Origin of the sequence: Stenotrophomonas sp. PA-6-5C, from assembly GCF_021605635.1 — a bacterium.
Taxonomy (GTDB): Bacteria; Pseudomonadota; Gammaproteobacteria; order Xanthomonadales; family Xanthomonadaceae; genus Stenotrophomonas; species Stenotrophomonas lactitubi.
On record NZ_WKEE01000007.1, the window covers coordinates 1 to 57,470 of the forward strand.

Here is a 57,470-nt window from a genome sequence, read left to right on the forward strand (position 1 = left end):
AGCGGGGAGGTGGCTGATCCGGCTGGCTTTGCCAAGTGTGTCGGATACGCCTTGTTGACGCAGCCTTCATTTTTCATTCATAAATGAAGCAATGCCCGCCCACCGTGTTCAAGCGTGTGGTTGTCTGCCGGAGTGGGCACCGTCCGATCTGAGCATCGACAGTGGCGCGATGTGGGCGGGGCTCTCAAGGAAGGTCGATCCAGGGAGGATCTTCATGCAAGCACGGCTCATTGCTCATCCGCGCGCGGCAAACGCCATCAAAGGCCTGCTTCTGACGGCACTGGCCTTCTGCGTGATGGCGCCGGTAACCGCTTCCGCCCAGATCGTGCCGACTTGGCGTCAGGAATATGACAAGCGCTGAAGTATGGCGATCTTGTCGAGCCGCTGAAGGGCGAGATCTTTGGTGAGCAGGTGAACCTGTATGACGGTTCGATCAGCTTCAAGGCCACGGATATTTCGATTCCGGGTAACGGTGGGCTCGCGATTTCGCTCAGCCGCAGTTACGGGGACGTCAGCGGCAGTGCAAACGACAAGGAGTATGGAAACTGGGATCTGGACATCCCATCACTTTCAGGCACATATGGAGACCAGCCCGAAACCGCGGTCGGCGGGCATTGGACACCAAGCGCACGTTGCTCGACAGTTTCCGCTCCCCCGTCCTTGGATGTCTGGAACTACAAGCATACCCAGACCATCAGTTTTGCCCCCTACACCTATTGGGAGGGAGTAAGGCTTTCGCTGCCCGGCGGAGGCGGTGAAACCGTCCTTGCAGGCAGCGGAGACGCGCGCCAGCCCATGCCGCAGGTTGGCGCGGCGACGCCTTGGAATACCAAATCGGGGTGGTTCTTCTCCTGCCTCAGTTCGCTCAAGAGTGGTCAGGCGGGCGAGGGCTTCCTGGGGCACGCGCCAGACGGGACCAAATACTACTTTGACTGGATGGTGGCACGCGAGCACGAGTCTGCTGTTCTCCAGCCCTACGACACCATCACCCATGCCACCCTGAAGCGAAAAAAGGTCTTCCTCTATCCTTCGCAGGTCGTTGATCGTTTCGGCAACTGGGTCCGCTACGAGTGGAGTGGTGGGCGATTGGATCGAATGGTCGCCAACGATGGGCGCAGCATCAGCCTTTCCTATGATTCCTTGGGGCGCATTGCATCGGCGGCGGCATCGGGCCGAACCTGGACATATGGCTATGCTCCTACCGGTGTATTGCAGTCGGTTACTTTGCCGGATGGGACGGCATGGGGCTACAACCTGCCGCCGGTCTATGTGACGAAGAAGTACCAGGAGTACACCGGGCAGCCCGTGAGTGACTACATGGAAACCCCGGCCCTCTGCGCGAAGACGAACAAGATCGTGCAGACGGAAGTTACAGCCTCCATCACGCATCCATCCGGTGCGGTGGGAACCTTCGTCTTCCGGCCATTCCGGCATGGGCGCAAGAACGTGCCGTTCAATTGCCAGACCTCAGGCGATGAGCAGTTGCTGGCTGATGGGTGGAATCTCACGCCCATCTATCGTGACGCGATGTCGCTGGTTGCCAAAACCATCAGTGGCCCCGGCATGCCTACGGCTCAATGGAACTATCAGTATACAAATCTGGGGTGGGAGTACGACAGAAGGGTCCACGAGGCTGGGTGGCCGATGATCCCGGTGGGGCAGGCGGAACCAAAGATAACGATTGAAACCCTGCCGGATGGGGTCATCCGGACATACGAATTCGGTAAGGAAGTCGGCTACAACGACGGTCTACTGCTGTCCACGACCACCAGCTCCGGCGGCGCGGTGGTTCGCACGGAGCGCAACAACTACTACCCGGACGCGCAGCTTGCCAGCGCACCGTTCCCGCATGAGGCAGGACGGAATCTCAAGTACGGCGCCAGGGAGTTGGGTGAGCACCTGAATCGCCCAGTGCAGAGCACGAGCGTGAATCAGGATGGCGTGCAGTTCACCCGTACGGTGCAGAGCTTTGACGCCTTCGTCCGCGAAGTCACCGTCGTCGAAGCGAATTCCACCGGACAGAGCCGTACCAGCACCACGACCTACTACGACAATCCGACGCTATGGTTGAATGGTCAGACCGCGCGCAGTGTCCTCAATGGTATTGAGCAGTCGCGCACCGAGTTCGACACCGCCACCGCGTTGCCGCTGCGCGCCTATGCATTCGGCCGCCTGGCGCAGCAGGTGACCTATGCGGCCGATGGCACTGTGGCGTCGGTAGCCGATGGCCGCGGCAACACCAGCCATCTGTCAGCATGGAAACGCGGCATTCCGCAGCAACTGCGGCTGCCAGCCACACCTGAAGCGCCCAACGGTGCGGTGCGCACTGTCGCCGTCGACGACAACGGTTGGATCACCTCGCTGACCGACGAGACCGGCGCAACCACCAGCTTCAGCTACGACAGCATGGGGCGCCTGCGGAGCCAGCAGTTCCCGAGCGGCGACAGCGTGAACTGGAATGGCGTAACCATGGACCTGCAGCGGCTGGGTGGCGCGCAGCTGGGGGTGCCCGCCGGAGCATGGAAGCACTCCCGCACGCAGGGCGGGCGGCGCACGGATACCTACCTGGATGCGATGTTCCGCCCGGTGCTGGTGACCGAAAACGCCAACAACGTGCTCGACAGTGCCGTGGTGACACGCTACGACACCAGTGGCAAGACCGTGTTTGCCTCGTATCCCACGCGGCAGCTCTCCGATATCAATGCCGCCCTGACCGGCACCACGACGCAGTACGACGCGTTGGGCCGCCCCACCGTGGTCAGTCAATCGTCCGAGCTGGGGGCACTGGTTACCCGCACCGAGTACGTGGGCAATCTGTCGGTGAAGGTGACCAACCCGCGAGGCCAGGCGACGACGACACGCCATCTTGCCTACGACCAGCCCAGCTACGAGATGCCGCTGACGCTGCAGCACCCGGAAGGCGTGGTGACCGAGATCCAGCGAGATACGCTGGGCAAGCCGCTGGCGATCACCCGCCGCAGTGCAGACGGCAGCCAGTCGCTCACCCGCCGCTACGTCTATGACGGCTACCAGCAGCTGTGCAAGACCATCGAACCGGAAACCGGTGCGACCGTGCAGGACTACGACGCGGCAGGCAACGTGCTGTGGTCGGCGGCCGGCACGGGTTTGACGAGCACCACCGACTGCAACCGCAGTGACGCCCTGGCCAGCGGACGTGCGGTGAAGCGCAGTTACGATGCCGCCAACCGCTTGTCGACCCTGATCTTCCCGGATGGGCGCGGAAATCAGAACTGGTCCTACGCGCCTGATGGTCTGCCTGCCGAGATCAGTACGCAGAACGATCCGGCCCGGCCGATGGTCGTCAACCGCTACCAGTACAACCGCCGCCGCCTGCTCAGCGGCGAAACCCTGCAGCATCCGGATCTGGGAAGCCTGAGCCTGGCCTATGGCTACGATGCCAACGGCACACTGGCCAGCAATACCTATCCGGGTGGGCGTGTCGTCAGCTATACGCCGGACGCACTGGGTCGGGCGACGACGGTCGGCGGCTATGCGAAAGAGGCCAGTTACTTCGCCAACGGCGCGTTGGCCCGCTTCGTCTATGGCAACGGGATCGTGCACACGTTGACCCAGAATGCCCGCGGGTTGCCCGACCGCAGCCGCGATGCCACCGCAGCGGCCGCAGTGCTGGATGACAGCTACGATTACGATGCCGGCGGCAACGTGATGGCCATTTCCGATGGTCTGCCCGGGGCGCCCGGCAACCGGGACATGACCTATGACGGCCTGGACCGGTTGCGGACGGTCACTGCACCGGGCTTCGGCAACGCATTGTATGAGTATGACGCGCTGGACAACCTGCGCCGTGCCAAGGTCGGCAGCCGCGATCGTACGCACTATTTCGATCCGACCAATCGGCTGGTCAACGTGATCGAAACCGGAACAGGGGCAACCGTGACCGGTCTTGGCTATGACGTGCAGGGCAATCTTTCGGTGCGCAATGGCCAGGCTTTCGCGTTTGATTACGGCAACCGGCTGCGTGCGGCGGGTACAGCAGAGAGCTACGAGTACGACGCTCACGGGCGCCGGGTGAAGGCCAGCGCCAGTGGCAAGGGGGCGATCTATTCGTTCTACGACAACGGCGGTGTGCTGCGATTCCAGCGCAACGAACGTACCGGCAAGCAGACCGACTATCTCTACCTGTCAGGCAGCCTGGTGTCCCAGGTGCATGGCGAAGCCGCACCCAGCGTTCCCGCGCTGAGTGCGCCGGGCTACATCACCCAGGGCAGCGTGAACCTGACCTGGAGCCCGGCCGGTGGTGCCAACCGCTATGAGCTGCAGCGAGCCCTTGCGGGCACCTGGAGCACGGTCTTCGATGGCGCGGCGCAATCGTTCACCAGCACCGGCCTGGTCACGGGGACCTATCAGTTCCGCGTGCGAGGCTGCCGGGCGGTGTGCGGCGGATGGAGCAATGTCGCGTCAGTGGCCGTGGCATTGGCGCCATCCACCGTGCCGACCTTGAACGTGCCTGCCACGGCCTTCAATGGCAGTTACAGCGTGGCATGGTCTGCGGCCTCTGGTGCCGAGCGCTATGAGCTGGAGGAAAGCGCCAATGGCGGCGCATGGGCCCAGGTGCACAACGCCATCAGTCAATCCAAGGCCTTCAGTGGCAAGGCAGCGGGAAGCTACAACTACCGGGTTCGCGCATGCAATCCGGTGGGATGCACGGGATACAGCGCCACGGCTGCGGTGACGGTGGTGTATCCGCCCGCCACTGCGCCAGGTCTCTCTGCGCCGGCACGCGCTGCGCCGGGCAGTATCGGCATTGGCTGGAACGGGGTGGCTGGTGCCACGCGTTACACCTTGCAGGAAAGCAGCAATGGTGGCGGATGGGTCACGCTGTTCGACGGCAACGCGGGTTCCTATGCCACCGCTGCGCGCGGGGTCGGCAGCTATGGCTATCGGGTTGCCGCCTGCAATGGCGCAGGCTGCGGACCGTGGTCGGCCACGGCGACGGTAGCGGTGATCGGGCCGCCGACGATCGAGCCGGTGATCAACGCGCCGGGCCTGGTGAACGTGCCGCAGTACAGCCTGAGCTGGTCGGTGCCAGCCAACAGCGAGAGTTTCGTGCTGGAGGAGAGTGCCAACGGTGGTGGCTGGACAGTGGTGCATAACGGCGGCGGAAACAGCTTTGGCGCCAGCCGTGGAAAAGGCAGCTACGCCTATCGCGTGAGGGCGTGCAATTTCGCGGGGTGCAGTCCGTACTCGGGCATTGCGACGGTTGTGGTCGCACTTCCGCCAGGGACACCTTACTTCAATGTGGCCAACTGGCTCAGTACGCGCAAGGCACCCTATCAGATCCAGTGTGAGGTGGGCTGGAGCCAGGTGCCCGATGCTACCGAGTATCAACTTGAGAGTGGCGGCGGTGGCAAACGTCTGTATACCGGGCCCAATACCTATGTGAGCGCCAACGGCAATGCCTACTGCGCCGGCGACTATCGCGTGCGTGCCTGCAATGCAGGTGGTTGCTCACCGTGGTCGGCCGACCATCCCGTCACCCGAGGCGTACTGAGCTGGGACTAAGCCATGAATGGACTCTCTTTGCTGTTGATTCGGGCGGTACTCGCGGTGGTGGTGCTGGCGGCCTGTATGGCTCCGGCAGTCGCACAGGAAGTGGTCGAGTACATCCACACTGATGCACTGGGTTCACCGGTGGCGATCACCGATGCCAGCGGAAATGTCATCGAGCGTACGGTGTATGAGCCGTATGGGGCGGTGGTCAACCGGCCGTTGAAGGATGGGCCGGGATATACGGGGCATGTGACGGACTCCGGGACCGGGCTGAGTTACATGCAGCAGCGGTATTATGATCCGGCTATTGGATCTTTCATAAGTGCGGATCCGGTTGAGGCCAATGGGCATACGTCATCCAACTTCAATCGCTATAAATATGCCCTTGGAAATCCCTACGGTCATGTAGACCCTGACGGCCGTTGTGAGAGCGTATCCACATGCCAGATGATGAGAGATGATCTGGCTGTCATAAACGGCGAGATGGGGTTGGATGAGCGCCGGTCTCGCCAGGAGGCAAGAGCGGCCGGAGCCGTTGCGGGTGTTTCAGTTCTAGCTGCCAGTCGTATTCCGGCAGCGACTGCAGCTGTCATCGGTGGTGCGAAGAATGCATTTATCAATATTGCCAGTCGCGTTGCGTCGCTCACTCGATCTCAGCAGCAGGCAATTAAGAAAATAAATAACATTGTTGACAATAATGCAAAGCCTCACGACTTTGACGGAGTTGCTAAAGAGCTTCGCGGAATTGAGACCGGCTTTGATCATGTGACAGAGATGCAAAATTCACTGAAGGGGCTGAGCTCTGCCGCAAAAAGTTTGAGGGGGAGCTTGAATAATCCGAGTCTTTCTAGAGGGCAGCGTGTTAGGATCCAGCGAACGCTTGACAAGGCGGATGAAAACATAGCGAAGATGAAGGAGACGCTTGGTGGTGGAAGATAGCTTGCTGCTTGATAGGCTTTACAAGATCTCGGGTATTCTCACAGATGACCCCGATTCCTCAAGCTACATGTTGGTGTCGAGGTCGTTGTTTCATCGTGATCCGGAGATCCGAGAGAGGGCTATTTTCATCGGCGGGTTGCGTTGGGCAGATCCGTTGATTCTTGGTTGTTTTATTGGAATTGTTACGGTGGGGCAGGAACCTGTTGATGATAATCGTAGGCTTATGATTGAATCGCTTGTTTCTGCAGTGCTTCGGGGGAAGCTTGAAGCAGCTTCAATCGAGGAGTGGCTCAGGGCGGTGCTCCTTTCTAATGATTATGAGTCACTCCTGGCTAAGTCAGCCTACATTGGCTTGCTGCGCATTCAAGGGAAGATGTCGGTTTCTGATTTTGCATCTCTCGATTACGATGATGTATCTGTTGATTCATCATTCGTTTCTTGACGCCCGCATGTCATTTTTCGCATTGAGAAGGCAGTGTCTCATGATGGTGGTTGAGGCTCGTTCGTCGATCAACTGTTAGGGACGGTTATGGCACTCCCTTCCTACTGGAGAACGGTGCCGATGGCGGGGGCATTCCGGTTCAGGCCTATGTCGGCTCCAGCTGCGATGTCTGCCGCGCTGGTGATTTTGCAGGCCTTCAATCGTAGCGTGCTGAGCTGGAACCTTTCCTGCTGATTCGAGCGAGGAGAGTGCCAACGGTGGTGCCTGGACGGTGGTGCATAACGGCGGCGGGAGCAGCTTTGGTGCCAGCCGTGATAAGGGTAGCTATGTGTATCGGGTAAGGGCGTGCAATTTCGCGGGGGCAGTCCGTACTCGGGAGTCGTGTTCAAAGATCCGGCCGGGCGCTGCCCCCGGTGCTTGTGGGGTGCGCCAATAGGCGTAGTTGTGAAAATCGGTGTTCAGATGGCTATGGCTGAAGGGTCGATGGGCGAAAGATTCTCCCAAGTAAAATGGGGGCAAGTTGCTGCCGCAACAGCGGCTGGCGCGCTAAGTGGTGGAGTAAGTGCCGTTGCAAGCACAGCTGCCACTACCTGTGGAACCATTGCTGCAAACGTGGTTGGAAATGCAGCCGTCGGTGCATTTTCAGTCCAAGCAAATGCACAACTTGAAGGTAAGGCCGCTTCTATATCCGAGGTTGCGAAGGGCGCAGCCTTGAGCGGAGTAACGGCTGGCTTAGGGGCAGCTGTTTCTACTGCGCCTAGTGTTGCGGCTAGAAGTGCGAGTGCTGATCTGAGACAGGCTGAGCGAGCTGCGGCAGGAAATATGATGCAGGGTATAAAGGAAGCCGCTCCTGGGTTTAAATACTCCAATCCCACCCAAGCAGCGGCCAATGCCGCCGGTGCGGCGGTCAGTTCATCAGGCGATCTCGAACCACTTGTGAACGATACGTCGAAGTAGGATATGAAGATCAAATTGATCCTGAAGGGCGTCGCCGTGTATTACGCGAAAGCTGCTGTTTTCACGATCGCCAGCTATGGATTGTTGCGTCTTGTGTACGGGCATACAGGGATTTCATTCATTGAATGGGCGCTCATACTTCTGGCGGCGTTCACGGTGGGTTACATGCCTCTTTTCGTTGGCTTGCTACGCGGGAAGAGTTCGTAGCAGCCTTGTGCGGACGCGATACGTCCGCCGAATGGGGCCTCTTCTTTAGCGTAGCTATCTGGCAGGCTGCTGAAGCGCCAGTTGCAACGGGAGACGGCGCGATCGGAATTTTTTCGCCACAAGGCCTACGTGCAGTCGAGTGGCGGGACCTATTGCGCGCATGAGTATCGCGCGCGTGCCTGCAATGCAGGAGATTGCTTGCCGTGGTCGAGCAACCATCCTGTCGCCCAGAGTGTGCCGAACTGGGACTAAGCCATGAATGGACTCTCTTTGTTGTTGATTCGAGTGGTGCTTGCGATAGTGGTGCTGGTGGCCTGTATGGCGCCTGGATTGCGGCATGAACGGGTCGGGATTGCGCCTTGCGGGGTGGGGTTGCCCAATTAGGGGGGGCAGTTGCACGTATGCCCGTAATGATCCGAACCTACGGTACTGAGCGTGTTCTTGCTTGAGCACGAGGTCATTGGATGGGCTGGTTTCGATGAAGATCAAAGTTTTTCTATCTGCTGCCTTATCGATGCCGCTTCTTGCCTCCTGTGTGCAGGACCGCGGTTGTCTTCTTCGGGTCGCTAACCAGGACCACGACAGCTCCTCATCTCAGAAGATCCATGCTGATATGGATGAACTCATACATTCGCGCCCTGTGGATGGGGCGCGGGAAGTGAATGCAGAGTTGGTGGTATCACAGCTCGAACTCTCTCGGGAGGGGCGGAGAAATAGAAGGATTTTCTATGTATTGACTGATGGCGGCGGGGAATTCTTGACTGCGGGGACTTGTGGTATTGACGAAGACCAGTGTGCCTCGGTCATTGTGAAGCGAATGATCGGGTTCTGTGAAAGGATGTAGATTGCGGGTACGCTAAGTGTTGGGAGGGATTTTTGGTGAAAAATTCCCAAGTGTTTGATCGCTTTGGGCGGCTGGCCGATATTATTGTAGGGGCGCTTTGCTTGTTAGGGCTTGCAGCCTGTGGCGGAAGAGATGAAGGTTTGGGTGTGGTCATAAATCATGAGCCGGGAAACGCAGCGGCTAATCACTACGCACTGGCGCTCGAGTCAGTTTTCAGTTCTTCCGAGAGTGTGCTAGAAGCACAAATATGCAGGGTGCATTTAATTGATGTCAGGAAATCATTTGATCAGGCTGGAAGCGAAAGGGTAAGGGTATATTTCGTCTTGGCCGATCATCAAGGTGTCGTCAGGTCGGCGGACACCTGTGGGCTTCCTATGAATGAGTGCGTGACGATTATTGCCGAGAGGTCGAGGGTGAGCTGTCGGCTGGAAAAAGGGCTGGATCTCCACTGATTCGGGCGGTACTCGCGTTGGTGGTGCTCGTGGCCTGTGTGGCTCCGGCAGTCGCACAGGAAGTCGTTTCCATGTTCGGAGACTGCAAGGGATGGCGAAATGCAAGCTGGATGCTGAGTACTCAACCGCGTGGAGTGGTCGAATCCGCTCATGCCTGGCTGCTGTGGTTCTTTCGCTGGGGTTGCAAGGTTGTGATTGGTTGTCGGATCCGGTGATTGTTGTAAAGAATGTTGGACTTGACGTGATTTATGACGTCAGCTTGGAAGTTGGCGGTGGTGTGGTCGGCGTAGGATCAATTTCTTTCGGTGAAAGTAGGGTTGTAAAGCCTGAAGTCGCTGCTGATTCCTCACTTGTTGTAACTTACTACGAGAACAATGTCCGCGTGGTTTGCCATGGAGATGTGTATTTTACGAATAACCTCCATGTCAAGGTCGAGGCGGATGTGGGTGGAGGGGCTTGCCGTATTGGAGAGGTTGCGGATTGATTTGATCGGCAGGGCGTGCTTGACAGATTCTTATAGTGAGGTGTCAGGGTGAAGTGCAATGAAAAGCCTTGTTGAAAGCTTCCCCATTTTGGCTTCCATCATTCTAGGTGCCATGTGGATAAACGCATTTGCGGCTCACAGGATGTTGCTGAAAATCGAGCATGAACGGCCGGAAGTACTCGCTGCAGTCGGAATCATCAAGGTTGATTGGTGGCTTAGGTGCTTGCGCGGTATTGCAGTGCTTGCCCTTACTTCCAAAGGGAAGACGCTCCATCAGGGGGGACGGTGGGTGTTGAGGGGCGTCGTGATGATGTACGTTTTCTTGATTGCCTCCGGGGTATCCATGCTTGTTGGCATGTAGGAGACGGTGCCTCAAGGCCGTTGATGGTGGATGGATCGGCATTACGGTGAGATTGCCCGTTCCTGGCATCACTCGGTGCTTCCCGGTCACGCCTCTGCTTGCTTGCGTCCAGTGCGCAATAAAAAACGCCGCAGTTTCCTGCGGCGTTCTCATGCTTCCTCGATTCTTGCGAATCTTCAGCCCAGCAGCTTTCGCACCTTCGTCAACGCCGTCATGAACCGCTCGATCTCGGCATGCGTGTTATAGAACGCCAGCGACGCACGGCAGGTAGCCGCGACGCCGAAGTACTGCAGCAGCGGGTGTGCGCAGTGCTGGCCCGAGCGCACGGCCACGCCTTCCAGGTCGAGCAGGGTCGCCAGGTCGTGGGCATGCGCGCCATCGATCAGGAACGAGACCACGGCGGCCTTCTCCGGCGCTTCGCCGATGATGCGTAGGCCATCGACCCGACGCAACTCTTCGGTGAAGTGCGCCAGCAACTCGGCTTCGCGCGCTTCCACATGGTCCAGGCCGACGTTCTGCAGATAGTCGGCGGCCACGCCCAGGCCGATGAAGCCGGCGATGTTGGGGGTGCCGGCTTCGAACTTGTGCGGGGCATCGTTGAACACGGTGCCGTCGAAGCTGACTTCCTTGATCATCTCGCCGCCGCCCAGGAACGGCGGCATCGCGTCCAGGTGCTCGCGGCGCGCCCACAGCGCGCCGGTACCGGTCGGGCCGCACATCTTGTGGCCGGTGATGGCGTAGAAGTCGCAGCCGATCGCGGTGACATCGACCTTGCGGTGCGGTGCGGCCTGCGAGCCGTCGACCACGGTGACGATGCCGCGCTTGCGGGCTTCGCGACAGATCTCGCGCACCGGGTTGATGGTGCCGAGCACGTTGGAGACGTGGGCCACGGCCAGCAGCTTGACCTCGGGGGTCATCGCCGCGCGCAGCGCGTCCAGGTCCAGCGCGCCGTCGGGGGTGATCTCGGCCACGCGGATGGTCGCGCCGGTGCGCTGGGCCACCAGCTGCCACGGTACGATGTTGGCGTGGTGTTCCATGCGCGAAACCAGGATCACGTCGCCGGCCTTCAGCCGCGGCAGGGCCCAGGAGTAGGCAACGAGATTGATCGCGAAGGTGGTGCCACTGCACAGCACCAGATCGTTGCTGCGCACGTTGAGGAAACGGGCCAGCTTGTTGCGCGCGCCCTCGTAGGCGTCGGTGGCTTCGCTGCCCAGTGCATGCACCGCGCGGCTGACGTTGGCGTTGTAGCGGCGGTAGAACTCGTCCACCGCGCCGATCACCTGCACCGGCTTCTGGCCGGTGTTGGCATTGTCGAAATAGACCAGCGGCTTGCCGTGCACTTCACGCATCAGCAGCGGGAAGTCGAGGCGGACGCGATCCCAGTCGGGGGCACCACTGGGGCTTTCGATCGGGCGCGGCGTGGACAGGTTCATGCCACACCTGCCTCGGCCAACGCCTTGTCCAGGCGACGTGCCAGCTGCGCACGCAGTGCGTCCGGCAGGATCTTCAGCGGCTCGTGGCAGAACGCGGCGCTCAGCAGCGCCTGCGCCTGGGCCTGCGGCAGGCCGCGCGAGCGCAGGTAGAACAGCGCGTTGGCGTCGAGCTGGCCGACGGTGGCGCCGTGTGCGGCCTTCACTTCGTCGGCGTCGATCACCAGCGTCGGCTGGGTATCGATCTCGGCGTCGGCAGACAGCAGCAGGTTCTTGTTGGACAGGTTGGCGTCGGTGCCATCGGCGCCGGCACGGATCTGGATGCCGCCATGGAACACCACGCGGCTGCGGTTGGCGGCCACGCCACGCCACTGCAGCTCGGCGCTGGTGTCGCGGGCGATGTGGTCGATGCCCAGGCGGGTATCGACGTGTCGACGGCCGGTGCCGAGCAGCACGCCATTGGCGGTCAGCTGGGCGTTGTCGCCTTCCAGACGCACGTTCAGTTCATGGCGGCTGAGCGCGGCACCCAGCTCCAGGTCCACGCGGTGGTACTGCGCGTCCTTGGCCAGTACCGCGTCGGTGCGCAGGAAGCTGGTCTGGCGCGCGCTGCCCGCCTGCACCCGGGCGTGCTTGAGCACGGCATCGCGGGCGACGTGGGCGTGCAGCACGGTGTTGTCCAGATGCGCCGAGTCACCCACGCTGAAGCGGTGCTCGACCACGCCCAGGCTGGCACCCGCACGCAGTTCGATCAGGTGCCGGTGATGCCAAGCCAGGTCGGTGTCGCCGGCGACGCTGGCGAACACCAGCTGCAGCGGCGCCTCGACCTGCACGCCGTCGTCCACGCGCAGCACCACGCCTTCATCGGCGAGGGCAGCGTTGAGGTGGGCGAATACTTCGTCACTGCGCTCATAGCGGCGGCCGAGGAAGCGTACGGCATCCTCGCCAGCGGCCAGTGCGGAAGACAGCGTTTCCAACTGCACGCCGGCCGGCAGGCCCTGCACGTCGCTCAGCGCGTCGTTGAGGCGGCCATTGACGAACACCAGGCGCGGCGTAGGGATGTCCTCCAGCGCGGCGGCATCCAGCAGCGCCGGGGCCAACGGCGCGGCCGCGAAGCTGCGGCGCTCCAGCTGGCGCAGCGAGGTGTACTTCCAGCTTTCGCTGCGTGCGCCGGGCAGGCCGTCGCGCAGCACGCTGTCGAGCACTTCGCGGCGCGCATCGCTGCCGCAGAAGGCCTGGGCCATGGAGTCGAGCAGGGCGCTCATCAGACCGCCGCCTCGGGCACGACCCGGTCCTTCAGGAAGTCATAGCCGTGCGCTTCCAGTTCCAGCGCCAGTTCCGGGCCGCCGCTCTTGACGATGCGGCCATCGGCCAGCACGTGCACCACGTCCGGCTTGATGTAGTCCAGCAGGCGCTGGTAGTGGGTGATGACCAGGAACGAGCGGTCCGCGCTGCGCAGCGCGTTGACGCCGTCGGCCACGCTCTTCAGCGCATCGATGTCCAGGCCCGAATCGGTTTCATCCAGGATCGCCAGCTTCGGCTCCAGCACGGCCAGCTGGAAGATCTCGTTGCGCTTCTTCTCGCCACCGGAGAAGCCTTCGTTGACGCCACGGTGCAGCAGTTCGTCCTTCAGGTGCAGCACGGCCAGCTTCTGCCGAACCAGCTTGAGGAACTGCATGGAATCGAGCTCTTCTTCGCCGCGCGCCTTGCGCTGGGCGTTGAGCGCGGCGCGAAGGAAGTAGGTGTTGTTCACGCCGGGGATTTCCACCGGGTACTGGAACGCCAGGAACAGGCCGGCAGCGGCGCGCGCTTCCGGGTCCTGGTCGAGCAGGTCGACGCCTTCGAACTGCACGCTGCCTTCGGTGACCTCATAGCCGTCGCGGCCAGCCAGGACATTGCCCAGGGTGGACTTGCCGGCGCCGTTGGGGCCCATGATGGCGTGCACCTGGCCGGGCTTCACGTCCAGGGACAGGCCCTTGAGGATTTCCTTGTCGCCGATGCGGGCGTGGAGGTTTTCGATCTTCAGCATGGTGGGGGTTTCCGTGGTGCGGGCCGGGGCCCGCCGGTAAAAAGAATGCGTTGTGCGAGGGCAGGGCGGGCGATCAGCCCACCGAACCTTCCAGCGAGACTTCCAGCAGCTTCTTGGCTTCCACTGCAAATTCCATCGGCAGTTCGCGGAACACCTGCTTGCAGAAGCCGTCGACGATCATCGACACCGCGTCTTCCTGGCTGATGCCACGGGCGCGGCAGTAGAACAGCTGGTCGTCGGAGATCTTCGAGGTGGTGGCCTCGTGCTCGACGGTGGCACCCGGGTTCTTCACCTCGATGTAGGGGAAGGTGTGGGCGCCGCACTGCTTGCCGATCAGCAGCGAATCGCACTGGGTGTAGTTGCGCGCGCCGTCGGCATTGCGGTCGATCTTCACCAGGCCGCGGTAGGTGTTCTGGCCGCGGCCGGCGCTGATGCCCTTGCTGATGATCTTGCTCTTGGTGCGCTTGCCGACGTGGATCATCTTGGTGCCGGTGTCGGCCTGCTGGCGATGGTGGGTCAGCGCCACCGAGTGGAACTCACCGACCGAGTCGTCGCCCAGCAGCACGCAGGACGGGTACTTCCAGGTGATCGCCGAGCCGGTCTCGACCTGGGTCCAGGTGACCTTGCTGCGCGCGCCACGGCATTCGGCACGCTTGGTGACGAAGTTGTAGATGCCGCCGACGCCGTTCTCATCACCCGGGTACCAGTTCTGCACGGTGGAGTACTTGATCTCGGCATCGTCCAGCGTCACCAGCTCGACCACCGCCGCATGCAGCTGGTTCTCGTCGCGCATCGGCGCGGTGCAGCCTTCCAGGTAGGACACGTACGCCTTCTCTTCGCAGATGATCAGCGTGCGCTCGAACTGGCCGGTGTGGCCGGCGTTGATGCGGAAATAGGTGCTCAGTTCCATCGGGCAACGCACGCCCTTGGGGATGAACACGAAGCTGCCATCGGAGAACACCGCCGAATTGAGTGCGGCGAAATAGTTGTCGCCCACCGGCACCACGGTGCCCAGGTACTGTCTGACCAGTTCCGGGTGCTCCTTGATGGCTTCGGACATCGAGCAGAACACGATGCCCTTTTCGGCCAGTTCCTTGCGGAAGGTGGTACCGACGGACACCGAGTCGAACACCGCGTCCACCGCTACGCCGGCCAGCTTGGCGCGCTCGTGCAGCGGCACGCCCAGCTTGTCGTAGGTGTCCAGCAGTTCCTTCGGCACGTCATCCAGCGAGGCGTACTTCGGGCCCTTCGGCGCGGAGTAATAACTGAGCGCCTGCAGGTCGATCGGGGCGATCTGCAGCTTGGCCCAGTTCGGCATCGGCATGGTCAGGAAGTGGCGGTAGGCGTCCAGGCGCCACTGCGTCATCCATTCCGGCTCTTCCTTCTTCGCCGACAGGGCGCGGATGGTGTCCTCGTCCAGGCCCGGCGGCAGGGAGTCCGATTCGATGTCCGTGATGAAGCCGGCCGAATACTTGCGGCCGAGCTGCTCGTGGATCTCGCGGTTGGGGGTGTCGTCGCTGGCGACGGTTTCGATGGTTTCGGTGGCCATGGGGGGCTGCCTACGGATCAGGAGACGACGTCGACAGCGATGGTGCGGCGCTGTTCTTCGTCGACAAGGGGAAGAGGGGGCAGGATCTGCGCCAGGCTGACATCGCGCAGGGCCTCTGAGACCACGTCGTTGATCAGCCGCCAGCTGCTGCGCGCGCCGCACTTGGGCGCCATGCCGCACTGGTGGTGGTCGTGGCTGCACTCGGTCAGGGCCAACGGCCCTTCCATGGCTTCGACCACTTCAAACAGCGAGATCTCGATCGATGGGCGGGTCAGGCGGTAGCCGCCGCGGACGCCGCGCAGGCCTTCGACCAGGCCGGCCTGGGCCAGTGGCTTGAGCACCTTGCTGACGGTGGGCGGCTCCAGACCGGTGAATTCGGCCAGCTCGGTGGCACTGAGCACCTCGCCCGGACGGGCGGCGAGCACGGTCAGTACGACGGTGGCGTAATCGGTGAGCTTGGTGACGCGCAACATGGGATGCGAGTGGTTCTTAAAGCGGACTGAAATTGTACGCTTTTATTCGCCGGCATCCAACCCGGCCATTCAGCGGGCGCTTGGGGCCGGCTGCAGGTCGGCGGCCGAGGGCGGCCGACGGGGCGACATGCTGGGGCATGGGGGTGATTTTCGCAATCACCCGGAATGGGCGAGAATCAACGTTCCTTTCGCTGCAAACGTCTCTTGCCGATGCCCAAGAAGATCCAAGCCCGCAAGTCCGCCATCCACGGCAACGGTGTGTTTTCCGTGGCCCCGATCAAGCAGGGCGAGCGCGTGATCCAGTACAAGGGCCTGCTGCGCAGCCACGGCGATGTCGATGCCGATGACAGTGGCGATGTGGAAAGCGGCCATACCTTCCTGTTCACCCTCAACGATGACTGGGTGATCGATGCCAACTACAAGGGCAACGACGCGCGCTGGATCAACCACAGCTGCGACCCGAACTGCGAGGCGGTGATCGAGGAGAACGAGGACGGTGACAGCCGTGGCGACAAGGTCTTCATCGAGGCGCTGCGCGATATCAAGGCCGGCGAAGAACTGACCTACAACTACGGCATCACCCTGGCCGAGCGGCATACGGCCAAGCTGAAGAAGATCTGGGAGTGCCGCTGCGGCTCACCCAAGTGCACCGGCACGATGCTGCAGCCCAAGCGCTGATCCGGTAGCGCCGGGCCATGCCCGGCGAGCGCCAAGCGCGGGCGGAATCAGAAGCCGCCGGGCATGGCCCGGCGCTACCCGCGCGTTTCTGCACCTGCCGTGCACGGCCGGGTCACCGTCGTTCAATGCGCTTTCGCCCACCCTGTCCGCTCCCCCCTATCTGGAGCACGACATGGCACAGCGTCTTCGCGGCAAGCAGATCGCCATTCTCGCCACGCATGGTTTCGAGCAGTCTGAACTGATCGAGCCCAAGCACCTGCTGGAAGCGGAGGGCGCGCGCGTCAGCGTGGTGTCGCCGGCCAAAGAGGCCAGCATCAAGGGTTGGAAGGACAAGGACTGGGGTGATTCGGTCGCCGTGGATCAGCCGCTGGATGGCGCCGATGCCGGCCACTTCGATGCGCTGGTACTGCCCGGTGGCGTGATCAATCCGGATACCCTGCGCACCAACGAAGCAGTACTGGATTTCATCCGCAGCATGGCCGAGGCCGGCAAGCCGGTGGCGGCGATCTGCCACGGCCCCTGGCTGCTGATCAACAGCGGGCTGGCGAAGGGACACGAGGTGACGTCGTGGCCGTCGCTGCAGCAGGATCTGGCCAATGCCGGCGCGCGCTGGCGCGACGCGGAAGTGGTGGTGGATGGCAACCTGATCACCAGCCGCAAGCCCGCAGACATTCCGGCCTTCAGCGAGGCGGTGGTGAAAGCGCTGGCGGCGTGATGTTGTGCTGGTAGTGCCGGCCGCTGGCCGGCACGTGCGTGAAAGGATTGCCGGCCAGCGGCCGGCACTACCTTATTTGCCGAGCACGCCGGCCGGCACCAGGTTGCCCAGATTCTGGTTGAAGGTCACCACCAGCTTGCCGTTCTTCACCTGCGCTGACTGCACCTGCAGGGCACCGAGCAGGCCGGCCACGGCCGGGTCCAGCTTGTAGATCGGTTCGCGCTGGGCGTAGTCGCTCAGCCATGCGTTCAGCAGGCCGCGGGTACGCGAGTCGAGACGGCCGCCCTGGTTGGCCGGGGTGAAATCATCTACGGTCGGCTGCTGCAGGTGGAAGCCTTGGGTCTGCGCGTCATAGCGCAGGCCGCTGCTGAGCTTCACCGTGCCCAGCTTGGCCGGGTTGCCGCCCGCGGTGGCCAGCGCCACGTCCATGCCCAGGTTCAATCGCTCGCCTGCCGGCAGGCTCAGCTGGGGGTGGCTCATGGTCAGTGCGATCAGGCCACCCAGTGCGTCCTGGGTGCGCGGGAAGCTGCCATCCAGATACTGCTGCACGTCGCTGGCGCCAACCGCCAGTTCACGGCCGGAGATCGAAGGGGCGGCCTGCGCACCGATCGCGGCAGCGATCAGCACGGTCGAGGCGGCAAGGCGGGTCATCAGGGAACGCAGGCGCATGGCGGTGACCGGAAGAAGGATCGAGGAGGCCTACAGAGTAGCTTTGCCCGCTGAATCGCGGGTACACACCGCTGCAACGGTTCAGTCCAGCGTTGGCTGCAGGCTGGCCGACTGGATCTGCCAGGCGCGGCCGTCGGCACTGGGTTGGACGCGGTACCAGCCGTGGTAACGGAAGGTGCCGCTGGCAGTCACCGCGCGGATCTTCACCGGCACTTCCAGCAGGCGCGGCGGCTGGCCATCGTCGCGCGGCACCGCCACATCACTGTCCAGGCGCAGGTTGCGTACGTCGGGCAGCAGGCGCAGCACGGCGTCGTCAGCGTGACGCGGGTCGGCCGGGGCGTAGGTCCAAGCCGCATCGCTGCGCGCCTTGTTCTGGTTGAGCAGGTCGAGCATGTAGCGGTTGAGCATCGCTGCGGGCGATTCGCTGCCGATGGCAACGGCGCCATACAGCGGGTCGACGGTGACGGCGTCGAGGGCAGCTGATTCCGGTGCCGTATTCGTCGATGGCACGGAAGGGGAAATTGCGGTTGAGGCGGGCTCCGACGAGGCGGACTCGGCTGGAGGCATCGGGTTGGAACACCCCACCATAAGCAACGGGATCAACAAGCAAAGAGAACCGCGCATGTCTGCCTCCTCCCCGAGGCGACCTGGAAGGCGGCAGTGTAGCGGCCGGGGCCGGCTCAGCGCGAAGAGGGAAGCTGCTCCAGCGCATCCAGCGCCGGCAGCACCTGTACGGCGATCGCGGCCAGTGCATGGCCGTCGGTGTCTGCATGGCGCTGCACGATGTCACGCAGCAGCTGGGTGGCCACCACCAGCGTGGCACGTTCGTCGCCGCTCAGGCCTGCCGTGCGCGGGGCTGATTCCAGCAGACGCATCAGGTCGCGGCTGGCACGATGTTCCAGTTCGATGGTGCAGCGCCCGGTGCACTGGTGCCCGTCCTTTTCGATCGGGGTCACCGAGATCCGGTAGCGGGTGGAGGGGCTGGCCATGGGGGTGCTCGCGCTGGTGGGGAGGAATGTGTCCACCATAGGCAAGGCATTGGCCGGCGGCGATGGCCGGGGCTGCACGCAGTGTTCCACCCGGTTTGTTCCTGCACTGGAAAAACAGCGGCGCGGCCATGGGCGGCGGGCCTGTGCGGGTGATTGCGTGGGCGCGGGAAACGCTGTGTTGCGGGGTCGCAGGGGGCGGCATCCACGCGTGGCGTGGATCCACTGGAGAGCGGGCAAAAAAAACGGGACGGCCAAGGCCGTCCCGTCAGGTATCCGCTGCAGGGCGCGCGCTTAGAGCGCAGCGTCCTTGAGCTTCTTCAGCGGGCGAACCTTGAGCTTGGTGGTGGCCGGCTTGGCGGCGAACCACTGCTCTTCCTTGGTGAACGGGTTGATGCCCTTGCGCTTCGGCTTGGCTGCCACATTGACGGTGCTGATTTTCAGCAGGCCCGGCAGGGTGAACGAGCCGGCGCCCTTCTTGTGCACCGAAGCGGCGACAGCGCCTTCCAGCGAGGCCAGCACAGCGCGGACGTCCTTGGCGACAACGCCGGAGACTTCAGCGATGTGTGCAACCAGGCCCGACTTGGTCAGCACTTCCTTGATCGGCTTCGGAGCGGCCGGCTTGGCGGCGGCAGCCTTCGTCGCGACTTTCTTCACTGCCTTCTTCGGGGCAGCCTTCTTAGCGGTCTTTGCCATGGTTTCCTGTTCCGTGAACGGTTGGTTGTTTGGTCGGCGCCGAACCCCGTCGGCAAGCGCAATGTAGGGCAACTCTTGGGCGCCGCCAATAGCCTGGAGCGCTGAAAGTGCATGTTTTTTCATATCCAGGCCGATTCAGTACATGGCTGGCAGTGGGGGAAGCGGGGGCCGTGGTGCACTGTATTGCGCTGTTGTTGTTTTCGGTCGGGTTGGCGAAATGACTGAAAACAAGGGGAAAATCGCCGGGGTGATGGCGAAGAAGTGTCCACTCGCTGGCTCGGGACAGGCGCGGCGCATGCGGCGGAGCGACGCAGGGCTAACGCGGTGCGTGCCAGGGTATTGGTTCATCACAGCCACAACGGAGCAGGACATGGGAATCTCGCGACACGCAACCGCGCATTGGGAAGGCGACCTGAAGTCGGGCAAAGGCCAGTTGAGCACGCCACAGAGCGGCCTGCTGGACAAAACCCGCTACGGTTTCAACAGCCGTTTCGGTGATGAAAAGGGCACCAACCCCGAGGAACTGATCGCCGCCGCGCACGCTGGTTGTTTCACCATGGCGCTGTCGGCCAAGCTCGGCGAAGCCGGGTTCACCCCGACCTCGCTGGATACCGAAGCCAAGGTCGATCTGTCGATGGAAGGCGGCCCGCAGCTGTCGCAGATCCGGCTGAAAGTGAAGGCGGTGGTGCCGGGAATCGATGCGACCCAGTTCCGCGCGATCGCCGATGACGCCAAGCAGAACTGCCCGGTTTCCAAGGCGCTGAGCGCAGTGCCGATCAGCCTCGAAGCCGAGCTGGGCTGAGCGAGCTGGGCTGAGAAGGTGGTAGCGCCGGGCCATGCCCGGCGAGCGCAGCGGAAAGACGCCGGGCATGGCCCGGCGCTACCTCGTACGGGCAGTCACCAGTCGATGGTGCCGGAAATCACCGTCTGCACCTGGCCACCGGACCAGACCTCGCCGTCTTCGTCGACCAGCAGGGTCAGGCGCGCATCATGGCCGACTTCGCGACCTTGGCTGACTTCGAAGGGCTGGCGGCCGCGCGGCAGGGCATCGCGGAGGTCCAGCCAGGCCGCCAGTACGGCGTTGGCCGCGCCTGAAGCAGCGTCCTCGAAGCGGCGTCCATTGCCGACGAAGGCGCGCACGGCCAGGTCGTAACCGTCGCTGCCATCGGCAAAGGCATAGGCGAACACACCCATGCTGTCGGTCGATTCAGCCAGCGTGGCGATCGCGTCCCAATCGGGGCGCAGGGCGCGCAACGCGGCTTCGTCCGCAACCTGCACGACCCACCAGCTGCGACCGCCCTGCATGCGCGCAGGTGGCAGCGCACCCAGCGGCCAGCCCTGCAGGGCGGGCTGCAGGCGCGGATCGTCGGCTGCCGCGGTCTCGGCCAGCTGTGCACGCGGCGTACGGATCGCGATGCGCTGCTGGGCGCCTTCGCCGGTCACGCGCAGTGGCAGCGCCCCGGCGATGCCGTCCTGTACCAGTACTCCGTCAACCGGCACGGCGATGCCTGCCTGCAGCACCGCATGGGCTGTGCCGACGCTGGGATGGCCGGCGAACGGCACTTCTTTCTGCGGGCTGAACATGCGCAGCCGATAGCTGCTGCCGGGCGCCTGTGGCGGGAACACGAAGGTGGTTTCGGGCAGGCGGGTCCAGCGGGCGATGGCCTGCATTGCCGCATCGTCCAGGCCTTCGGCATCGAGCACGACAGCCAGCGGATTGCCAGCGCCCGGGCGCGGGGAAAACACATCCAGCTGCAGGAAACGGCGTGCGGACATCAGGCGGGAACTCCAGGAAACAGGCCGCATAGGGTAGCGCGGGGCCATGCCCCGCGAGCGCGCAGCGCGGCAGGCCGGCGGGCATGTCCCGCCGCTACCAGCGGATGTGGCCGTCGATCACCGGCTGCACCTGGCCACCGATCCATACCGTGCCCTGCGCGTCGACGGTGACCTGGACGCGGCCGTCGCGACCGACCTCGCGGCCCTGGCTGACCACATAGCTCCCGTTCTTGCCGGGCAGGGCATTGCGCTGCCGCAGCCAAGCGCCGATCAGCGCGTTGGCGCTACCCGTCACCGGATCCTCGGGCACGTTGGACGCATCGGCGGGGCAGAACGCACGCACCACCAGGTCATGGTCGGTACCGGGTTCGAGCGCGAACACGGCTACGCCGAGCGCATCGGTGGCCATGCTCCAGTCGCGCAGGGCCGCCATGTCCGGTACCAGTGTGCGCACGCCGTCGGCATCGCGCAGCGGCAGCAGCCACCAGCGCGGGCCGTTGTCCCACAGTTCGGCGCCCTGGCCCTCGGCGATGACGGCGCGCAGCGCTTCCGGGACGGCGCCCGGTGCTGTCGGCAGCAGGCGCGCCGCTGGGCTGGCCAGCCGGATGGTGGGCGCATTGGCCGGGCCGGTGACCTGCACCGGCAGCAGGCCGGCCGCGCACTGCTGTACCAGGGCCCCGTCGCGTGGCTGCACCAGGCCGCAAGTGACTGCGGCCCAGGCGGCCCCCACGCTGGGATGGCCGGCGAAGGGCAGCTCGCTGGCGGGGGTGAAGATGCGGACGTGGTAGTCGGCGCCGGCAGCGGTGGGGCGCAGGAAGAACACGGTCTCGGACAGGTTCAGCCAGGCAGCCAGGGCCTGCATGCGGTCGGTGGACAGCCCATCCGCGTCGAACACGACACCGAGCGGGTTGCCGGTACCGGGGTGGTGGGCGAAGACATCGAGCTGCAGGTAGCGGTAGGCGGTCATTGACGGGTGTATTGGGCTTAGAATCGAAGGTTCCGCCCCCAAGGGCGGCTTCCCCACATTACACATAGCCTATCCATGTCAGCTTCCCCCCTTGTCGATCGTTGGATCGTACTGAAGTTCGGCGGCACCTCGGTGTCGCGTCGCCACCGCTGGGACACGATCGGGAAGCTGGCGAAAAAACGGGCGGAAGAGACCGGATCGCGCGTGTTGGTGGTGGTTTCGGCGCTGTCCGGGGTCACCAACGAACTGACCGCGATTGCCGATGGCGCGCCGGACAGCCGTGATCGCGTGGCGGCGCTGGTCGAACGCCACCAGAGCTTCCTGGAAGAGCTGGGTCTGGGCACCGAGGTGCTGGCCGAGCGCCTGGCCGCGCTGCAGGGCCTGCTGGATGACCCGCGTGCGCCGAGCCGACCGCTGGATTGGCAGGCCGAAGTGCTGGGCCAGGGTGAACTGCTGTCTTCCAGCCTGGGCGCAGCGTACCTGCGTGCCAGCGGCCTGGATTTCGGCTGGATGGATGCGCGCCAGTGGCTGGACGCACTGCCGCCGCAGCCGAACCAGAGCGACTGGTCGCAGCGCCTGTCGGTGAACTGCCAGTGGCGTGCCGATGCCGAATGGGCACAGCGCTTCCGCGCGCAGCCCACTCGGCTGCTGATCACCCAGGGTTTCATCTCGCGTCATGCCGACGGTGGCACCGCCATCCTCGGCCGCGGCGGTTCGGATACCTCGGCGGCGTACTTCGGTGCGCTGCTCGGCGCCAGCCGCGTGGAGATCTGGACCGATGTACCGGGCATGTTCAGCGCCAATCCCAAGGACGTGCCGGACGCCCGCCTGCTGACCCGCCTGGATTATTACGAAGCGCAGGAAATCGCCACCACCGGTGCCAAGGTGCTGCACCCGCGCTCGATCAAGCCGTGCCGCGATGCCGGCGTGCCGATGGCGATCCTTGATACCGAGCGCCCCGAACTGCCGGGCACCAGCATCGACGGCAACGCCGCGCCGGTGCCGGGGGTGAAGGCGATCAGCCGCCGCAACGGCATCGTGCTGGTATCGATGGAAGGCATCGGCATGTGGCAGCAGGTCGGCTTCCTCGCCGATGTGTTCGGCCTGTTCAAGAAGCACGGCCTGTCGGTGGACCTGATCGGTTCGGCCGAGACCAACGTCACCGTGTCGCTGGACCCGTCCGAGAACCTGGTCAACACCGATGTGCTGGCCGCGCTGTCGGCCGACCTGTCGCAGATCTGCAAGGTCAAGGTGATCGTGCCGTGCGCGGCGATCACCCTGGTTGGCCTGGGCATGCGCTCGCTGCTGCACAAGCTGTCGGACGTGTGGGCGACCTTCGGTCGTGAGCGCGTGCACATGATCTCGCAGTCGTCCAACGACCTGAACCTGACCTTCGTCATCGACGAAGCCGACGCCGATGGCCTGCTGCCGATCCTGCACGCCGAACTGATCGACAGCGGCGCGATGCCGGTGGAAGAGACCGAGGTGTTCGGTCCGCGCTGGCGCGAAATCGCCGGCACCGTGCGTCCGCGTGGTACGCCGTGGTGGCGCGGCCAGCGGGCGCACCTGCTGCAGCTGGCCGATGCCGGCACCCCGCGCTACGTCTACCACCTGCCGACGGTGCGGGCGCGTGCCCGTGCGCTGGCGGCGATCAAGCCGATCGACCAGCGTTATTACGCGATCAAGGCCAACAGCCATCCGGCCATCCTGCAGCTGCTGGAAGCCGAAGGTTTCGGCCTGGAGTGCGTGTCGCACGGCGAGCTGAAGCATGTGTTCCAGGCCATTCCGGAACTGTCGCCCAAGCGCGTGCTGTTCACCCCCAGCTTCTGCCCGCGCAGCGAGTACGAAGCGGCGTTCGCGCTGGGCGTGACCGTTACTGTCGACAACGTCGAAGCCCTGCAGCGCTGGCCTGACCTGTTCCGCAACCGCGAGCTGTGGCTGCGCGTGGACCTGGGCCGTGGCGAAGGCCATCACGCCAAGGTCCGCACCGGTGGCAAGGAATCCAAGTTCGGCCTGCCGATCGCGCGCGTGGACGAGTTCGTGCGTGCGGCCACCGAGCTGGGCACGCGCGTGGTCGGTCTGCATGCGCACCTGGGCAGTGGCGTGGAAACTGCCCAGCACTGGCGCCTGATGTGCGATGAGCTGGCGGGTTTCGCGCGCCGTATCGGCAGCGTGCAGACCATCGACATCGGTGGTGGCCTGCCGATTCCGTACAGCGACGAAGACGAGCCGTTTGACCTGGATGCCTGGGCCGAGGGCCTGGCCGAGGTCAAGGCGCTGCATCCAGCGTTCCGCCTGGCGATCGAACCGGGCCGCTTCCTGGTGGCCGAATCGGGCGTGCTGCTGACCCATGCCACCCAGGTGGTGGAGAAGGACGGCGTGCGCCGTGTCGGCCTGGATGCCGGCATGAACACGCTGATGCGCCCGGCCCTGTACGACGCCTGGCACGACATCGAAAACCTCAGCCGCCAGGGCGGTTACGCCGAAGCGGCGTTCGATGTGGTCGGCCCGATCTGCGAATCCAGCGATGTGTTCGGCAAGCGTCGCAAGCTGCCGGTGTCGACCGCGCCGGACGATGTGATGCTGATCGCCGACGCCGGTGCCTACGGCTATGTGATGTCCAACACCTACAACCAACGGGCGATGCCGCGCGAGGACGTGATCGAATGATCGCCGCCTTGCGCGCCCTGCACCCGCCCACCGACACGTCCCGCGCCTGCGCGCGGGCACGTGCCTGACCGTGCTTGAACTGGATTCACCATGACTGCTTTCGATAAACACCAGGTTTCCCGCTTCCGCTTCGTCCGCTGCGAATTCGCCGCGGACACCGGCGTGGCCAAGCTGGTCTACGCCTTCGATGACGGCCCGGAAATGGTGGAAACCGTTACCGTGCCCGGCGCTCCGTTCGTGCTGGAGCCGGCCCGTGCCGACGCCGTGCAGCGCGCGCTGCGGCTGCTGCACCTGATTGCCGGTGTGAGCTACTACAAGGCCGGTGTGCCCGATACGGTCAGCATCGACAGCTACAGCATCGATGCCGATACCGCGGCGCTGGTGGAGACCATCTACCTCAACGGCCTGGGTGAGTTCGCCTACCGCAACGGCCTGAACCTGCGTGGGCGCTTCCGCCTGCCGGTGCAGGGCGAAACGGTGCAGGCACCGGTGCTGGGCCTGCAGGCGCATGCGCTGGTGGCCATCGGTGGCGGCAAGGATTCGCTGGTCAGCATTGAAGCGCTGCGTCGCGCCGGCGTGGACGAGACGGTGACCTGGATTGGTGGTTCGCAGTTGATCCGTGCCTGTGCCGAGCGCACCGGGCTGCCGATGTTGAACCTCGGTCGCGCGCTGGCGCCGGAGCTGTTCGAGCTCAACCGCCAGGGCGCCTGGAACGGCCACATCCCGGTCACCGCGGTGAACTCGGCGATCATGGTGCTGGCTGCAGTGCTGCAGGGCGTGGACCAGGTGGTGTTCTCCAACGAACGTTCGGCCAGCTACGGCAGCCAGATTCCGGGCACCGGCGAGGTCAACCACCAGTGGTCGAAGGGCTGGGCGTTCGAGCAGGCCTTCGGCATGTACGTGCAGAAACAGGTGGCCGCTGATCTGCAGTACTACTCGCTGCTGCGGCCGATGTCGGAGCTGGCGGTGGCCCGCCAGTTCGCCAAGAGCGATTTCTACGATGCGCATTTCTCCAGCTGCAACCGCAACTTCCACATCCTGGGCGAGCGCCCGGTGAACCGCTGGTGCGGCGTCTGCCCGAAGTGCCACTTCGTGTTCCTGGCGCTGGCCCCGTTCATGCCGAAAACCCGCCTGGTGCGCATCTTCGGCCGCAACCTGCTGGATGACATCGAGCAGGCCGGTGGCTTCGACGCGCTGCTGGAATTCCAGGACCACAAGCCGTTCGAATGCGTGGGCGAAGGCCGCGAATCGCGTGCGGCGATGGCGACCCTGGCGCAGCGCCCGGAGTGGAAGGAAGACGCGCTGGTGAAGCGCTTCTGCAATGAGATCCAGCCGCAGCTGGATGCAGCCGAACTGGAACTGGCACCGTTGATGCAGCTGCAGGGCGAGCATCGTATTCCGGCGACACTGTGGGAACGGGTGCGTGAAGATTTCGCAGCTTGAAGGCAAGCGCGTAGCGCTGTGGGGCTGGGGACGTGAGGGACGTGCTGCGTTTGCAGTGCTGCGCGCGCGCCTGCCATCGCTTGGCCTGAGCCTGTTCTGCCCGGCCAGCGAGGTCGAGGCCGCGCGTGTGGAAACGCAGGGCGCGCTGGATGTACGCGGCGAACCCACGGCCGAAGCGCTGGCTTCATTCGAGGTGGTGATCAAGTCGCCGGGGATCAGCCCGTATCTGCCGATCGCGTTGGCGGCCGCCGGGCAGGGCACCGTCTTCATCGGTGGCACGGCGTTGTGGTTTGCCGAACACGCCGATGCCGATGGCACCGTGCGCGACACGATCTGCGTGACCGGTACCAAGGGCAAGAGCACCACCACCGCGCTGGTCGCGCACCTGCTGCGCGCAGCGGGGCATCGCACCGGCCTGGTCGGCAACATCGGCCTGCCGCTGCTGGAAGTGCTGGACCCGCAACCGGCGCCTGCGTACTGGGCGGTGGAACTGTCCAGCTACCAGACCGGCGAGGTCGCGCGTAGTGGTGCGCACCCGCAGGTGGCCGTGGTGCTGAACCTGTTCCCGGAACATCTGGACTGGCACGGCAGCGAACAACGCTACATCGAAGACAAGCTGCAGCTGGTGACCGGCGCCGCGCCGCGCGTTGCCGTGCTCAATGCCGCAGACCCGCACTTGGCCGCGCTGTCGCTGCCCGGCAGCGATGTGGTCTGGTTCAACCAGCCGCAGGGCTGGCATATGCGCGGCGACATCGTGCATCGCGGCGAGCAGGCGGTGTTCGATACCCGCAACACGCCACTGCCGGGCCGGCACAACCGCGGCAACCTGTGCGCCGTGCTGGCCGCGCTGGAGGCGGTGGGCCTGGATGCGGTGGCGCTGGCGCCGGCCGTGCAGGATTTCCGGCCGCTGCCAAATCGCCTGCAGCGGATTGGCGAGGCCGATGGCCTCACCTACGTCAACGATTCGATCAGCACCACGCCGCATGCCAGCCTGGCGGCGCTGGAGTGTTTCGCCGGCCGGCGCATCGCGCTGCTGGTGGGTGGGCATGATCGCGGCCTGGACTGGACCGACTTCGTGCTGCACATGGCGCACGACGTGCCGCCGGTGGAGATCGTGACCATGGGCAGCAACGGCCCACGCATCCACGCGATGCTGCAGCCGCTGGCCGACGCCGGCCGTTTCGGCCTGCATGCGGCTGCCGATCTGCCCGACGCGATGGCGCTGGCGCGTCGCGCACTGGGCGAGCAGGGTGGGGTGGTGCTGCTGTCGCCGGGGGCGCCGAGCTATGGCGCCTACCGCGATTACGTTGCACGCGGGCGGCATTTCGCCGAACTGGCCGGCTTCGACCCGGATACGATCAGCGCGATTCCGGGGATCGGGATCGGCTGACGGTAGTGCCGGCCGCTGGCCGGCAACCCGGGGTGCCGTATCCACGCATGGCGTGGATCTACTGTAGAGCCGAGCCCACGCTCGGCTGCCCTCATTCGTCTTCGTTGATGAACGCGTAATCGCGGTCGATCAGCTGCTGGAGATACACATCGAAGCTCGGCGCGATCACCACGTAGCTGTCCGGGTCGTGCAGGTAGCGCACCACCTGGCCAACGCTGCCGCCGGGCGCGGGATCGAAATCCAGATACAGCATCGAGGTGCCGCCGTTGTTCATGCAGTGCGAGAAGCACAGGCGACGGCTCATCGGCAGGTCGGCATCGATGCCGGCACCGAGGATCTCCGGTTCTTCATCCAGCCATTCTTCGTAGATGGAGCGGATGCTGTCGTCCCACTGCTGCTGGTCTTCGAAGATCTGCGCCACCGAGCGCAGGTAGTACGGATAGTCGCCGACGTCCGAGCCCAGCATCAGCACGCAGACCTCGCCCTTCGGGTACTGGCGGAAGTGCGTGCCGTCCACGCGCGACAGCAGCTCGACCAGGCTGGCGGGAACCTGCGGCCACTGCGCGCGCAGGCGTTGCAGATCGGCGTCGCTGGCGCCTTCGGTCCATGCCCATTGTGGGGCATCGTCCTCGGGCAAGCGCGGGATCAGGCCGGAGAGAAAGCGTTCGACAAGGTTCATGCAGAAAGAGGACGGAGGGGATCAGGTGGTATCCAACCACACCTGCGTCACGCAGCCAATGCAGAATGCGATGCGGGAGGGTGATTACGGCTTACTCCCCTCCGTCCCCTTTTTCTGGAGCAGGCGCATGAACCGTTGGCGTTGCGGTGTGGCGATGGTACTGGGGCTGGCGGCGATGCCAGCGTTTGCGGCGATGAAGACGCAGCCGGTGGAGTGGAAGCACCAGGGCACGACCTTCAGTGGCGTGCTCGTCTATGACGATGGCGACAACGACAAGCGCCCGGGCCTGGTGATGGTGCCGAACTGGAAGGGCGTGAACGAATCGGCCATCGATAAGGCCAAGCAACTGGCGGGCGATGACTACGTGGTGCTGGTGGCCGATGTGTACGGCAAGGGCGTGCGACCGAAGACCGATGCCGAGGCCGGGCCGGTGGCGACCAAGCTGCGCAATGATCGATCACTGCTGCGGGCGCGGGCACTGGAGGCGGTCAATGTGCTGAAGGCGCAGGCGGGCAAGGCGCCGTTGGACGCCAGCCGGATCGGTGCGGTGGGCTTCTGCTTCGGTGGCACCACGGTGCTGGAACTGGCCCGTGCCGGTGCGCCGCTGGCGGGTGTGGTCAGCCTGCATGGCGGGCTCGGCTCGCCCTTGCCTGCGCAGGCCGGCGGCAGCCATCCCTCGGTGCTGGTGTTGAATGGCGCCGACGACAAGAGCGTGACCGCCGAGGATATCGGCAGCTTCCAGAAGGAAATGGACGCGGCCAAGGTGGACTGGGAGTTCACCAACTACAGCGGTGCGGTGCACTGCTTTGCCGAACGCGATGCCAACAGCCCGCCGGGCTGCCAGTACAACGAGCGTGCGGCCAAGCGTGCCTGGAAGGCGCTGGATGAGTTCTTCGAGGAGCGCTTCGAGAAGCGTTGAGGCGCCGTTTCCGCCGGGCATGGCCCGGCGCTACCAGATCGCGTGCGGTAGCGCTGGGCCATGCCCGGCGAAGCAATCAATGCGAACGCTGTACCGCGTAGCGGGCCAGGCCGCGCAGGGCGGCGACGGCATCGTTGTCGGCCAGGCCGTCGAGCGCGCGTTCGGCGGCTTCGGCATACTCCTCGGCGCGACGGCGGCTGTAGTCCAGGCCACCGGTGGCGTGGATCGCGGCCAGCACTTCCGGCATTGCCGAGGCGTCGCCGTTCTGCACGATCTCGCGCAGGCGCTGGCGGGTGGCTTCATCCGAATGGGCCATGGCGTGGATCAACGGCAGCGTGGCCTTGCCCTCGGCCAGGTCGTCGCCGAGGTTCTTGCCCAGCTCGTCGGCGTTGGCCGAGTAATCCAGCACGTCATCGGCGATCTGGAACGCGTAGCCCAGGTGCATGCCATAGTCGTACAGGGCCTGCTGGCTGGCTTCATCGACGCCACTGGCCAGCGCACCCAGACGGGTGCCGGCGGCGAACAGCACCGCGGTCTTGCGCTCGATCACACGCAGGTAGGCCGCTTCGTCGGTGTCCGGGTTGTGCACGTGCAGCAGCTGCAGCACTTCGCCTTCGGCGATGCGGTTGGTGGTGTCGGCCAGGATCTGCATCACCGACATCCGGTCCAGCTCGACCATCAGCTGGAAGCTGCGCGAGTACAGGAAGTCGCCCACCAGCACGCTCGGCGCGTTGCCCCACAGTGCATTGGCGGTGCTGCGGCCGCGGCGCAGGCTGGATTCGTCCACCACGTCGTCGTGCAGCAGGGTGGAGGTGTGGATGAACTCGATGATCGCGGCCAGCTGGTGGTGCTCGGGGCCGGCGCCGCCGACCGCATGGCCGGCCAGCATCACCAGCATCGGCCGCAGGCGTTTGCCGCCCGCGGAAATGATGTGGTCGGCGATCTGGTTGATCAGCACCACATCCGAGGACAGCCGGCGGCGGATCAGGGCATCGACGGCAGCCATGTCGGCTGCGGCAAGCGACTGGATCTGGGACAGGCCCAGGGCGGGACGGGTGTCTTCAGTGATGGTCATGCGATCAGGCTTTCAGGCTCATCCCTGATTATAGGCGTTGCCTGTGAATTGGGGAGGAAACCGGGTGCCAGGCCGTCAGCGGGTGCCGCCGAGCACGGCGCCTGGCGTGAATACGTATGCAGGCAGCGCCATCGTCGTGGGCCGCCGCTAAGCTTGCGGGAGTTGGTTTTCGGCCCGCTTGCAGCGGGTCCCGCATGCCCGGAGGGGGGCTGTCGATGTCGCACTATCCATGGTGGCGCGGAGCCGTCATCTACCAGATCTACCCGCGCAGTTTCCTCGATGCCAACGGCGACGGGGTAGGCGACCTGCCCGGCATCATCCAGCGTCTGGACCACATCGCCGCGCTGGGCGTGGATGCGATCTGGATCTCGCCGTTCTTCCGTTCGCCGATGGCCGACTTCGGCTATGACATCGCCGACTACCGCGATGTCGATCCGCTGTTCGGCAGCCTTGACGACTTCGACCGGCTGCTGGCCAAGGCTCATGGCCTGGGCCTGAAGGTGATGATCGACCAGGTGCTCAGCCATACCTCGATCGAGCATGCCTGGTTCCGCGAGAGCCGGCAGGACCGCAGCAATCCGAAGGCGGACTGGTATGTGTGGGTGGATCCGCGCGAGGACGGCACCCCGCCCAACAACTGGCTGTCGCTGTTCGGCGGTGGCGCCTGGCAGTGGGAGCCGCGCCGCGAGCAGTACTACCTGCACAACTTCCTGGTGGACCAGCCGGATCTGAATTTCCACCATCCGGAGGTGCAGCAGGCGACCCTGGACAACGTGCGCTTCTGGCTGGACCGGGGCGTGGATGGCTTCCGCCTGGATGCGATCAACTTCTGCTTCCATGACGCGCAACTGCGCGACAACCCGCCCAAGCCGGCCGACAAGCGCGTCGGCCGCGGCTTCAGCGCGGACAACCCGTACGCCTACCAGTACCACTATTACAACAACACCCAACCGGAGAACCTGCCGTTCCTGGAGCAGCTGCGCGCCTTGCTGGACGAGTACCCGGGGGCGGTGAGCCTGGGCGAGATCTCTTCGGAGGACTCGCTGGCGACCACCGCCGAATACACCCAGGATGGCCGCCTGCACATGGGCTACAGCTTCGAGCTGCTGGTCAACGACTACAGCGCGGCCTACATCCGCGACACGGTGTCGCGCCTGGAAGCGGCGATGACCCAGGGCTGGCCGTGCTGGGCGGTGTCCAACCACGACGTGGAGCGGGCGGTCAGCCGCTGGGGTGGCCATCCGGCCGATCCGCGCCTGGCGCGGATGCTGGTGGCGCTGCTGTGCTCCCTGCGCGGCTCGGTCTGCCTGTACCAGGGCGAGGAGCTGGGCCTGGCCGAGGCCGAGGTGCCGTTCGAGGCGCTGCAGGACCCGTACGGGATCACCTTCTGGCCGAACTTCAAGGGCCGCGACGGCTGCCGCACGCCGTTGCCGTGGATCGACGCGCCGCTGGCCGGCTTCACCACGGGCAAGCCGTGGCTGCCGATCCCGGCCGAGCACCAGGCGGCGGCCGTGGCGGTGCAGGCGCAGGATCCGCAGTCGGTGCTGTCGGCCTTCCGCGGCTTCCTGGCCTGGCGCCGCACCCAGCCGGCCCTGCTGCACGGTGACATCCGGTTCCTGGACAGTGCCGAACCAGTGCTACTGTTCGAGCGTATGCTTGCAGATGAAACTCTCCTGCTGGCCTTCAACCTGTCGGCCGAAGCGGTGACCCATCCGCTGCCGGCGGGCACCTGGCAGCAGGTGACCGTACCGGGCCCGGATGCGGGGACGGTACAGGGCAATGAACTCCAGCTGCCGCCGCGCGCGGTGTATTGCGCACGACGCAGCTGACCGATTTCTCCGGTGGCGGTACTTGCGGGGACGGGGCCGAAGCGCCCCGTCCCTTTTTTGTGGGCGCGGTTGCGGTGCAGGGCATCCACGCATGGCGTGGATCTACCTGGGGTATGCCGAATGGATCCCCGTCATGCATGGATGCGATGCCAATCGGGTAGATCCACGCCATGCGTGGATGGGCGATGCGATCGGGTAGATCCACGCCATGCGTGGATGGGCCTTGCCGATCATCTGTCGGCACGCGCGCAAAATAAAACCCGCTGCCTGCGCAGCGGGTTTCCGGTCCTGCTTCCTGTGGGGCTGCCAGGCATGGCCTGGCACTACTGATCGTCTCGCCGGGCACGGCCCGGCGCTACCGGTGGGGCGATTGCCGGCCAGCGGCCGGCACTACCGGGCAGGTCAGAACTTGTAGTTCACGCCCAGCATGTAGGTGCGGCCCCACTCGATGTATTCCAGTGGGCGATCCTTGGTGCCGGCGTAGGTGCGGTACGGCTCGTTGGTCAGGTTGCTTCCCTGCAGCAGCAGGGTCAGCCCACGCAGGCTGCTGCTGTCGCTGAAGGTGTAGCTGATCTGCGCATCGGTCACGTTCTCGCCCACCACGTAACGCAGGGTGCGGTTGCCGTTGAAGTTGCCGATCTCGCCGATGAAGTCCGAACGACGGCGCTGGCTGACGCGTGCTTCAAAGCCACTACGCTCGTAATAGGCAGTGAAGTTGTACACGCGCTTGGACAGGCCAGGCAGGCTGATCGGGTCGGTACCGACGCTGGATGCGCTTTCCGGATCGAGGATCTGGATGTCGCTCTTGTTGAAGGTCGCGCTGGCCTGCACGCCGAAGCCACGCAGGCTGTCGGTCAGCATCTCCAGCGGGAACGACGCGGTCAGCTCCAGGCCCTTCAGCGTACCGCCCTTGCCGTTGACCGGGGTCGAGAAGGTGCCGGTCGGCAGCACCGGCACCACCATGCCCGGCGGCGGCACATAATTGCCCAGCAGCCCGGTGAAGTCGTAGCTGTCCACCGACTGGGTGTAGACGTAGCTCTTCAGGTCCTTGTAGAAGATCGCGGCGGCCACGTAGGCCTTTTCGCCGAAGTACTTCTCGTAGGACAGGTCGAGCGCGGTGGCCCGCCACGGATCCAGCAGCGGATTGCCGCCACTGCCACCGGGGCGGCCGGTGCCGGTATCCACGCCGAACTCCAGGCCGGCCCGCATCTGGTCCACGCGCGGGCGTGCCACCTGCTTGGCTGCGGCAAAACGCAGGGTCTGTTCGTGCGGGAACATGAAGGCCAGGTTCAAGCTCGGCAGCCAGTCGTTGTACTTGCGGCCATCGGAGTAGGGCTGGATGTTGTTGCCGGCCGCCTGCGAGCTGTCCCAGTAACGCGAGTCCGAGCTCTGGTCGGTGTGCTGCATCTGCACGCCGATGTTGCCGCGCACGCCGACCACGCCGATGTCGGTGTTGATGTTCAGGCGCGCCCACGCGGTGGTGATCTTTTCCTGCACCGTCCACGACTTGGGAATCAGGTAGTCGAGGTTGTCGACCGGATTGAAGGTCATGTAACGACCGACCGCGCCCGGCACGTTCCAGGCCGGGATGGTACCCAGTCCGGCGAAGCCGAGGTTGACCGGGCGGTACTGCAGATCCGATGCGATGTTGGCATCGCCCTGCGCGCCCAGCAGGATGTTGCCTTCAGACTGGGTCTTCACCTTGCGGCGGTCGGCATAGTTCACGCCGATATCCAGGTCCGGTGCCCAGGACGCCATTGCTTCCGGCAGGGCGATGGTCGCGGCCAGCTTGCCGCCCTTCAGGCGGTCTTCCACCTTCGGTACCTTGCCGTAACCAGAACCGTAGATGGTGTTGGTCAGGAACAGCGCGTCCGGGTTGGAGTAGTTCAGGCCCGGGCTGATCTGCGAGAAGCCATCCTGGCGGAACTGCACGCCGACCGTATCCAGTTGCGGCATCGGGGTCAGCTGCAGGTTGTTTTCCAGGTTCAGCTCGTCACGGGTGGCCTTGGAATAGTTCAGGTCGGCGACCAGCTTGACGCTGCCGAAGGTGAACTCGTTGTTCCAGCCGAACGCATCGATCTTGTCCTTGCGCTTGTTGTACATGCCGCGCACCAGCGGGTACACGCCACTGGCGGTGCCGCCGGTGAAGGTGCCATTGGCATTGACCTGCGGATTGCTGACCAGCAGGCCCGGCGTGTAGTTGCCGTTGTAGTTGCTGAGGTTGAGCTCGAACTGGTTGGCGGTGTCGATCTGCTCCGCCTCGGTATGGAACGCGTCGAAGGTGCTGGTCCAGCTGTTGTTCGGCCGGAACTGGATCGTGGCCATCACACCGTCGCGCTTGTTGTTGCCGGTGCGGCGCAACGCCTTGATGCCGTCGGTGAAGTAGGTGCCAGCGGCAACACCGGGGCGGTTGCCGTTGGTGGTGTGCTCGGTGGTCCACGGCTCGTACAGGCCCACCTGGTTTTCCTGGATCGGCATGTCGCTGTGCGCGTAGCCGATGGCGATGCCGAGGGTCTTGTCCAGGAACTGGTCGATGTAGCTGGCGCTGAAGCGGTTGCCGTACGGGTCGGTGTCGGCGGCGCGGCCCAGCGAACTCTTCTGGTAGCGGCCGCTGATCGCGATGACGCGGTCGGGGAAGCTGAGCGGACGTGCGGTCTGCATGTCGATGGTGCCCGACAGGCCCTGGCCGACCAGTGCCGCATCCGGGGTCTTGTACACGGTCACGCCGTTGACCAGCTCGGACGGGTACTGGTCGAACTCGACGCCGCGGTTGTCGCCGGTGCTGACCACTTCACGGCCGTTGAGCAGGGTGGTGGCGAAATCCGGCGACAGGCCGCGCACGCTGATCACCTGCGCACGACCGGCCACACGCTGCGCGGCAAGGCCGGGCAGGCGCGAGATCGATTCGGCGATGCTGACATCGGGCAGCTTGCCGATGTCCTCGGCGGAGATCGCTTCAACCACCGAGGTGGCGTCCTGCTTGGTGGCGATGGCGCTTTCGATGCCGCGACGGATGCCGGTGACCTGCACGGTATCCAGGTTGGTGGCGGCGGTGCCGGTCGGCGGGGTGGTGGTCTGCGTGGACTGTGCTGCTGCCAGCGACGGCGTCAGTACGACGGCCAACGCGATGCTCAGCGCACTGCGCTTGTGGTTCAACATTTTCCCCTCCCAGGCAATGTTGTAGTGCGATTCGTGGTCGTCCCGATGCTGTCGAGGACGTGCGACGCGGTGGCCGCTGTCGTCGCCGCTATGGTAGGCAGCGCGTTCTTCGTGGGAATCACCCTGCATACGTATTCAATGGCGTTTGCAGGGTTGTAATCGCTTTCAGGTGCATCGTTCCGTAGAGCCGAGCCCACGCTCGGCTGCGTTCCGGTGCTGCGCACCGCCGTCCGAGCATGGGCTCGGGCGCTACAGGGGCGCGCAGGCCGGCAAGCGTTCAGTGGACCGGTGTAAATCGGATTGCCTGCCCGCCGCCCGGCGCCAGCACCAGGGTGAGTGAATCGGTGCTGCTGACCTCGCGGGTTTCACGCTTGAAGGCGAAGGGATTGCTGCGGAAATCCGCGCCGTCGCCATCTCGATAGATCTCGGCGCGGTAACGCACGCCCGGCTCCAGGAAGCCCAGCGACACCGGCAGCACGCGGCCGTTCTCATCGGTGATGCTGCCGAGGAACCAGTCGCGGCTGTTGCGGTCGCGGCGCACGATCGTCACGTAGTCGCCGACCTCGCCATCGAGCACGCGGCTCTGCTCCCAGTCCACCGCCACGTCCTCGATGAAGCGGAACGCTTCGCGGTGCTGCAGGTAGTGCTCGGGCAGGTCGGCTGCCATCTGGATCGGGCTGTACAGCACCACGTACAGGGCCAGCTGGCGGGCCAGCGTGCTGGGAATGGCCTGGCCGTGGCGGCCCTTCAGGCTGAGGATGCCGGGCGTGTAATCCATCGGCCCGGCCAGCATGCGGGTGAACACCAGGTTGACCTCATGCTCGGGCGGGTTCGGCGGCTGGCCCCAGGCGTTGTACTCCATGCCGCGCGCGCCTTCGCGCGAGATCCAGTTCGGGTAGGTGCGGCGCAGGCCGGTGTCCTTGATCGGCTCGTGCGGATTCACCGACAGGTGCCGGTGCGCGGCCTCCTGCACGACCTTGAGGTGATGACGGGCCATGAACTGCCCGTCGTGCCACTCGCGCCACAGCGGGCCGCCGGCCGGGTTGCGCCGATCGACCTGGCCGTCGTCGCAGACGTAGCCGGTCTTGAACTGGTCCACGCCCAGCCGCGCATACAGGTCCAGCGCAGCATACAGCTGGTCTTCGTAGTGCTCGATGGCACAGCCGGTTTCATGGTGGCCGATCAGGTGCACGCCCTTCTTCAACCCGTACGCCGAAAGGGTTTCGATGTCGAAATCCGGCGTGGCGCGGGTGAAGTCGAAGTCGTAACCGTTGCCGACCCAGTTGCCGTCCCAGCCCGGATTCCAGCCTTCCACCAGCACGCCTCGAAAGCCGTGCGCGGCGGCGAAGTCGATCACCTTCTTCGTCTTGGCGGTTGTGGCGGCATGCTTCGGGCCGGTCGTCCAGCTCTCGTTGTCCAGGTGCATCGACCACCACACACCCAGGTACTTGGCCGGCTTCACCCAGCTCACATCGCCCAGCGCATTGGGCTCGTTGAGGTTGAGGATCAGATCGGACTCGACCAGCCCGCCGGCGCGGTCGGCAATCTGCAGGGTGCGCCATGGGGTGGCGAAGGGCAGGGCGCGGCGCACCTTCCAGCCTTCGGCCGAAGGCGAAAGCTGCGCGCGCAGGCGCTGGCCCTCGGTGCGGCGCAGCCACATGCCGGCATAGTCGACCAGGGCCGCTTCATGGATGGCCACGTGCAGGCCATCGTGGCTGCGCAGGGTCATCGGTGTGTGTACCAGCGGCACTTCGCGCAGCGGCGTGCGCTGGTACAGGTATTCGTAGTGGATCGGCTCGCCCGCGGGTATCCACCATGCGGTGGACTCCGGTGCGATGGCGAACTCGGTCAGTTCGTCATCGATGATCGCTTCGCGCAGGTTCGGTTGCTCGGGGAACACGTAGCGGAACCCCAAGCCGTCGTCGTAGACGCGGAACACCAGGTCCAGCCGGCGCTTGCTGCCGGTGGTTTCGGCCAGGTGCACGGTCAGTTCGTTGAAGTGGTTGCGGGTGAGACGGCGCTCGCCCCACGGCTGTTCCCAGCGGTCGTCGACACTGCGACGTTCCTGCGCCAGCAGGCTGAAGTCGCGGTCGAGGCGACCATCACGCAGTTCAAAACCCAGCTTCGAATCGGCCACCACGGTCTGGCCGAGGCGCTCGACGCGGTAGCGTGCGGTGCCGCCGTCCAGCACCAGGCTGACCTTCAATACCTTGTCCGGTGATTCGACGCTGGCGATCTGCGGTGCAGCCGCCTGTGCCAGCGTGGCCAATCCCAGCAGGGCCAGGCCGAAGGCGTGCGCGAACACTGCGCGTACCGTTGTGGGTGACGTCGGCATTTCCCCTCCCAAGGCGCCGTTGACAGACCCGGACCATAAGCCAGCGCGGCAGGTGCGCCGGTACCGCGCGCCATGAATACGTATGCAGCTGGACGCAGCCGACAGCCCCGCGTCTACCATGGGGCCAGGGCACCTTGAGGGAGGTGCCGCGCCCGCACGCCGGCAACGGCAGTGCGGACCCACAACGGTGCAGAGAGGGAGGGAGGTCGACGGGCGCAAGCCGGTCTGCCGCTTCGATGCTGAAGATCATTTGCCTGACCGCTGCCCTGGGGGCAGCGCTGGGGACGACCGCGCACGCGGCCGACCTGACATTCGACGGCCGCCAGGCGCGCGCCGAAGCCGCTGCCAAGGGCAGCTTCATCCTGCATGCGCCCAAGGGCGAGGTGCGCATCGCCGCCGCGCCCATGCGCAGCCAGACCGGCAGCGTGATGTTCGATGCGCTGTTCGCACTGGCTCAACAGGAAATGGACCAGGACCGGGTGGACGCCATCCGCGATCCGGCCTTCGATGAAGGCCGTCCGGTACCGTGCGAGTGCTTCCAGACCGGTGCGCGCTGGCCGTACGTGTGGACGCGCGACGTCAGCTTTGCTGCCGACCTGGCGCTGGCCAAGCTGGACCCGAAGCGCACCCGTCAGTCGCTGCAGTTCAAGTTGTCGGCGGCGCGCGACGGGCATACGCCTGGCCTGTTCGTGGCCCAGGACACCGGCTCCGGCGGCAGCTGGCCGATCAGCAGCGACCGCGTGGTGTGGTTCCTGGCCGCACGCCACCTGCTGGATGACCCTGCGTTTGCCGAGCAGGTCTGGCAGGCGCTGCAGGGTACGCTGGCGCAGGACCGGGCGATGGTGTTCGACGCGCAGATGGGCCTGTATCGCGGCGAGACCTCGTTCCTCGACTGGCGCGAGCAGACCTATCCGGACTGGACACGCGAGGACGTGCGCTTCATCGGCGACTCCTATGCACTGTCCACCAACGTGCTGCATTACCAGGCGCTGCGCCTGGCGCAGCAGATGGCCGCGCAGCTGGGCGACGAACGCAGCGAACAGTACAAGGCCTGGGCCGACGCACTGGCGGTGCAGATCGACGCACGGTTCTGGCGCGAAGACATGGGCCAGTACATGAGTTACATCGGCGAAGCGGCGCACCCGGTGCCGTACGCCAAGATCGATCTGCTCGGCCTGTCGCTGGGGATCCTCGCCGACGTGCTGCCTGCTGAGCGCGCGCGCCGTGCGCTGGCGGGCTATCCGATGGGCGCTGCCGGCAGCCCGGTGGTGTGGCCGCAGGAAGCGCAGCAGCCGATCTACCACAACCGCGCGATCTGGCCGTTCGTCAGCGCCTACTCGCTGCGTGCGGCGCGCAAGGTGGACGACGCGCCACGCATCGCCGCCGAGATCCGCTCGCTGATGCAAGGGGCGGCGTTGGCCGGTTCCAACATGGAGAACTACGAGCTGGTCACCCAGGCCGTGCACGTGGACGAAGGCGCCTTGAGCGGCCCGGTGGTCAATTCCGAGCGCCAGTTGTGGTCGGTGGCCGGCTATCTGTCGATGGTGACCGAGGGTGTGTTCGGCGTGCAGGACGACGGTCGCGTGCAGCCCAAGCTGCCGGCCGAGCTGGTGCCGGAGCTGTTCGGGAAGCAGAAGCGGATCAGTCTGGAGTCGGGCGGCAAGCGCTATGTGCTGGAGCGCCCGAAGCAGGTGGGCGCTGGCTTGCTGGTCGCAGGCAAGGCGCGCACGCGTGGTGCCACGACGACCGTGCAGCTGGTCGCCGCGCCGGCATCGGCGAGCCGTGATGCGCCGCGCGCCGATGCCAATGCACGTGCACCGGCCACGCCGCTGGCGCCGCAGGCAAAGCGCAGTGGCACGGGCTGGACCGTCGCAGTCGCCGCCGGACAGGTCCTGTGGCAGGACGGAGTCGCGGCCACTGCCAGCAAGGGCCAGGTGCGCATCGGCGATGACGGGCTGCAGCACTGCCTGAGCCTGACCCGCCGCGAAGGTGCGCTGGAATCACTGCACAGCCCGATGGTCTGCGTCGGTCCGCAGCAGGTGCTGCGTGGCAGCCGGCAGTGGCAGTTCAACGCCGCCAAGGCGGGCCACGTCCGCCTGCGCCTGCAGTACAGCAACCCGAACGGTCCCATCAACACCGGTGTGACCGCGGCGGTGAATCAGCTGGCCGTGCAGTGCAAGGGCCAGCCGCCGCAGCGGCACACGGTGACTCTGCCGCACAGCGTGGCGGCGCAGGATTCGACCACTGCAACCTTCGCGGTGCCCAAGGGCCGCTGCACGGTCACCCTGGAAGAGGGCTTCAACATGAGCGCGCTGCAGCACTTCGCGCACTATACCGGCGGCAAGGGCGGGCGCGACGGCGTGCTCAACCAGGCCCAGGTGCAGGCGCTGAAGGTCGCGCCGGTGGCGGCAGCAGAGGACGCACGATGAGTCGTCCTGCAAAGCCGCAGTTGTCGTTCTGGCAGATCTGGAACATGTGCTTCGGCTTCCTTGGCATCCAGTTCGGTTTTGCCCTGCAGAACGCCAACGCCAGCCGCATCTTCGAAACGCTGGGTGCGGACATGGAGGCGGTGCCGGGGCTGTGGATCGCCGCACCGCTGACCGGCCTGCTGGTGCAGCCGGTGATCGGCTACCTGTCCGACCGCACCTGGACGCGCTGGGGACGGCGCCGCCCGTTCTTCATGATCGGCGCGGTACTGACCACGCTGGCCCTGCTGGTGATGCCGAACTCGCCAACGCTGTGGATCGCGGCCGGCACGCTGTGGGTGCTGGACGCCTCGATCAACGTGTCGATGGAGCCGTTCCGCGCCTTCGTCGGCGACCAGCTGGCACCGCGGCAGCGCCCGGCTGGCTATGCGATGCAGAGCTTCTTCATCGGCATCGGCGCTATCGTTGCCAGCTTCCTGCCCTTCATCCTGGCCCACTTCGGTGTTGCCAACACGGCAGCGGCGGGCGAGGTGCCCGATACCGTGCGCTATGCGTTCTACTTTGGCGCGGTGGTGCTGCTGGCGGCGATCACCTGGACGGTGGTCAGCACACGTGAGTATTCGCCCGACGAGCTGGCCAGCTTCGATGACGCCGAACCACCGGCGCACCACGCCGGCACTGCGGTCAACGGCCCTGCGCCATGGGCGCAGGTTGCGCTGTGGCTGGGGCTCGGCGTGCTGCTGGCGGCACTGATCGCGTGGCGGCAGGGCGACAAGATGCTGTACGTGCTGGCCGGCCTGTGCGCGGGCTACGGCGCACTGCTGGCGGCGGCGCGGGTACTGCCGTGCACGCACATGCTGGCGGCCATCGTCGGTGACCTGCGCGCGATGCCGATCACCATGCGCCGTCTGGCCTGGGTGCAGTTCTTCTCGTGGTTCGCCCTGTTCGCGATGTGGATCTTCACCACGCGCGCGGTGGCAGGTATGCACTTCGGTTCCACCGATGTCGAGTCGGCGGCCTATAACGAAGGCGCCAACTGGGTGGGCGTGCTGTTTGGTGCCTACAACGGCTTCGCTGCACTGGCCGCGCTGCTGATCCCGCCGATGGTGCGGGCGATCGGCCTGCGTTGGAGCCATCTGGTCAACCTGTGGCTGGGCGGGGCAGGGCTGATCTCGATGATGTTCATCGACGATCCGCAGTGGCTGCTGCTGTCGATGGTCGGCGTGGGTTTTGCCTGGGCCTCGATCCTGTCGTTGCCCTATGCGCTGCTGTCGGACAGCGTGCCGGCGGCGAAGATGGGCGTGTACATGGGTATCTTCAATTTCTTCATCGTGATCCCGCAGCTGGTCGCGGCCAGCGCGCTCGGCTTCGCCCTGCGCGCATGGCTGGGAGGCCAGCCGATGCATGTACTGGTGCTGGGTGGCTGCAGTCTGTTGATTGCCGGTCTGTGCGTGTTGCGGGTTCCGTCCCGTCCGGAGGTGGTGTGATGCGTGGTGCCTTGTCTGTTGCTGTATCCCTTGTGCTGTTCGCTGGCCACGCTGCGGCTGCGCCACGCCCTACCTATGTCGGCACCACTGAGCCGTTCGCCAGCGACGCGGTGTACTTCGTGGTCACCGACCGCTTCGTCAACGGCGATCCGTCCAACGATCACCGCGACCAGGGCGGCAGGCACCGTACGTTCGATATCCCGGTGCCATGCCCGGACAAGGTGGATGGCAACATCGGCTATCTCGGTGGCGATTTCCGCGGCGTGCTCGACAATGCCGACTACATCCGCAACCTCGGCTTCGGCGCGGTGTGGATCACCCCCATCGTCGACAACCCGGATGAAGCCTTCACCGGCAGCAAGCCGATCAGCTGCACCAGCACGCTGACCGACCGCGGCAAGACCGGCTACCACGGCTACTGGGGCATCAACTTCTACAAACTCGACGAACACCTGCCGAGCAAGGACCTGGACTTTGCCGGGTTGACCAAGGGCCTGCACGGCGCCGGCCTGAAGGTGGTGCTGGACATCGTCGGCAACCACGGGTCACCGGCATGGACCATGCCCAAGCGGCAGCCGCAGTTCGGCCAGATCTTCGACAAGGACGGCACGCTGATTGCCGACCACCAGAACCTGCCGCCGCAGAAGCTGGACCCGAAGCACAATCCGCTGCACGCGTTCTACAACAACATCGGTCCGGTCGACAGCAAGGACGGCTCGATCTTCGACGGCAACCTGGCCGAGCTGAGCGACTTCAACCAGGACAACCCGGCAGTGATGGACTACCTGGTGGGGGCCTACCTGCAGTGGACCGCGCAGGGAGTGGATGCGCTGCGCATCGACACCATCGGCTGGCTGCCACACCCGTGGTGGCACGAGTTCGTCAATCGCATCCGCGCGCAGCACCCGGGCATGTTCATGTTCGGCGAGGCGTTCGACTACAACGCCGCCAGCATCGCCGAACACACCTGGCCGGCCAACGCCAATGTCAGTGTGCTCGACTTCCCGCTGCGCGGCGCGCTGGAGCAGACCTTCGGCACTGCCGGCAAGGGGTTTGAAACCTTGGCTGAGCCGCTGCACCTGACCGGTGGCCCGTACGCCAATCCGTACGAGCTGATGAGCTTCTACGACAACCACGACATGCCGCGCCTGCAGGCGAGCGACAACGGCTTCATCGACGCGCACAACTGGCTGTTCACCGCGCGTGGCATTCCGGTGGTCTATTACGGCTCTGAAACCGGCTTCATGCGCGGCCGTGCGGAACACGCCGGCAACCGCGCCTACTTCGGCCAGCCGCGGGTGGATGCCGCCCCGCAGAGCCCGATCTTCGCGCCGCTGCAACGCATCGCCAAACTGCGTGAGGCCACGCCGGCACTGCAGCGCGGCCTGCAGGTGAACGAACGTCTGCAGGGCGATGAAGCAGTGTTCTTCCGCGTGCTGCAGCACGCCGACGTGGCGCAGACTGCGCTGGTGTTGTTGAACAAGGGTGATACTGTGCGCAGCATCGAGGTAGACCGGTACCTGCAGACGGGTACCTGGCGTGATGCGCTGGACGGCGGCGAGGTGAAGGTGAGCGGGGCGCTGAAGGCGGACGTGCCTGCGCACGGGGTGAAGGTGTTCGTACTGGATGTGGACGTGAAGCAGCCGGCGCTGCAGGCCGAACTGGACAAGGCCGTGGCCGACCAGCAGGCACGCGACCAGCGTCTGGGGCGCTGGGAGACCCGGGCCGGGCGGCTGTAGAGCCGAGCCTGCGCTCGGCTGCGCTTCCCCGGACTGCAGATGGTGGCAGCCGAGCGTGGGCTCGGCTCTACAATGGGCACCCCTGATTGCCTCACCGCACCGCCATGACCGACCTTGCCCCGCAGACCCCGATCGAAACCCTGCTCAAGGCCGCGATGGACGGAACAGTGCCGATCCGCGCGTTCATGGAGGCCTTCGTCGCCTCCGAGGTAGTGCTGCTGACCGGCAGCCTGGTCACCCCCGATGGCAGCGGCTTCGATCCGCTGCTGTTCGACAAGCAGGGCACCCTGCACGTGGCCGTGTTCACCGATCCGTCGCGGGTGGGCATCTACAGCCAGCAGGCCGAGCATCAGGTCCGCTGGCTGATGCTGGACGTGCTGCGTCGCGTGCCGGGTGGCTACGGCGTGGTGATCAACCCGGGTACCACGCTCGGCTTCGAGATCTCGCCCAGCGGCGTCGGCGAGATCCTGAAGGATTTCGCGCAGAGCTGACTGTTCTGTAGCGCCAGGCCGTCGCTCGTCTGCTTCCAATTGAAGGCCGTACGTGATCCTCTTGCATGACATAGGGATCGAGGCTTCGCCATGGAATTCAGGGTGCTACCCGCTGACGCGCCGGAAAGGCTGCAGCTGGCACAGTGGTACAACGCGCAATGGGGTCGGGATGCCGGCGTGTCGCTGGAGCAGGAACTGCAGCGGCTCAACCAGCCGCAGGATGCGGAAGGCTTCCCGCACCTGATCACAGCATTCGATGGCGGCCAGGTGGCAGGTGCGGTGCAGCTCAAGCGCCGGGAGATGCAGGCCTTTCCGCAATACGAGCATTGGCTGGGCAGCGTGTTCGTGGCCGACAGTCATCGTGGCCGAGGGCTGGCCAGCGGACTGGTCGAACAGGCTGCGGCGCAGGCGGTACGGATGGGCGTCTCGCATCTGTACCTGCAGACCGAAGCCCTGGGTGGCGGCCTTTACGCGCGATTGGGCTGGACGCCCGTGCAGGAGACCGACAGCCACGGCTATCGCGTGCTGGTGATGGTACGGGAGCTGGGCGCATGACCGCTGCGTCGGTACACCATTCCCGTCTCGCTCTGGTCTTCCTGATCGGTGCCATCGTCGCAGCACTCATCGCCATGCCGCTGTTGCGTGCAGTCGGTTTCGTGCAGTGGCCGGTGTTCGTCATCGCCTGGCTGATCAACCTTGGCGCGGCCTGGCATCTGGGGCAGTGGGCGCGGCAGCAGGGCCGTTCGGAGTTTGCCTTCATGTTGCTGGCTGCACTCGGCACCGTGGCGTCGATCGTGATCTACGTGCTGCTGGCGGTGCTGGGGCCGAAGGCCGGTTCGCAGAGCCCCGCAGCGTAGCCGAGGGCGTCAACCGGGAAGTACGGCATCCACGCATGGCGTGGATCTACTTCCGCCATCGCATCGTCCGGGCAGATCCAAGCCATAAGGGGATGCATGCCAGTAGATCCACACCATGCGTGGATGCTTCCGCAAACGATGCCGGCCCACAGACCGGCACCGTCGCTCACATCACATCGACACCTTGCGCCGGTTGTCCTCGCTCACCCGGTCGATCAGCTTGTTGTACGGATCGAAGCCCGCCTCATCCGGCCTGGCATCCACCGTCACCGTGATCTTCGGCTCGGCCGTGGTGATGTGGTGGCGCTGCAGGTACAGGACCTTCTGGTCGCGTTCCTTGCCTGACGGACCATTGGCGAAAACACCGATCTCGACCCAGTCGTCCATCGTGCCGGCGGTCTCCTTGCCCTTGCCATCGGCGTACTGCTTGCTGGCATGCAGGTCCAGGGTCACGTCGTAGCGACCGTCGGCGCGCTTGCGCGCGCTGGCGGCCAACACTCGGTTGTCGTAGAAGCTCATCTTCTCGAACAGGTCGGTTACCAGCTGCTGGCGGTCGGCGGGCGTTTCGGCGCGGATGTAGGCCAGCAGCTCCCGCGAGGTGGTGTACGGCGGCTGCTGATAGCCCTTGTCCTGCAGGAAACGCTTCAGGGCGCGGTTCAGCGCCTCCTCGCCGATTTCCTCGCGCAGGCGGTAGAACACCAGCGAGCCCTTCTGGTAGTGGATGTACTGCTGGTTCTCCACACGCTCCAGCGGCAGCTCCTCGATGGCCTCACCGCCGCGCCCGGACAGGTAGCCATCCAGCTCGCGCTTGAGGAACTGGCGCATGTGCTGGCGACCGTACTCCTGCTCCATCACCATCAGTGCCGAATACTGCGACAGCGACTCGGACAGCACGGTTGCACCCTGCACGTTGGCGCCGATCACCTGGTGCGCCCACCACTGGTGCGCCACTTCGTGGGCGGTCACGTAGAACACATAGTCCACCTTGTCCGGGTCGCGCAGGTCGGCGATGAAGCCGATCGACTCCGAATAGGGAATGGTGTTGGCGAAGGACTGGGCGAAGCGCTGGTAGCCCGGGAACTCGATGATGCGTACCTGGCGATGCTGGTACGGAGTGAAGTTGGCTTCGTAGTAGGCCAGCGACTTCTGTACCGCGTCGATCATGCGGTCCACGTTGTAGCCATGGGCGGGACCGAAATACACCTCGATCGGGATGTCCTTGTACTTCGCCCGGCGAACCTCCCAGCGTGCCGACAGGTAGGCGTAGAAGTTCAGCATCGGCCGGTCCATCGCATAGCTGAAGCAGCGCCGCCCGTTCACCGTGGTCTCGTGCTGCAGGTAGCCCGGCGCCAGCGCCACCTGGTCCGGTGCCGTGCAGATGGTGCTGCGGAAGTCGAGCCAGTCGGCATCGTTGGCGACGTAGGTGTTCGCGCGTGCGGCTTCGTCTTCCAGCTTGGGCATGCGCCGTGGCTCGCCGAGGTCACGCTTGCGACGCTCGTTGCGGTCGCTGATCTCAATGCGTTCGTCGTAGCCGAAGGACGGCAGTACGCGGCTGTTGAAGAAGCTGCCGTTGTCGACGATGTTGCTTGGCGCCTGATCTGCGGTGATGCCATGGGGCTGCTGCACCACACGGAAATGGACGCGGCGCTCTTCGCCCGGCTGCAACGGCGTGGCCAGGCGATAGATGCGGTAGCCAAGGTCGGCGTCGTGCATCGACAGCGTCTGTCCGCCTAGGTCGACGGCTACCAGCTGTTTGTCGTCGGCCGTGGCCACGTGCACCTCCTGGATGGGCGCGGCGTGGGTATTGCGGATCGTCCAGTTGGCGTCGATCACCATCGACTGGGTTTCGGGATGCAGGTCCACCCGGTTGTCCACGGCGATGATGCGCGGCTGCGGCAGGTTGCGGTATTTCGACAGTTCGCGTTCGTAACGGGCCTGCAGGTCCAGCTGCTGGTCCGGTGAAAGGAAGTCGTTGCGGATGTTGGTGCTCCAGTACAGCCAGCTGCCTACCGCGATGAACGCGACGGCGGCCAGCGCTGCCATCGCGCCGGTCGGGCCACGCAGGCGTCGCCCGGCCAGGGCAAGCCGCTGGCGCAGGCCCTGGCTGACGCCGCGTACCCAGAACGCTGACGCCAGGCACATCAATGCCAGCAGGAACAGCGCCCAGTAGCCCTGGAAGGCCAACTGCCCGGTCAGGAAGTGGCCGTAGCCGTTCATGTCCGAATAGGGGGCGATCGGCCAGCTGCCGAAGTTGTAGATGTTCTGGGTGTAGTCGAGCATGCCCAGCACGCCCTGGCCGATCATCACCACGATCAGCAGCGCGTAGCCGAAGAACTTGTTGTTGGTCAGCACCTGCAGCACCAGCGCCAGACCGCCCATCAGTACGTACACCACCGAATCCAGCGCAAGACTGCGCAGGTACAGCAACGGTTCGAGATGGGTGTAGCCCTTGGCCAGCTGTACGACCATGGCGGCCAGCGCGCCGGCCGCCTGGAAGCAGGCGATCACCGCCAGCAGGGCGACGAACTTGGCCAGCAACGGCACCCAGTTGGGCACCGGCATCGCATCGTTCACCTCGTTGATGCGTGCGCCTCGCTCCTTCCACACCAGCTCGCCGGCGAAGAACAGCACGATGATGATCAGCAGCCAACTGAAGGCGCCCTGCAGGGCCATGATCATCTGCGAGGTGACCGGCCAGATGGAGGTGCCGTACAGCGTCTGCCGGAACAGCGCGGACGGCAGGAAATTGGCCAGGCCCAGCACCAGCAGCACGATGAAGGGCACGCTGCGCAGCACGCCGCGTGTATCGAATCGCACCTGGCGCAGGAACTGCCGCCACGCGGTGCCTGCACTGAACACCGGCGTCACCCGCGGCAGCGTGGTCGTTGCCGGGCGCAGCGGCGCGGGATCTGCTGATGCCACCGCCTTGCCGCGGCCCCAGCGGCGGCGGCCACTGCCGCTGCGCTCGGTACGGAACAGGGCGAAGGTGGCCGCGAACAGCGCGGCGGCCACGGTCAGCCACAGCACGCGGTTGGCCAGCAGGTAGCCGGCCAGTTCCGGAATGCCGCTGTTGCGCTCTTCGGTGGACCAGTAGCGGATGGTGCGCGACAGCGCACGCATGCCCAACGGCTCGGTCAGCACCGCGATCCAGGTGTTGTCGATGTCGCGCAGCAGGGCGCTGCTGACCCCGTACAGCACGAAGTAACCGACGACGCCGATGTACACCCACAGGATCGAACGGGTGGTCACCGCCAGCAGCGACAGCAGTGCCGTGGTGAACAGCAGGTTGGGAATGACCACCACCGCGAAGGTCCAGGCATAGCCGGCCCAGTTGGTGGGCCCCAGGCGCTCGGCATCGACCCAGGGCATGAACTGCGCCACCAGTATGCCAACGGCGATCAGCACGTATACCAGCAGGCCCGACACCAGCGCTGCGGCGATGCGCCCGGCCAGATAGTGGCGACGTTTGATCGGGCTGGCGAAGATCAGTTCGGCCGTGCCCAGTTCGAAGTCACGCAGCAGCGCATTGCTGACAAACAGGGTGGACACCAGCATGCCGAGCAGGGTGAAGATGCCCAGCATCGAGGCGACGACGGTGGGGGCATTGCTGTGCACGTTGCCGCTGCCGCCCCCGATCTGCACCGCATCGCTGGACGCGGCGCCGAAGGCGAGCAGGGCGAACAGACCGGCAAACAGCCACAGCAGCGGGGAACGCAGCTGCTCGCGCAGCTCGAACCGGAAGAAGTCGAGGGTCATGGTGTACTCCGCTCAGGCTGCACGGGCACGCGCCTGCAGGCGCAGGCGCTGGAAGTACACATCCTCGAGATCGGGTGCGACCGGCGCGAAGCCATCGCCCGGGTCGCTGGCGCTGTGCACGTGGATCACCGGACGGCCACCCACCAGGCGCGAGGACAGCACCGTGTAGCGCGCCTCATGGTCAGCCAGTTCGGACGGGTCCACCTGCTTGCGCCAGACCTGCTGCTGCAACGCCTCGATCGCGTCGGTGGGGCGCCCGGTCAGCAGCACCTGACCCTTGTTCATGATCGCCATGGTCGGGCACAGGTCGGTCACGTCCTCGACGATGTGGGTGGACAGGATCACCGCCACGTTCTCGCCGATGGCCGCCAGCAGGTTGAGGAAGCGGTTGCGTTCTTCCGGGTCGAGCCCCGCGGTAGGTTCGTCGACGATCACCAGGCGCGGGTCGCCGAGCAGCGCCTGGGCGATGCCGAAGCGCTGGCGCATGCCCCCGGAGTAGGTGCCCAGCTTGCGCTTGCGTGCATCCCAGAGGTTCACCTGCTGCAGCAGGCCATCGACCACCTCGCGACGCTGGCCACGCTGGGTCAGGCCCTTCAGCACGGCAAAGTGCTCCAGCAGGTCCAGCGCGCTGACTTTCGGGTACACGCCGAAGTCCTGTGGCAGGTAGCCCAGGCGGCGGCGCACGGCGTCCTTGTCGCGCAGTACGTCGATCGGTGATTCACCCGGAATGCTCAGGATGGCACTGCCGCTGTCGGCTTCCTGCAGGGTGGCCAGGGTGCGCATCAGTGAGGATTTCCCCGCGCCGTTCGGCCCGAGCAGGCCGAACATGCCGCGGGGAATATCCAGGGTGACCCCGTTCAACGCGTGCACGCCGTTGGCGTACGTCTTGGACAGCGAATCGATCTTCAGCATGCGACGTACACCTTTCCGTGTGTTGATCTGCTGTTTATCGCGCTGAACGGGGCCGACGTCATGCCCCTTTGGTCATGGTGCCTTTGGCCAGCGGTCCAGCCACCAGCACAGCAGTGCGCCATCCTCGGCATCCACGCGCTGGCCGACCGTGCGGAAACCGTTCCGGCGCAGCACCGCCTGCGAGGGCAGGTTGCCCACGGCGGTTTCGGCCGCCAGCACGTGGATGTTTGACTGCGCCCACGCCCATTGCACGAACTCGGCCAGTGCAGCGCCGGCCAGGCCGCGTCCCTGGTGGGCCGGAGCGATGCCATAGCCGAAGGTGAGAACACCGGCCTGCGGCGTGCAGGTCAGGGACAGCAGGCCCACCGTGCGGCCGGCGTCGACGATCCGCCATGCGGCCGGCGCAAACTGCGGCTCGAGGGCGGCGGTGAGGTCGGCCAGCATGGCGATCACTTCGGGCGGGGCTACAGCGTCTTCAGCGGTACCGGTGCAGGACAGCAGAGCGCGCACGTCGTGTGCGGACGCAGGAATGAGCATGGGAACCTCGACAGGGAGTTGCCCGGAAGGGCATTGCCGGTGCGAGGGCAGGGCAGCGTGAGCCTCAGCCCAGGTGCAACTCGCCGTTCGCCGCCGTCACCGGTGCGGTGTGGGAACTGCTGGCGGAGGACAAAGGCCTTCTCCTGGCGGAGGGAGTACTGCGCGGACTGCGCCCGCATAGCGTAACTGCGGATCGCCGGTGCGTTGAAACGACGGCCGTGAAAAATTCCTGAATGCGTTGGCATCGGTGCGCTGGATCACACAATGCGTCGACAGGGGCGCCGATACGCTCTGCCCCTCATACAGCGAAGTCAATGCGAGCGCGCATGCGGATCACAACCGGAATCGAAGGACTGGACAGCATCATTGGCGGCGGGCTGCCGCAGGCGCGGCTGTACCTGCTCGAAGGGCCACCGGGCTCCGGCAAGACCACGCTGTCCCTGCAGTTCCTGCTGGAAGGCCTGCGACGCGGCGAGCGCTGCCTGTACATCACGCTCTCGGAAACGGCCGAGGAGCTGCGCGAAGTCGCGTTGGCCCACGGTTGGTCGCTGGACGGCCTGCACCTGTTCGAGCTGGGTACGGCCGAAGGGGCGATGGGCAACGGCCGCCTGCAGTCGGTGCTGCACTCGTGGGAAATGGAGCTGGACGAGACGGTCAACCTGATCATGTCCAAGGTGGACAGCATCGGGCCGACGCGCGTCGTATTCGATTCGTTGTCGGAACTGCGCCTGCTGGCACAGGATTCGCTGCGCTATCGCCGGCAGATCCTCGCACTCAAGCAGTTCTTCGCGCCCAAAAGCGCGACGGTGTTCCTGGTGGACGACCTGACGTCCACCGGCGATGAGCGCGATGGCCAGCTGCACAGCCTGTGCCACGGCGTGCTGTCGCTGGAACGCCTGACCCTGGACTTCGGCCCTGCGCGGCGGCGGATGCAGGTGCAGAAGCTGCGGGGCGTCGATTTCGTTGCCGGCTACCACGACATGGTGATCCGTCGTGGCGGCGTGCAGATTTTCCCGCGCCTGATCGCCTCCGAGCATCACGGCCGGTTCGTCGGAACGCCCATCAGCAGCGGAGTGGACGAGATCGATCGGTTGTTGGGCGGTGGACCGCTGCGCGGTACCTCCACGCTGTTGACCGGTCCGGCCGGCAGCGGCAAGACCAACGTGGCACTGCAATACGTGTGGGCCGCCTGCGAGCGCGGTGAGCGCAGCTGCATCTTCGAATTCGACGAGCGGGTCGGCACGCTGCTGGCACGCGCCTCCGCGCTGGACATCGACCTGGACAAGCACCTGCGTTCGGGCCTGCTGGAAATCCTGCAGATCGATCCCGCGGAAATATCGCCCGGCGAGTTCTCCTGGAACCTGCGCAAGGCCGTGGAAGAACGCAACTGCAGCGTGCTGGTGATCGACAGCCTCAACGGCTATGTCACCGCCATGCCGCAGGAAAAACAGCTGATGCTGCAGCTGCACGAGATGCTGTCCTACCTGAACCAGAAGGGCGTGGCGACCTTCATGATCAACCCACAGCATGGGCTGGTCGGCACCATGTCCACCGGCAGCCTCAACGTGTCCTACATCGCTGATGCGGTGGTGCTGTTCCGCTTCTTCGAAGCCAAGGGACGCATCCGCAAGGCGATCTCGGTGATCAAGAACCGCGGCGGTGCGCACGAAGACACCATCCGCGAACTGAAGATCGACGGCCGTGGCATCACGGTCAGCGCTGCGCTGGCCGATTTCCAGGGCATCCTCACCGGCACGCCCGAATTTGTCGGTGACAGCGCAGCGCTGCTGGGCCAGTCCAATGTCCGATAGCGATGATGGCGGCACGGTTGTCCGCATCGTTGCTCCCTTCGGCCGCGATGCCGACAGCATCGCTGCAGTGCTGGCCAACGCGGGTCTGAAACCGCACATCGCCCCCGGTCTGGAGGCATTGGCCAGCCAGCTCGATGACTGCACCGGGCTGGTGGTGGTGACCCAGGAAGCAGTGGCGCGCGACAGCGAAGCGCTGCTGCAGGCGCTGCAGCAGCAGCCGGCCTGGTCGGACATTCCGTTCATCCTGCTGCGCTCGGCGCGTTCCTACCGGCGTTCCACCCGCGAACCGCTGCTGCCCGGCTCGATCAACGTGGTGGAGATGGACCGGCCGCTGGGCAGCATGTCGCTGCTCAGCGCTGTGCAGGGTGCGCTGCGTGCACGCGCGAAGCAGTTCTTGGTGCGCGACCAGGTCACCGCATTGGCTGATGGCCGTGCGGCACTGGCGCGCAGCGAGTCCGAGCTGCGCCTGATCGCCGATGCGATGCCGGTGCTGATCGCGTTCGTGGACCGCGCGCTGTGTTTCCGCTTTGCCAACAAGGCTTACGAAAGCTGGTTCGAACTGGCCACGGGCGAAGTGATCGGCAGGCATGTGCGCGAGGTCATCGGCGAGCCGGTATGGCAGCAGCGTCGGCCGGCGATGGAGGCAGCGTTGGCGGGCCGCGAGTCGGTGTTCGAGATCGTCTGGCCGCATCGTGTGTACGGGCGCCGGGACTGTGAAGTGCGTTACTCGCCGCGCCGGGATGCCGATGGTCGCATCGACGGCTTCCATGTGTTCGTCACCGATATAACCGCCGCCAAATTGGCCCTTGCCAGCAGCCAACAGCACGCGCACGCGCTGGAGGCGATGGTCGCCGAGCGTACCCGTGAGCTGGAAGCGCAGATGGCGGCACGCGAGGCCAGCGACGCCGCACTGCGGCAGTCGCAGAAGATGGAGGCGATCGGCCAGCTGACCGGCGGTATCGCCCACGACTTCAACAACATGCTGACCGGCATCCTGTCCGCGTTGGACATCGTGCGCCTGCGTCTGGACATGGGCCGGGTCGACGACCTCGAACGTTTCCTCGACACCGCCACCGCCTCGGCCCAGCGTGCAGCGGCACTGACCCAGCGCCTGCTGGCGTTCTCCCGGCGGCAGTCGCTGGATGCGCGGCCGGTGGAGATCAACACGCTGCTGGTTTCGGTGCAGCACCTGCTGCACAGCACCCTGGGGGAAGCGGTGCGTATCCGCGCCGAGCCCTCACCGCTGCCGTTGCACGCTACGCTGGACGCCAACCAGTTCGAGAGCGCGCTGTTGAACCTGGCCATCAACGCGCGCGATGCGATGCCGCACGGTGGTGATCTGACCCTGCGCGCATCGGCGGTCAGCGTTCGCGAGGGTCAATACACGGCCGTGCCCGCAGGCGACTACGCGATGGTGGCGGTGGCCGACACCGGTGCCGGCATGGCGCCGGAAGTGGTGGAACGCGCGTTCGAGCCCTTCTTCACCACCAAACCCATCGGCAAGGGCACGGGCCTGGGAATGTCGATGGTGTACGGCTTCATGCAGCAGTCCGGTGGCCACATCGCCATCCAGTCCAATGTGGGCGAGGGCACGACGGTGCTGTTGTTCATTCCGTTGTCGGAAGCCGTGGTGGAGGACGAGCCTGCAGTCTCGCAGCCGATACGGCGTGGCGCCGGCCAGTCCATCCTGGTGGTGGAGGATGATGAGCAGGTACGGATGCTGGTGACGGTGGTGCTGGAAGATCTGGGGTATCACGCCCAGGTGGTGGGCGATGCCGATGCAGCCATCCCGATCCTGGCGTCGGCGCAGAACATCGACCTGCTGGTCACCGATGTCGGGCTGCCGGGACTCAACGGTCGCCAGCTGGCGGAGATCGCGCGGCAATCGCGGCCAGCGCTGCCGATCCTGTTCATGACCGGCTATGCGGAAAAGGCGCAGGAACGCGCGGCCTTCCTCGACGAAGGCATGGCGATGATCGCCAAGCCGTTCCTGCTGGACGAGTTCAGCATGGCGGTACGCACGGCGATGCCCGGCGGCGCGTAGCGCTCTAGGCCTTGTAGAGCCGAGCCCATGCTCGGCTGCCGTTGGCCGTGTGTTTCACGCATTCTGCCGAGCATGGCTCGGCACTACAAAAGTGCTAGGTGCGCAGCGACGACTCGCGCACCACCAGCTTCACCGGAATGCTCTGGCCTTCCACCGGCTGCCGGCCGATCAGCGCCAGCAGCTTCTCCACCAGCAGCTGGCCGGCCTGCTTGGTGTCCTGCTGCACGGTGGTCAGCGGCGGCGACACCGAAGCCGCCAGCGGAATGTCGTCGAAGCCGGTCACGGCCACGTCCTGCGGCACCCGCAGGCCCTGCTCGCGCAGGGCGCGCACCGCGCCAATGGCAATCAGGTCGCTGGCTGCGCAGATCGCATCGATGGAGCGGTCCTGGGCCAGCAGCGCCAGGCACGCCTCATGACCGGACGCTTCGGTGGTGATCGCATCGTGCTGCAGCGCCGGGTCGGCCGCCAGACCGTGCGCACGCAGGGCTTCGACGTGGCCGCGATAGCGCTCCTCGAATTCCGGGTAATGGCTGGAGGCATGGCCGAGGAAGGCGATGCGGCGGCAGCCCTGTTGCAGCAGGTGGGCGGTGATGTCATGCCCGCCCTGGAAGTTGTCGCTGCCGATGGACACCCCCGGCTGGCCGGGCAGGGCCGCGCCCCAGCGCACGAAGTGCGTGCCCTGTTCCACCAGACGTTGCAGGCGGTCGCGCGACTCGTGGTAGTCGCCATAGCCGAGCAGGATGATGCCATCGGCCTTGTTGCTGTCCTCGTAATCGGCCTGCCAGTCGGTGGACAGCTGCTGGAAGGACACCAGCAGGTCCTGCCCGTGCAGCGCGCAGGCACGGGTGATCGAGCCCAGCATCGAGTGGAAGAAGGGGTTGATCAGCGAGTCGTCATTGGTCGGGTCCTCGAAGAACAGCAGGGCCAGGGTGCCGGCGTTGCGCAGGCGCAGGCTGGAGGCGTTCTTGTCGACCTTGTAGTTCAGCTCGCGGGCGATGCGCAGGATGCGCTCGCGGGTCTCGGCGTTGACCATCGGGCTGCCGCGCAGGGCCCGCGACACCGTGGGCTGGGAGACCCCGGCCAGGTGGGCGATGTCCAGGGAGGTGGCTTTGCCTTTGATGGTCATGGGGGCCGGAAGGGGGATGATCGGGGAATGATGCCATGGGTGGGCGGCGGTGCTGCTGGCCGGCGCTTGGCCCCGGCTGCCACACTGGGTGGCATCACCGTTGGAGCTGCGCTGTGACGTATCGCCTGTACCCGGTTGCCGATGACTTCGAGGCCCGCATCCGGATCCTGCGAGCTGATGAAGGCGGTCGCCTCAGCCCGCCCAGGAACGGCATCCGCTGGGATTTCGCCTACGCCGAGCGATCGGGCGAGCTGGAGCTGTTCATGATCTGGCCCGACTTCGTGCTTCCCAGCGGCGACAGCTGGGCCAGCGATGTGCCGCTGCCGGTTGACCAGATGCTGCTGGCGAGGATGTCGGTGCTGAATGACACGCTGCGGCTACAGGTCCATCGGCCACGGATCCGGCCTGGCCTGCGCTTCCACTGCCATGAGGGGCCGAAGGTGGTCGCGGTGGGGGTGGTCACCCGCATCACCGGCCTGGATCGGGCGCGGCCTGCCGGCACCTGAGCAGCGCCTGCCGGACCTCGATCGCGGCTGGATCCGACGCGGATCCAGCGATTTCCCGACGGGGTGGGGCTGGCAGGAATGGTAAGATGACCCATTCCGATATCCCCCATTCTCAACCGTGGGCGGCCCAGCGTATCGGCACCCCGCTGGGTGTGCTATCACTGGAGCAGCCCCGGACAACGGAAGAACCCATCTATGGCGCGCGGCATCAACAAAGTCATCCTGGTCGGCAACCTCGGCAACGACCCGGACGTGAAGTACACCCAGGGCGGTATGGCGATCACCCGCATCAGCCTGGCCACCACCAGTGTCCGCAAGGACAAGGATGGCAACCAGCAGGAGCGTACCGAGTGGCACCGCGTGGTGTTCTTCGGCAAGCTCGGCGAGATCGCCGGCGAGTACCTGCGCAAGGGCAGCTCGGTGTACGTCGAAGGCAGCCTGCGTTACGACAAGTACACCGGCCAGGACGGCGTGGAGAAGTACTCCACCGACATCATCGCCGACGAAATGCAGATGCTGGGCGGCCGCGGTGAAGGCGGCGGCGGCGGTGGCAACTTCAGCGGCGGCGAGCGTCCGCAGCGCCAGCAGGCCCCGCGCCAGGAGTACGGCGGCGGTGGCGGCGGCGGCAATGCGCGTGGCGGCCAGGGCGGTGGTTACAATCAGGGCGGCAACCAGGGCGGCGGCTACGGCCAGCAGCGTCCGCAGCAGCAGCCGCAGCAGGCGCCGCCGATGGACGACTTCGCTGACGACGATATCCCGTTCTAGGATATGCCTGAGTAATAAAGGTTGAAGTAAACCAAGGAGGAGCCCTGTCTATGGGGCTCCTCTTTTTTTGCACCTTCTCGCTCGGCATGACGATAGAAATGGAGATGGTCATGCATATGTGAAGTCAGGCGAGCAAGGGACGATCTTCAGGCTGTTGGGAGGTCCATCGGCTGGATCTGCTCTCAGAGTTTCGCAAGGGGGCTTCCTGTGCGGCTCTGCCGGGCTCGATATGTGGAAGGGCGCTGGCCGTAGAATACTGAGGCAAGGCGCTTGTATAGTCCCATTTTTGGAGGCACGGATTGCTTCACATCATCCCCACCGGTCGACGCCGGGTCATCGACCATCGGCTTGGCCCGTTGCGCGAGCGCTTGGATGCGGCCGGCGATGAGCGCTACCGCCCTGATCCCTGGGTCCGTCGCCGAAGGCTGCTTCAGGCCAATATCTTCCCCCCGCATGTCAGCAAGGTAAGCGCGTGATCGACACTCCCCGATGGCACCCAGCTGCACGCCCGCCGCGTGCGAAGAAACCACTATGTGGCGCGCACAAGATAGCCTGGGTGGCACTGGGGCTTGCGTCACTGCTGATTGCGGCGGCATCGGTTGCGGCGTGGCATGTGTGGAGCCTGCAGCAGTCGGGACATCCCATGCCGGAATGGGTCGAGTGGGTGCGGGACCTTGGCCTCGGTGATCGCCTGTCGAGACGGTCTGGGCTGGGCGCCATGGCATCGGTCTACTACACCATCGTGGTGCTCACCTTCCCGTTGGGCATTGCGGTGGGGTATGGATTTCTTACCTTCCAACCCGATGGCACGCTGCGCGCCTGGGTAAGTCAACAGCGTGACCGGAAGGGGATACTTGCGAGTTGGTTCGGCGTAGTGTTCTTCCCGCTGGTTGGAGCCGCATTCCTTTCGGCGGCGGGGGGCGGAGACTTCCGGAAGCTGAAGGTGGCAGGCGATCCAATGGCGCTGTTGATGAACGGCTGGATTCCATACCTGGCGATTGGTGCAATGGTAGCGCTGGGCCCGTGCATGCTGCGCGCCATCGGTGCGCAGAAGCACTGAGGTAGAGGGACAGGGCTGGTCCGGCCAGGAGGCGCCGAATGGAGGCGCCCAGCCCTCGTCCGCCGCTCACCGCGCGCCCGTCGATTGACATGCTGGGTCAATGACATGGACCTTCCGGCATTGGTGAGGGCCCTGTGCGAGTCTCCGTTGCGCAGCTGGTTTTTGATCTGTGTGCACCCCGTTCTGATTCCCGCCAGGCTCTGGCCTGCAGAACCCCGGCAAGGCCCAGCGCCTGCCGGGGTTTTTGTTGTAGCGTGGGCGCACATGATGC

The 57,470-nt window shown here is 65.1% G+C and carries 49 protein-coding genes (1 of these 49 running past the window's edge); 30 read left to right on the top strand and 19 right to left on the bottom strand.

Annotated elements, in window-relative coordinates:
• The first annotated feature begins 214 nt into the window (after positions 1-214).
• The 10 genes from GIW57_RS04155 to GIW57_RS04200 all read left to right on the top strand — a co-directional run bounded on the left by GIW57_RS04155 (position 215) and on the right by GIW57_RS04200 (position 10,218).
• Entirely contained in the window at positions 215-361 is a 147-nt protein-coding gene (locus tag GIW57_RS04155) for a hypothetical protein (RefSeq protein ID WP_236509230.1), read from the top strand.
• A 1,565-nt stretch (positions 362-1,926) separates the two neighbouring features.
• Positions 1,927-5,544, top strand: a complete 3,618-nt coding sequence (locus GIW57_RS04160) for an RHS repeat domain-containing protein (protein ID WP_236509231.1) — start codon at positions 1,927-1,929, stop codon at positions 5,542-5,544.
• 3 nt (positions 5,545-5,547) lie between these two features.
• Positions 5,548-6,471 (top strand): RHS repeat-associated core domain-containing protein, encoded by a 924-nt coding sequence (locus tag GIW57_RS04165; RefSeq protein WP_100463638.1) that lies wholly within the window; start codon positions 5,548-5,550, stop codon positions 6,469-6,471.
• Positions 6,458-6,913, top strand: coding sequence for a hypothetical protein (locus GIW57_RS04170; RefSeq protein ID WP_019659411.1), 456 nt, complete (start codon positions 6,458-6,460; stop codon positions 6,911-6,913). The genes GIW57_RS04165 and GIW57_RS04170 overlap by 14 nt, the downstream gene beginning before the upstream one ends.
• Positions 6,914-7,357: 444 nt before the next feature.
• Positions 7,358-7,870, top strand: coding sequence for a hypothetical protein (locus GIW57_RS04175; RefSeq protein WP_236509232.1), 513 nt, complete (start codon positions 7,358-7,360; stop codon positions 7,868-7,870).
• A gap of 3 nt (positions 7,871-7,873) precedes the next feature.
• Positions 7,874-8,077 (top strand): hypothetical protein, encoded by a 204-nt coding sequence (locus GIW57_RS04180; protein ID WP_100463641.1) that lies wholly within the window; start codon positions 7,874-7,876, stop codon positions 8,075-8,077.
• Positions 8,078-8,555: 478 nt separating this feature from the next.
• Complete coding sequence (locus GIW57_RS04185) at positions 8,556-8,921, top strand: hypothetical protein (RefSeq protein ID WP_100463643.1); 366 nt, start codon at positions 8,556-8,558, stop codon at positions 8,919-8,921.
• A 35-nt stretch (positions 8,922-8,956) separates the two neighbouring features.
• Positions 8,957-9,373, top strand: coding sequence for a hypothetical protein (locus tag GIW57_RS04190; protein ID WP_236509233.1), 417 nt, complete (start codon positions 8,957-8,959; stop codon positions 9,371-9,373).
• Between the two features lie 91 nt (positions 9,374-9,464).
• A complete protein-coding gene (locus GIW57_RS04195; protein WP_157804869.1) occupies positions 9,465-9,857 on the top strand; it encodes a hypothetical protein in 393 nt (130 codons plus the stop codon).
• Positions 9,858-9,915: 58 nt separating this feature from the next.
• Positions 9,916-10,218, top strand: coding sequence for a hypothetical protein (locus tag GIW57_RS04200; protein WP_236509234.1), 303 nt, complete (start codon positions 9,916-9,918; stop codon positions 10,216-10,218).
• Positions 10,219-10,394: 176 nt separating this feature from the next.
• On the opposite strand, the gene GIW57_RS04205 is transcribed toward GIW57_RS04200, so the two are convergent.
• The 5 genes from GIW57_RS04205 to GIW57_RS04225 all read right to left on the bottom strand — a co-directional run bounded on the left by GIW57_RS04205 (position 10,395) and on the right by GIW57_RS04225 (position 15,696).
• Positions 10,395-11,651 carry a cysteine desulfurase gene (locus tag GIW57_RS04205; protein WP_236509235.1) on the bottom strand — a complete coding sequence of 419 codons (1,257 nt, stop codon included), beginning with the start codon at positions 11,649-11,651 and terminating at the stop codon, positions 10,395-10,397.
• Positions 11,648-12,910, bottom strand: coding sequence for a Fe-S cluster assembly protein SufD (gene sufD / locus GIW57_RS04210; RefSeq protein ID WP_236509236.1), 1,263 nt, complete (start codon positions 12,908-12,910; stop codon positions 11,648-11,650). The genes GIW57_RS04205 and sufD overlap by 4 nt, the downstream gene beginning before the upstream one ends.
• On the bottom strand, positions 12,910-13,674 hold the full coding sequence (sufC, locus tag GIW57_RS04215; protein WP_100551762.1) for a Fe-S cluster assembly ATPase SufC: 765 nt from the start codon (positions 13,672-13,674) through the stop codon (positions 12,910-12,912). The genes sufD and sufC overlap by 1 nt, the downstream gene beginning before the upstream one ends.
• A gap of 73 nt (positions 13,675-13,747) precedes the next feature.
• On the bottom strand, positions 13,748-15,223 hold the full coding sequence (sufB, locus tag GIW57_RS04220; RefSeq protein ID WP_236509237.1) for a Fe-S cluster assembly protein SufB: 1,476 nt from the start codon (positions 15,221-15,223) through the stop codon (positions 13,748-13,750).
• A gap of 17 nt (positions 15,224-15,240) precedes the next feature.
• Positions 15,241-15,696: an SUF system Fe-S cluster assembly regulator gene (locus GIW57_RS04225; RefSeq protein WP_025873978.1), complete on the bottom strand. Its 456-nt coding sequence runs from the start codon at positions 15,694-15,696 to the stop codon at positions 15,241-15,243.
• Positions 15,697-15,906: 210 nt separating this feature from the next.
• On the opposite strand from GIW57_RS04225, the gene GIW57_RS04230 reads away from it, so the two are divergent.
• Positions 15,907-16,374, top strand: a complete 468-nt coding sequence (locus GIW57_RS04230) for an SET domain-containing protein-lysine N-methyltransferase (RefSeq protein ID WP_089239376.1) — start codon at positions 15,907-15,909, stop codon at positions 16,372-16,374.
• Positions 16,375-16,546: 172 nt separating this feature from the next.
• Positions 16,547-17,089, top strand: coding sequence for a type 1 glutamine amidotransferase domain-containing protein (locus GIW57_RS04235; protein ID WP_100463663.1), 543 nt, complete (start codon positions 16,547-16,549; stop codon positions 17,087-17,089).
• Between the two features lie 72 nt (positions 17,090-17,161).
• Here GIW57_RS04235 and GIW57_RS04240 read toward each other — a convergent pair whose 3' ends face one another.
• From GIW57_RS04240 to GIW57_RS04255, 4 genes are all read right to left on the bottom strand, one after another.
• On the bottom strand, positions 17,162-17,758 hold the full coding sequence (locus tag GIW57_RS04240) for a DUF1439 domain-containing protein (protein WP_089239378.1): 597 nt from the start codon (positions 17,756-17,758) through the stop codon (positions 17,162-17,164).
• A gap of 81 nt (positions 17,759-17,839) precedes the next feature.
• Positions 17,840-18,268: a hypothetical protein gene (locus GIW57_RS04245; RefSeq protein WP_329605741.1), complete on the bottom strand. Its 429-nt coding sequence runs from the start codon at positions 18,266-18,268 to the stop codon at positions 17,840-17,842.
• A 170-nt stretch (positions 18,269-18,438) separates the two neighbouring features.
• Positions 18,439-18,747 carry a DUF3861 family protein gene (locus GIW57_RS04250; protein WP_180163815.1) on the bottom strand — a complete coding sequence of 103 codons (309 nt, stop codon included), beginning with the start codon at positions 18,745-18,747 and terminating at the stop codon, positions 18,439-18,441.
• 291 nt (positions 18,748-19,038) lie between these two features.
• Positions 19,039-19,440, bottom strand: coding sequence for an HU family DNA-binding protein (locus tag GIW57_RS04255; protein ID WP_089239384.1), 402 nt, complete (start codon positions 19,438-19,440; stop codon positions 19,039-19,041).
• A gap of 370 nt (positions 19,441-19,810) precedes the next feature.
• Between GIW57_RS04255 and GIW57_RS04260 the strand changes: the two genes are divergently transcribed.
• Positions 19,811-20,242 carry an OsmC family protein gene (locus GIW57_RS04260; RefSeq protein ID WP_019659396.1) on the top strand — a complete coding sequence of 144 codons (432 nt, stop codon included), beginning with the start codon at positions 19,811-19,813 and terminating at the stop codon, positions 20,240-20,242.
• A 95-nt stretch (positions 20,243-20,337) separates the two neighbouring features.
• On the opposite strand, the gene GIW57_RS04265 is transcribed toward GIW57_RS04260, so the two are convergent.
• Positions 20,338-21,216: a PhzF family phenazine biosynthesis protein gene (locus tag GIW57_RS04265; protein WP_236509239.1), complete on the bottom strand. Its 879-nt coding sequence runs from the start codon at positions 21,214-21,216 to the stop codon at positions 20,338-20,340.
• Between the two features lie 94 nt (positions 21,217-21,310).
• Positions 21,311-22,183 (bottom strand): PhzF family phenazine biosynthesis protein, encoded by an 873-nt coding sequence (locus GIW57_RS04270; RefSeq protein WP_236509240.1) that lies wholly within the window; start codon positions 22,181-22,183, stop codon positions 21,311-21,313.
• A 75-nt stretch (positions 22,184-22,258) separates the two neighbouring features.
• Between GIW57_RS04270 and GIW57_RS04275 the strand changes: the two genes are divergently transcribed.
• The 3 genes from GIW57_RS04275 to murD all read left to right on the top strand — a co-directional run bounded on the left by GIW57_RS04275 (position 22,259) and on the right by murD (position 27,686).
• Positions 22,259-24,853, top strand: coding sequence for a bifunctional aspartate kinase/diaminopimelate decarboxylase (locus GIW57_RS04275; RefSeq protein WP_100463675.1), 2,595 nt, complete (start codon positions 22,259-22,261; stop codon positions 24,851-24,853).
• A 90-nt stretch (positions 24,854-24,943) separates the two neighbouring features.
• Entirely contained in the window at positions 24,944-26,296 is a 1,353-nt protein-coding gene (gene murL, locus GIW57_RS04280; protein WP_236509241.1) for a UDP-N-acetyl-alpha-D-muramoyl-L-alanyl-L-glutamate epimerase, read from the top strand.
• Positions 26,277-27,686 (top strand): UDP-N-acetylmuramoyl-L-alanine--D-glutamate ligase, encoded by a 1,410-nt coding sequence (gene murD / locus GIW57_RS04285; protein WP_236509242.1) that lies wholly within the window; start codon positions 26,277-26,279, stop codon positions 27,684-27,686. The genes murL and murD overlap by 20 nt, the downstream gene beginning before the upstream one ends.
• A 91-nt stretch (positions 27,687-27,777) precedes the next feature.
• Here murD and GIW57_RS04290 read toward each other — a convergent pair whose 3' ends face one another.
• A complete protein-coding gene (locus tag GIW57_RS04290; protein ID WP_236509243.1) occupies positions 27,778-28,365 on the bottom strand; it encodes an SMI1/KNR4 family protein in 588 nt (195 codons plus the stop codon).
• Positions 28,366-28,492: 127 nt separating this feature from the next.
• On the opposite strand from GIW57_RS04290, the gene GIW57_RS04295 reads away from it, so the two are divergent.
• Positions 28,493-29,284, top strand: coding sequence for a dienelactone hydrolase family protein (locus GIW57_RS04295; RefSeq protein WP_236509244.1), 792 nt, complete (start codon positions 28,493-28,495; stop codon positions 29,282-29,284).
• Between the two features lie 76 nt (positions 29,285-29,360).
• Here GIW57_RS04295 and GIW57_RS04300 read toward each other — a convergent pair whose 3' ends face one another.
• Entirely contained in the window at positions 29,361-30,359 is a 999-nt protein-coding gene (locus GIW57_RS04300) for a polyprenyl synthetase family protein (RefSeq protein ID WP_236509245.1), read from the bottom strand.
• A 215-nt stretch (positions 30,360-30,574) separates the two neighbouring features.
• Here GIW57_RS04300 and GIW57_RS04305 point away from each other — a divergent pair, with 215 nt between their 5' ends.
• Complete coding sequence (locus GIW57_RS04305; RefSeq protein ID WP_099819307.1) at positions 30,575-32,188, top strand: alpha-glucosidase family protein; 1,614 nt, start codon at positions 30,575-30,577, stop codon at positions 32,186-32,188.
• 402 nt (positions 32,189-32,590) lie between these two features.
• Here the strand turns inward: GIW57_RS04305 and GIW57_RS04310 are convergent, their stop codons facing one another.
• Both GIW57_RS04310 and GIW57_RS04315 read right to left on the bottom strand, forming a co-directional pair.
• The gene (locus GIW57_RS04310; protein WP_236509246.1) at positions 32,591-35,347 is read right to left on the bottom strand and encodes a TonB-dependent receptor; all 2,757 of its coding nucleotides are present in this window, start codon (positions 35,345-35,347) and stop codon (positions 32,591-32,593) included.
• A 277-nt stretch (positions 35,348-35,624) separates the two neighbouring features.
• Entirely contained in the window at positions 35,625-37,682 is a 2,058-nt protein-coding gene (locus GIW57_RS04315) for a glycoside hydrolase family 97 protein (RefSeq protein WP_236509247.1), read from the bottom strand.
• 236 nt (positions 37,683-37,918) lie between these two features.
• Between GIW57_RS04315 and GIW57_RS04320 the strand changes: the two genes are divergently transcribed.
• The 6 genes from GIW57_RS04320 (at position 37,919) to GIW57_RS04345 (ending at position 44,682) form a co-directional block, all read left to right on the top strand.
• Positions 37,919-40,111 carry a Six-hairpin glycosidase-like protein gene (locus GIW57_RS04320; RefSeq protein ID WP_236509248.1) on the top strand — a complete coding sequence of 731 codons (2,193 nt, stop codon included), beginning with the start codon at positions 37,919-37,921 and terminating at the stop codon, positions 40,109-40,111.
• On the top strand, positions 40,108-41,595 hold the full coding sequence (locus tag GIW57_RS04325; RefSeq protein WP_236509249.1) for an MFS transporter: 1,488 nt from the start codon (positions 40,108-40,110) through the stop codon (positions 41,593-41,595). Before GIW57_RS04320 ends, GIW57_RS04325 begins: the two co-directional genes overlap by 4 nt.
• On the top strand, positions 41,595-43,334 hold the full coding sequence (locus GIW57_RS04330) for an alpha-amylase family glycosyl hydrolase (protein WP_236509250.1): 1,740 nt from the start codon (positions 41,595-41,597) through the stop codon (positions 43,332-43,334). Before GIW57_RS04325 ends, GIW57_RS04330 begins: the two co-directional genes overlap by 1 nt.
• 104 nt (positions 43,335-43,438) lie before the next feature.
• Positions 43,439-43,825 carry an SseB family protein gene (locus GIW57_RS04335; protein ID WP_100463711.1) on the top strand — a complete coding sequence of 129 codons (387 nt, stop codon included), beginning with the start codon at positions 43,439-43,441 and terminating at the stop codon, positions 43,823-43,825.
• Between the two features lie 90 nt (positions 43,826-43,915).
• Complete coding sequence (locus tag GIW57_RS04340) at positions 43,916-44,380, top strand: GNAT family N-acetyltransferase (RefSeq protein ID WP_100463714.1); 465 nt, start codon at positions 43,916-43,918, stop codon at positions 44,378-44,380.
• Positions 44,377-44,682 (top strand): hypothetical protein, encoded by a 306-nt coding sequence (locus GIW57_RS04345; RefSeq protein WP_100463718.1) that lies wholly within the window; start codon positions 44,377-44,379, stop codon positions 44,680-44,682. Before GIW57_RS04340 ends, GIW57_RS04345 begins: the two co-directional genes overlap by 4 nt.
• A gap of 171 nt (positions 44,683-44,853) precedes the next feature.
• Here the strand turns inward: GIW57_RS04345 and GIW57_RS04350 are convergent, their stop codons facing one another.
• From GIW57_RS04350 to GIW57_RS04360, 3 genes are all read right to left on the bottom strand, one after another.
• Positions 44,854-48,438: a M1 family aminopeptidase gene (locus tag GIW57_RS04350; RefSeq protein WP_236509251.1), complete on the bottom strand. Its 3,585-nt coding sequence runs from the start codon at positions 48,436-48,438 to the stop codon at positions 44,854-44,856.
• Positions 48,439-48,450: 12 nt separating this feature from the next.
• A complete protein-coding gene (locus tag GIW57_RS04355; protein WP_100463724.1) occupies positions 48,451-49,350 on the bottom strand; it encodes an ABC transporter ATP-binding protein in 900 nt (299 codons plus the stop codon).
• A gap of 72 nt (positions 49,351-49,422) precedes the next feature.
• Positions 49,423-49,887 (bottom strand): GNAT family N-acetyltransferase, encoded by a 465-nt coding sequence (locus tag GIW57_RS04360; protein WP_100463727.1) that lies wholly within the window; start codon positions 49,885-49,887, stop codon positions 49,423-49,425.
• Between the two features lie 314 nt (positions 49,888-50,201).
• On the opposite strand from GIW57_RS04360, the gene GIW57_RS04365 reads away from it, so the two are divergent.
• The gene (locus tag GIW57_RS04365; RefSeq protein WP_180163844.1) at positions 50,202-51,698 is read left to right on the top strand and encodes an ATPase domain-containing protein; all 1,497 of its coding nucleotides are present in this window, start codon (positions 50,202-50,204) and stop codon (positions 51,696-51,698) included.
• Positions 51,688-53,742 carry a PAS domain-containing sensor histidine kinase gene (locus tag GIW57_RS04370; RefSeq protein WP_236509252.1) on the top strand — a complete coding sequence of 685 codons (2,055 nt, stop codon included), beginning with the start codon at positions 51,688-51,690 and terminating at the stop codon, positions 53,740-53,742. Before GIW57_RS04365 ends, GIW57_RS04370 begins: the two co-directional genes overlap by 11 nt.
• 94 nt (positions 53,743-53,836) lie before the next feature.
• On the opposite strand, the gene GIW57_RS04375 is transcribed toward GIW57_RS04370, so the two are convergent.
• Positions 53,837-54,868: a LacI family DNA-binding transcriptional regulator gene (locus GIW57_RS04375; protein WP_236509253.1), complete on the bottom strand. Its 1,032-nt coding sequence runs from the start codon at positions 54,866-54,868 to the stop codon at positions 53,837-53,839.
• Between the two features lie 113 nt (positions 54,869-54,981).
• Here GIW57_RS04375 and GIW57_RS04380 point away from each other — a divergent pair, with 113 nt between their 5' ends.
• From GIW57_RS04380 to GIW57_RS04395, 4 genes are all read left to right on the top strand, one after another.
• Positions 54,982-55,374 carry a hypothetical protein gene (locus GIW57_RS04380; RefSeq protein WP_236509254.1) on the top strand — a complete coding sequence of 131 codons (393 nt, stop codon included), beginning with the start codon at positions 54,982-54,984 and terminating at the stop codon, positions 55,372-55,374.
• A 195-nt stretch (positions 55,375-55,569) separates the two neighbouring features.
• Complete coding sequence (locus tag GIW57_RS04385; RefSeq protein ID WP_236509255.1) at positions 55,570-56,139, top strand: single-stranded DNA-binding protein; 570 nt, start codon at positions 55,570-55,572, stop codon at positions 56,137-56,139.
• Positions 56,140-56,695: 556 nt separating this feature from the next.
• Positions 56,696-57,199, top strand: a complete 504-nt coding sequence (locus GIW57_RS04390) for a hypothetical protein (protein ID WP_236509256.1) — start codon at positions 56,696-56,698, stop codon at positions 57,197-57,199.
• A 264-nt stretch (positions 57,200-57,463) separates the two neighbouring features.
• On the top strand, positions 57,464-57,470 hold the 5' end (the start) of the coding sequence (locus GIW57_RS04395) for a DUF1570 domain-containing protein (RefSeq protein ID WP_236509257.1). The gene runs 866 nt beyond the window's last position; 7 of the gene's 873 nt are visible here — the first part of the coding sequence; it begins with the start codon at positions 57,464-57,466; its stop codon lies beyond the right edge, outside the window.

Bases quoted from the DNA above. Each gene is read 5' to 3' on its own strand.
- GIW57_RS04155 (WP_236509230.1), top strand. From the start codon at position 215: ATGCAAGCACGGCTCATTGCTCATCCGCGCGCGGCAAACGCCATCAAA.
- GIW57_RS04165 (WP_100463638.1), top strand. From the start codon at position 5,548: ATGAATGGACTCTCTTTGCTGTTGATTCGGGCGGTACTCGCGGTGGTG.
- GIW57_RS04180 (WP_100463641.1), top strand. From the start codon at position 7,874: ATGAAGATCAAATTGATCCTGAAGGGCGTCGCCGTGTATTACGCGAAA.
- GIW57_RS04185 (WP_100463643.1), top strand. From the start codon at position 8,556: ATGAAGATCAAAGTTTTTCTATCTGCTGCCTTATCGATGCCGCTTCTT.
- GIW57_RS04195 (WP_157804869.1), top strand. From the start codon at position 9,465: ATGGCGAAATGCAAGCTGGATGCTGAGTACTCAACCGCGTGGAGTGGT.
- GIW57_RS04200 (WP_236509234.1), top strand. From the start codon at position 9,916: ATGAAAAGCCTTGTTGAAAGCTTCCCCATTTTGGCTTCCATCATTCTA.
- GIW57_RS04205 (WP_236509235.1), bottom strand. From the start codon at position 11,651: ATGAACCTGTCCACGCCGCGCCCGATCGAAAGCCCCAGTGGTGCCCCC.
- sufD (WP_236509236.1), bottom strand. From the start codon at position 12,910: ATGAGCGCCCTGCTCGACTCCATGGCCCAGGCCTTCTGCGGCAGCGAT.
- sufC (WP_100551762.1), bottom strand. From the start codon at position 13,674: ATGCTGAAGATCGAAAACCTCCACGCCCGCATCGGCGACAAGGAAATC.
- sufB (WP_236509237.1), bottom strand. From the start codon at position 15,223: ATGGCCACCGAAACCATCGAAACCGTCGCCAGCGACGACACCCCCAAC.
- GIW57_RS04225 (WP_025873978.1), bottom strand. From the start codon at position 15,696: ATGTTGCGCGTCACCAAGCTCACCGATTACGCCACCGTCGTACTGACC.
- GIW57_RS04230 (WP_089239376.1), top strand. From the start codon at position 15,907: ATGCCCAAGAAGATCCAAGCCCGCAAGTCCGCCATCCACGGCAACGGT.
- GIW57_RS04235 (WP_100463663.1), top strand. From the start codon at position 16,547: ATGGCACAGCGTCTTCGCGGCAAGCAGATCGCCATTCTCGCCACGCAT.
- GIW57_RS04240 (WP_089239378.1), bottom strand. From the start codon at position 17,758: ATGCGCCTGCGTTCCCTGATGACCCGCCTTGCCGCCTCGACCGTGCTG.
- GIW57_RS04250 (WP_180163815.1), bottom strand. From the start codon at position 18,747: ATGGCCAGCCCCTCCACCCGCTACCGGATCTCGGTGACCCCGATCGAA.
- GIW57_RS04255 (WP_089239384.1), bottom strand. From the start codon at position 19,440: ATGGCAAAGACCGCTAAGAAGGCTGCCCCGAAGAAGGCAGTGAAGAAA.
- GIW57_RS04260 (WP_019659396.1), top strand. From the start codon at position 19,811: ATGGGAATCTCGCGACACGCAACCGCGCATTGGGAAGGCGACCTGAAG.
- GIW57_RS04265 (WP_236509239.1), bottom strand. From the start codon at position 21,216: ATGTCCGCACGCCGTTTCCTGCAGCTGGATGTGTTTTCCCCGCGCCCG.
- GIW57_RS04270 (WP_236509240.1), bottom strand. From the start codon at position 22,183: ATGACCGCCTACCGCTACCTGCAGCTCGATGTCTTCGCCCACCACCCC.
- GIW57_RS04275 (WP_100463675.1), top strand. From the start codon at position 22,259: ATGTCAGCTTCCCCCCTTGTCGATCGTTGGATCGTACTGAAGTTCGGC.
- murL (WP_236509241.1), top strand. From the start codon at position 24,944: ATGACTGCTTTCGATAAACACCAGGTTTCCCGCTTCCGCTTCGTCCGC.
- GIW57_RS04290 (WP_236509243.1), bottom strand. From the start codon at position 28,365: ATGAACCTTGTCGAACGCTTTCTCTCCGGCCTGATCCCGCGCTTGCCC.
- GIW57_RS04295 (WP_236509244.1), top strand. From the start codon at position 28,493: ATGAACCGTTGGCGTTGCGGTGTGGCGATGGTACTGGGGCTGGCGGCG.
- GIW57_RS04300 (WP_236509245.1), bottom strand. From the start codon at position 30,359: ATGACCATCACTGAAGACACCCGTCCCGCCCTGGGCCTGTCCCAGATC.
- GIW57_RS04305 (WP_099819307.1), top strand. From the start codon at position 30,575: ATGTCGCACTATCCATGGTGGCGCGGAGCCGTCATCTACCAGATCTAC.
- GIW57_RS04310 (WP_236509246.1), bottom strand. From the start codon at position 35,347: ATGTTGAACCACAAGCGCAGTGCGCTGAGCATCGCGTTGGCCGTCGTA.
- GIW57_RS04315 (WP_236509247.1), bottom strand. From the start codon at position 37,682: ATGCCGACGTCACCCACAACGGTACGCGCAGTGTTCGCGCACGCCTTC.
- GIW57_RS04320 (WP_236509248.1), top strand. From the start codon at position 37,919: ATGCTGAAGATCATTTGCCTGACCGCTGCCCTGGGGGCAGCGCTGGGG.
- GIW57_RS04325 (WP_236509249.1), top strand. From the start codon at position 40,108: ATGAGTCGTCCTGCAAAGCCGCAGTTGTCGTTCTGGCAGATCTGGAAC.
- GIW57_RS04330 (WP_236509250.1), top strand. From the start codon at position 41,595: ATGCGTGGTGCCTTGTCTGTTGCTGTATCCCTTGTGCTGTTCGCTGGC.
- GIW57_RS04335 (WP_100463711.1), top strand. From the start codon at position 43,439: ATGACCGACCTTGCCCCGCAGACCCCGATCGAAACCCTGCTCAAGGCC.
- GIW57_RS04340 (WP_100463714.1), top strand. From the start codon at position 43,916: ATGGAATTCAGGGTGCTACCCGCTGACGCGCCGGAAAGGCTGCAGCTG.
- GIW57_RS04345 (WP_100463718.1), top strand. From the start codon at position 44,377: ATGACCGCTGCGTCGGTACACCATTCCCGTCTCGCTCTGGTCTTCCTG.
- GIW57_RS04350 (WP_236509251.1), bottom strand. From the start codon at position 48,438: ATGACCCTCGACTTCTTCCGGTTCGAGCTGCGCGAGCAGCTGCGTTCC.
- GIW57_RS04355 (WP_100463724.1), bottom strand. From the start codon at position 49,350: ATGCTGAAGATCGATTCGCTGTCCAAGACGTACGCCAACGGCGTGCAC.
- GIW57_RS04360 (WP_100463727.1), bottom strand. From the start codon at position 49,887: ATGCTCATTCCTGCGTCCGCACACGACGTGCGCGCTCTGCTGTCCTGC.
- GIW57_RS04365 (WP_180163844.1), top strand. From the start codon at position 50,202: ATGCGAGCGCGCATGCGGATCACAACCGGAATCGAAGGACTGGACAGC.
- GIW57_RS04370 (WP_236509252.1), top strand. From the start codon at position 51,688: ATGTCCGATAGCGATGATGGCGGCACGGTTGTCCGCATCGTTGCTCCC.
- GIW57_RS04375 (WP_236509253.1), bottom strand. From the start codon at position 54,868: ATGACCATCAAAGGCAAAGCCACCTCCCTGGACATCGCCCACCTGGCC.
- GIW57_RS04385 (WP_236509255.1), top strand. From the start codon at position 55,570: ATGGCGCGCGGCATCAACAAAGTCATCCTGGTCGGCAACCTCGGCAAC.